At 54.0% G+C, this 57,552-nt stretch carries 54 protein-coding genes, 1 tRNA gene and 2 pseudogenes (2 of these 57 only partly in view); 34 read left to right on the top strand and 23 right to left on the bottom strand.

The annotated features are described in order from the left end of the window. A protein-coding gene (locus tag HF685_RS12660) for a fatty acid desaturase family protein (RefSeq protein ID WP_168820300.1) crosses the window boundary here: on the top strand, positions 1–1,023 show its 3' portion. 45 nt of this gene lie to the left of the window's left edge; only the last 1,023 of its 1,068 coding nucleotides appear in the window; its start codon lies off the left edge, out of view; it ends in the stop codon at positions 1,021–1,023. 7 nt (positions 1,024–1,030) lie between these two features. On the opposite strand, the pseudogene HF685_RS12655 reads toward HF685_RS12660, so the two are convergent. After that, a pseudogene (locus HF685_RS12655) lies at positions 1,031–1,680 on the bottom strand (heme exporter protein CcmB). Next, positions 1,677–2,306 (bottom strand): heme ABC exporter ATP-binding protein CcmA, encoded by a 630-nt coding sequence (gene ccmA, locus HF685_RS12650; protein ID WP_168820299.1) that lies wholly within the window; start codon positions 2,304–2,306, stop codon positions 1,677–1,679. Before ccmA ends, HF685_RS12655 begins: the two are co-directional and overlap by 4 nt. A 54-nt stretch (positions 2,307–2,360) precedes the next feature. Between ccmA and HF685_RS12645 the strand changes: the two genes are divergently transcribed. Next, positions 2,361–2,657 carry a 4a-hydroxytetrahydrobiopterin dehydratase gene (locus tag HF685_RS12645; RefSeq protein WP_168820298.1) on the top strand — a complete coding sequence of 99 codons (297 nt, stop codon included), beginning with the start codon at positions 2,361–2,363 and terminating at the stop codon, positions 2,655–2,657. A 3-nt stretch (positions 2,658–2,660) separates the two neighbouring features. Here the strand turns inward: HF685_RS12645 and HF685_RS12640 are convergent, their stop codons facing one another. Then, positions 2,661–3,491, bottom strand: a complete 831-nt coding sequence (locus tag HF685_RS12640) for an SDR family oxidoreductase (protein ID WP_168820297.1) — start codon at positions 3,489–3,491, stop codon at positions 2,661–2,663. A 138-nt stretch (positions 3,492–3,629) separates the two neighbouring features. Between HF685_RS12640 and HF685_RS12635 the strand changes: the two genes are divergently transcribed. The 3 genes from HF685_RS12635 to HF685_RS12625 are packed head-to-tail and all read left to right on the top strand — an operon-like array spanning position 3,630 to position 6,505. Continuing rightward, complete coding sequence (locus HF685_RS12635) at positions 3,630–4,436, top strand: ATP-binding cassette domain-containing protein (RefSeq protein ID WP_168820296.1); 807 nt, start codon at positions 3,630–3,632, stop codon at positions 4,434–4,436. After that, positions 4,433–5,992, top strand: coding sequence for an ABC transporter permease/substrate-binding protein (locus tag HF685_RS12630; RefSeq protein ID WP_168820295.1), 1,560 nt, complete (start codon positions 4,433–4,435; stop codon positions 5,990–5,992). Before HF685_RS12635 ends, HF685_RS12630 begins: the two co-directional genes overlap by 4 nt. 30 nt (positions 5,993–6,022) lie before the next feature. Further along, on the top strand, positions 6,023–6,505 hold the full coding sequence (locus tag HF685_RS12625; protein WP_168821512.1) for a hypothetical protein: 483 nt from the start codon (positions 6,023–6,025) through the stop codon (positions 6,503–6,505). Position 6,506: 1 nt separating this feature from the next. Here the strand turns inward: HF685_RS12625 and HF685_RS12620 are convergent, their stop codons facing one another. Further along, positions 6,507–7,124 (bottom strand): DNA-3-methyladenine glycosylase family protein, encoded by a 618-nt coding sequence (locus HF685_RS12620; protein WP_168820294.1) that lies wholly within the window; start codon positions 7,122–7,124, stop codon positions 6,507–6,509. A 94-nt stretch (positions 7,125–7,218) separates the two neighbouring features. Here HF685_RS12620 and HF685_RS12615 point away from each other — a divergent pair, with 94 nt between their 5' ends. Continuing rightward, positions 7,219–7,536 carry a 2Fe-2S iron-sulfur cluster-binding protein gene (locus HF685_RS12615; RefSeq protein ID WP_168820293.1) on the top strand — a complete coding sequence of 106 codons (318 nt, stop codon included), beginning with the start codon at positions 7,219–7,221 and terminating at the stop codon, positions 7,534–7,536. A 69-nt stretch (positions 7,537–7,605) separates the two neighbouring features. Here HF685_RS12615 and HF685_RS12610 read toward each other — a convergent pair whose 3' ends face one another. Both HF685_RS12610 and rlmB read right to left on the bottom strand, forming a co-directional pair. Further along, complete coding sequence (locus HF685_RS12610; protein ID WP_168820292.1) at positions 7,606–8,541, bottom strand: hypothetical protein; 936 nt, start codon at positions 8,539–8,541, stop codon at positions 7,606–7,608. Positions 8,542–8,544: 3 nt separating this feature from the next. After that, complete coding sequence (gene rlmB / locus HF685_RS12605) at positions 8,545–9,297, bottom strand: 23S rRNA (guanosine(2251)-2'-O)-methyltransferase RlmB (protein ID WP_168820291.1); 753 nt, start codon at positions 9,295–9,297, stop codon at positions 8,545–8,547. A 156-nt stretch (positions 9,298–9,453) separates the two neighbouring features. On the opposite strand from rlmB, the gene HF685_RS12600 reads away from it, so the two are divergent. After that, positions 9,454–9,539, top strand: a tRNA-Tyr gene (locus HF685_RS12600). 60 nt (positions 9,540–9,599) lie between these two features. Here HF685_RS12600 and HF685_RS12595 read toward each other — a convergent pair. After that, positions 9,600–10,397 (bottom strand): thioesterase family protein, encoded by a 798-nt coding sequence (locus HF685_RS12595; protein WP_168820290.1) that lies wholly within the window; start codon positions 10,395–10,397, stop codon positions 9,600–9,602. Positions 10,398–10,520: 123 nt separating this feature from the next. Between HF685_RS12595 and HF685_RS12590 the strand changes: the two genes are divergently transcribed. After that, entirely contained in the window at positions 10,521–10,820 is a 300-nt protein-coding gene (locus HF685_RS12590; RefSeq protein ID WP_168820289.1) for an integration host factor subunit alpha, read from the top strand. Positions 10,821–10,840: 20 nt separating this feature from the next. After that, positions 10,841–11,236 (top strand): MerR family transcriptional regulator, encoded by a 396-nt coding sequence (locus HF685_RS12585; RefSeq protein ID WP_168820288.1) that lies wholly within the window; start codon positions 10,841–10,843, stop codon positions 11,234–11,236. Here the strand turns inward: HF685_RS12585 and HF685_RS12580 are convergent. The 4 genes from HF685_RS12580 to HF685_RS12565 form a co-directional block, all read right to left on the bottom strand. Next, positions 11,233–11,829 (bottom strand): hypothetical protein, encoded by a 597-nt coding sequence (locus tag HF685_RS12580; protein ID WP_168820287.1) that lies wholly within the window; start codon positions 11,827–11,829, stop codon positions 11,233–11,235. The two genes, HF685_RS12585 and HF685_RS12580, sit on opposite strands and share 4 nt — an antisense overlap. 15 nt (positions 11,830–11,844) lie before the next feature. Then, complete coding sequence (locus HF685_RS12575) at positions 11,845–12,387, bottom strand: SixA phosphatase family protein (RefSeq protein ID WP_168820286.1); 543 nt, start codon at positions 12,385–12,387, stop codon at positions 11,845–11,847. A gap of 228 nt (positions 12,388–12,615) precedes the next feature. Further along, positions 12,616–15,378 (bottom strand): ATP-dependent DNA helicase, encoded by a 2,763-nt coding sequence (locus HF685_RS12570; RefSeq protein ID WP_211051185.1) that lies wholly within the window; start codon positions 15,376–15,378, stop codon positions 12,616–12,618. After that, positions 15,379–15,948: an NnrU family protein gene (locus HF685_RS12565; RefSeq protein ID WP_168820285.1), complete on the bottom strand. Its 570-nt coding sequence runs from the start codon at positions 15,946–15,948 to the stop codon at positions 15,379–15,381. Positions 15,949–16,038: 90 nt separating this feature from the next. On the opposite strand from HF685_RS12565, the gene HF685_RS12560 reads away from it, so the two are divergent. From HF685_RS12560 to HF685_RS12545, 4 genes are read left to right on the top strand one after another with little or no spacing between them, the layout of a single operon-like run. Further along, positions 16,039–17,634: a lysine--tRNA ligase gene (locus HF685_RS12560; protein ID WP_168820284.1), complete on the top strand. Its 1,596-nt coding sequence runs from the start codon at positions 16,039–16,041 to the stop codon at positions 17,632–17,634. Further along, positions 17,631–18,131 carry a DUF3291 domain-containing protein gene (locus tag HF685_RS12555; RefSeq protein ID WP_211051183.1) on the top strand — a complete coding sequence of 167 codons (501 nt, stop codon included), beginning with the start codon at positions 17,631–17,633 and terminating at the stop codon, positions 18,129–18,131. Before HF685_RS12560 ends, HF685_RS12555 begins: the two co-directional genes overlap by 4 nt. Beyond that, positions 18,131–18,610 carry an asparaginase domain-containing protein gene (locus HF685_RS12550; RefSeq protein ID WP_168820283.1) on the top strand — a complete coding sequence of 160 codons (480 nt, stop codon included), beginning with the start codon at positions 18,131–18,133 and terminating at the stop codon, positions 18,608–18,610. The genes HF685_RS12555 and HF685_RS12550 overlap by 1 nt, the downstream gene beginning before the upstream one ends. Before the next feature lie 31 nt (positions 18,611–18,641). Next, positions 18,642–19,187, top strand: a complete 546-nt coding sequence (locus HF685_RS12545; protein ID WP_168820282.1) for a DUF1003 domain-containing protein — start codon at positions 18,642–18,644, stop codon at positions 19,185–19,187. Here the strand turns inward: HF685_RS12545 and HF685_RS12540 are convergent. Then, a complete protein-coding gene (locus HF685_RS12540) occupies positions 19,159–20,091 on the bottom strand; it encodes a YeeE/YedE thiosulfate transporter family protein (protein ID WP_168820281.1) in 933 nt (310 codons plus the stop codon). The two genes, HF685_RS12545 and HF685_RS12540, sit on opposite strands and share 29 nt — an antisense overlap. A gap of 65 nt (positions 20,092–20,156) precedes the next feature. Between HF685_RS12540 and HF685_RS12535 the strand changes: the two genes are divergently transcribed. After that, positions 20,157–20,867 carry a cupin domain-containing protein gene (locus HF685_RS12535; protein ID WP_246218612.1) on the top strand — a complete coding sequence of 237 codons (711 nt, stop codon included), beginning with the start codon at positions 20,157–20,159 and terminating at the stop codon, positions 20,865–20,867. On the opposite strand, the gene HF685_RS12530 is transcribed toward HF685_RS12535, so the two are convergent. Together HF685_RS12530 and HF685_RS12525 are read right to left on the bottom strand one after the other, a co-directional pair. After that, positions 20,864–21,634, bottom strand: a complete 771-nt coding sequence (locus HF685_RS12530; RefSeq protein ID WP_168820280.1) for a competence/damage-inducible protein A — start codon at positions 21,632–21,634, stop codon at positions 20,864–20,866. The two genes, HF685_RS12535 and HF685_RS12530, sit on opposite strands and share 4 nt — an antisense overlap. Positions 21,635–21,693: 59 nt before the next feature. After that, a complete protein-coding gene (locus HF685_RS12525) occupies positions 21,694–23,403 on the bottom strand; it encodes a sulfatase-like hydrolase/transferase (protein WP_168820279.1) in 1,710 nt (569 codons plus the stop codon). 125 nt (positions 23,404–23,528) lie between these two features. Between HF685_RS12525 and map the strand changes: the two genes are divergently transcribed. From map to HF685_RS12495, 6 genes are all read left to right on the top strand, one after another. Beyond that, positions 23,529–24,356 (top strand): type I methionyl aminopeptidase, encoded by an 828-nt coding sequence (gene map / locus HF685_RS12520; RefSeq protein ID WP_168820278.1) that lies wholly within the window; start codon positions 23,529–23,531, stop codon positions 24,354–24,356. A gap of 94 nt (positions 24,357–24,450) precedes the next feature. Next, positions 24,451–26,577: a PQQ-dependent dehydrogenase, methanol/ethanol family gene (locus tag HF685_RS12515; protein ID WP_168820277.1), complete on the top strand. Its 2,127-nt coding sequence runs from the start codon at positions 24,451–24,453 to the stop codon at positions 26,575–26,577. 229 nt (positions 26,578–26,806) lie between these two features. Further along, positions 26,807–27,145, top strand: coding sequence for a P-II family nitrogen regulator (locus tag HF685_RS12510; RefSeq protein WP_168820276.1), 339 nt, complete (start codon positions 26,807–26,809; stop codon positions 27,143–27,145). Positions 27,146–27,186: 41 nt separating this feature from the next. Beyond that, entirely contained in the window at positions 27,187–28,599 is a 1,413-nt protein-coding gene (gene glnA, locus HF685_RS12505) for a type I glutamate--ammonia ligase (protein ID WP_168820275.1), read from the top strand. 130 nt (positions 28,600–28,729) lie between these two features. Beyond that, on the top strand, positions 28,730–29,239 hold the full coding sequence (locus HF685_RS12500; protein ID WP_168820274.1) for a hypothetical protein: 510 nt from the start codon (positions 28,730–28,732) through the stop codon (positions 29,237–29,239). Between the two features lie 10 nt (positions 29,240–29,249). After that, a complete protein-coding gene (locus tag HF685_RS12495; protein WP_168820273.1) occupies positions 29,250–29,615 on the top strand; it encodes a hypothetical protein in 366 nt (121 codons plus the stop codon). Positions 29,616–29,639: 24 nt separating this feature from the next. Here the strand turns inward: HF685_RS12495 and HF685_RS12490 are convergent, their stop codons facing one another. Beyond that, positions 29,640–33,809: a translocation/assembly module TamB domain-containing protein gene (locus HF685_RS12490; RefSeq protein ID WP_168820272.1), complete on the bottom strand. Its 4,170-nt coding sequence runs from the start codon at positions 33,807–33,809 to the stop codon at positions 29,640–29,642. After that, positions 33,809–35,968, bottom strand: a complete 2,160-nt coding sequence (locus tag HF685_RS12485; RefSeq protein ID WP_246218611.1) for an autotransporter assembly complex protein TamA — start codon at positions 35,966–35,968, stop codon at positions 33,809–33,811. The genes HF685_RS12490 and HF685_RS12485 overlap by 1 nt, the downstream gene beginning before the upstream one ends. Before the next feature lie 228 nt (positions 35,969–36,196). Here HF685_RS12485 and HF685_RS12480 point away from each other — a divergent pair, with 228 nt between their 5' ends. Next, positions 36,197–36,787, top strand: coding sequence for a hypothetical protein (locus tag HF685_RS12480; RefSeq protein WP_168820270.1), 591 nt, complete (start codon positions 36,197–36,199; stop codon positions 36,785–36,787). A 12-nt stretch (positions 36,788–36,799) separates the two neighbouring features. Here the strand turns inward: HF685_RS12480 and HF685_RS12475 are convergent, their stop codons facing one another. The 4 genes from HF685_RS12475 to HF685_RS12460 all read right to left on the bottom strand — a co-directional run bounded on the left by HF685_RS12475 (position 36,800) and on the right by HF685_RS12460 (position 42,103). Then, on the bottom strand, positions 36,800–37,699 hold the full coding sequence (locus tag HF685_RS12475) for a DMT family transporter (protein WP_246218610.1): 900 nt from the start codon (positions 37,697–37,699) through the stop codon (positions 36,800–36,802). Positions 37,700–37,812: 113 nt separating this feature from the next. Beyond that, the gene (locus HF685_RS12470) at positions 37,813–38,268 is read right to left on the bottom strand and encodes an acyl-CoA thioesterase (RefSeq protein WP_246218609.1); all 456 of its coding nucleotides are present in this window, start codon (positions 38,266–38,268) and stop codon (positions 37,813–37,815) included. After that, positions 38,252–39,412, bottom strand: a complete 1,161-nt coding sequence (locus tag HF685_RS12465; protein ID WP_168820268.1) for an iron-containing alcohol dehydrogenase — start codon at positions 39,410–39,412, stop codon at positions 38,252–38,254. The genes HF685_RS12470 and HF685_RS12465 overlap by 17 nt, the downstream gene beginning before the upstream one ends. A gap of 105 nt (positions 39,413–39,517) precedes the next feature. Then, a complete protein-coding gene (locus tag HF685_RS12460; protein WP_246218608.1) occupies positions 39,518–42,103 on the bottom strand; it encodes a TonB-dependent receptor in 2,586 nt (861 codons plus the stop codon). A 231-nt stretch (positions 42,104–42,334) separates the two neighbouring features. On the opposite strand from HF685_RS12460, the gene HF685_RS12455 reads away from it, so the two are divergent. The 3 genes from HF685_RS12455 (at position 42,335) to gpmA (ending at position 45,851) form a co-directional block, all read left to right on the top strand. Then, the gene (locus HF685_RS12455; protein WP_168820267.1) at positions 42,335–44,245 is read left to right on the top strand and encodes a DUF3604 domain-containing protein; all 1,911 of its coding nucleotides are present in this window, start codon (positions 42,335–42,337) and stop codon (positions 44,243–44,245) included. Positions 44,246–44,257: 12 nt separating this feature from the next. Beyond that, positions 44,258–45,097 (top strand): peptidyl-prolyl cis-trans isomerase, encoded by an 840-nt coding sequence (locus HF685_RS12450; RefSeq protein ID WP_168820266.1) that lies wholly within the window; start codon positions 44,258–44,260, stop codon positions 45,095–45,097. Between the two features lie 67 nt (positions 45,098–45,164). Beyond that, the gene (gene gpmA, locus HF685_RS12445; RefSeq protein WP_168820265.1) at positions 45,165–45,851 is read left to right on the top strand and encodes a 2,3-diphosphoglycerate-dependent phosphoglycerate mutase; all 687 of its coding nucleotides are present in this window, start codon (positions 45,165–45,167) and stop codon (positions 45,849–45,851) included. Positions 45,852–45,872: 21 nt separating this feature from the next. Here the strand turns inward: gpmA and HF685_RS12440 are convergent, their stop codons facing one another. After that, positions 45,873–46,373: a GGDEF domain-containing protein gene (locus tag HF685_RS12440; RefSeq protein ID WP_168820264.1), complete on the bottom strand. Its 501-nt coding sequence runs from the start codon at positions 46,371–46,373 to the stop codon at positions 45,873–45,875. A 315-nt stretch (positions 46,374–46,688) separates the two neighbouring features. On the opposite strand from HF685_RS12440, the gene purE reads away from it, so the two are divergent. The 10 genes and pseudogenes from purE to HF685_RS12395 all read left to right on the top strand — a co-directional run bounded on the left by purE (position 46,689) and on the right by HF685_RS12395 (position 55,521). Beyond that, positions 46,689–47,189, top strand: coding sequence for a 5-(carboxyamino)imidazole ribonucleotide mutase (purE, locus tag HF685_RS12435; protein ID WP_168820263.1), 501 nt, complete (start codon positions 46,689–46,691; stop codon positions 47,187–47,189). A 7-nt stretch (positions 47,190–47,196) separates the two neighbouring features. Beyond that, the gene (locus tag HF685_RS12430; RefSeq protein WP_168820262.1) at positions 47,197–48,267 is read left to right on the top strand and encodes a 5-(carboxyamino)imidazole ribonucleotide synthase; all 1,071 of its coding nucleotides are present in this window, start codon (positions 47,197–47,199) and stop codon (positions 48,265–48,267) included. Positions 48,268–48,322: 55 nt separating this feature from the next. Then, complete coding sequence (locus HF685_RS12425; RefSeq protein WP_168820261.1) at positions 48,323–48,817, top strand: dihydrofolate reductase; 495 nt, start codon at positions 48,323–48,325, stop codon at positions 48,815–48,817. Between the two features lie 23 nt (positions 48,818–48,840). Then, positions 48,841–50,043 (top strand): dipeptidase, encoded by a 1,203-nt coding sequence (locus tag HF685_RS12420; RefSeq protein ID WP_168820260.1) that lies wholly within the window; start codon positions 48,841–48,843, stop codon positions 50,041–50,043. Between the two features lie 6 nt (positions 50,044–50,049). Next, positions 50,050–50,973 carry a bifunctional riboflavin kinase/FAD synthetase gene (locus HF685_RS12415; RefSeq protein WP_168820259.1) on the top strand — a complete coding sequence of 308 codons (924 nt, stop codon included), beginning with the start codon at positions 50,050–50,052 and terminating at the stop codon, positions 50,971–50,973. A 30-nt stretch (positions 50,974–51,003) separates the two neighbouring features. Next, positions 51,004–52,359, top strand: a pseudogene (locus tag HF685_RS16740) (class I tRNA ligase family protein); the annotation flags it as partial. A 41-nt stretch (positions 52,360–52,400) separates the two neighbouring features. Then, positions 52,401–54,032, top strand: coding sequence for a class I tRNA ligase family protein (locus HF685_RS16735; protein ID WP_425500160.1), 1,632 nt, complete (start codon positions 52,401–52,403; stop codon positions 54,030–54,032). A gap of 123 nt (positions 54,033–54,155) precedes the next feature. Continuing rightward, positions 54,156–54,671, top strand: coding sequence for a signal peptidase II (lspA, locus tag HF685_RS12405; RefSeq protein ID WP_168820258.1), 516 nt, complete (start codon positions 54,156–54,158; stop codon positions 54,669–54,671). Positions 54,672–54,735: 64 nt separating this feature from the next. Beyond that, complete coding sequence (locus HF685_RS12400) at positions 54,736–55,143, top strand: DUF3035 domain-containing protein (RefSeq protein WP_168820257.1); 408 nt, start codon at positions 54,736–54,738, stop codon at positions 55,141–55,143. A 12-nt stretch (positions 55,144–55,155) separates the two neighbouring features. After that, the gene (locus HF685_RS12395; protein WP_168820256.1) at positions 55,156–55,521 is read left to right on the top strand and encodes a YkvA family protein; all 366 of its coding nucleotides are present in this window, start codon (positions 55,156–55,158) and stop codon (positions 55,519–55,521) included. 30 nt (positions 55,522–55,551) lie between these two features. Here HF685_RS12395 and purH read toward each other — a convergent pair whose 3' ends face one another. Both purH and HF685_RS16410 read right to left on the bottom strand, forming a co-directional pair. Next, complete coding sequence (purH, locus tag HF685_RS12390; RefSeq protein ID WP_168820255.1) at positions 55,552–57,144, bottom strand: bifunctional phosphoribosylaminoimidazolecarboxamide formyltransferase/IMP cyclohydrolase; 1,593 nt, start codon at positions 57,142–57,144, stop codon at positions 55,552–55,554. Positions 57,145–57,155: 11 nt separating this feature from the next. Next, positions 57,156–57,552, bottom strand: partial view of a heparinase II/III family protein gene (locus HF685_RS16410; RefSeq protein ID WP_246218607.1) — the 3' portion only. 476 nt of this gene lie beyond the right edge of the window; the window shows 397 of its 873 coding nt (coding positions 477–873); its start codon lies beyond the right edge, outside the window — the gene reads right to left on this strand; its stop codon occupies positions 57,156–57,158.

The following is a 57,552-nucleotide window of genomic DNA, read 5'->3' as shown; positions in this document are numbered from 1 at the left end:
GACGAATGGCGTACATTGACCCGTGTGTCGCCGGTACGCGGCTTGTGGCTGGCGCTGCATGGATGGCTGGTCGTCGCGCTCGCCGCTGGTGGCACCGCGCTGGCGTGGGACTGGCACTGGCTGGCTGGGCTGATTGCGACGCCCTTTGCCATCGCCATTATTGGCGGGCGGCAACTTGGCCTTTCCATTCTGATGCACGAGGCGGCCCACGGCCTGCTCCACCCCAATCGCAAGATCAATAATTTCGCGGGCCAATGGCTGACCGGCGCGGCAACCGGCAGCGATTTGCACAGCTACCGCGCCTATCACTTGACCCACCATAAATTTACCCAGCAACCCGAAGATCCTGATCTGGGTCTGTCCAAACCCTTTCCGACAACACGGGCCAGCATGCGGCGCAAAATCATCCGCGACCTGACCGGGCAAACGTTTTTCAAGCAGCGCAGTAATCAATTTGGCGTGGCGTGGAAGGGATTGCGGGCGATGCTCGCGGGTAGTACTGATACTGAAATTGCAGCGAAGCGCGATACATCCGCAGGAACGCCTTTTAATCGCAATGGTGCAGCGGGCGTCGCTGCACCAGTGACTGATCTGGACGGCGCGAAGAAGACCACCCGAACCGTGGCGCGGTTTCTGGTCATTCAGTTGCTGGTGCTGGCGATCAGCCTGGCGACGCTCGGGATCATTCCGTTTCTGATATGGCTGGCCGCTTTGGCGACCACATTCCAGCTGTTCCTGCGCATTCGCAATATCGCGGAACATGCCTGCACCAGCACCGGTAGCGGCGATCCGTTTTCCCATGCGCGAACGACCTATGCGAACTTCTGGGAACGGACGACAATGGCGCCCTATTGGGTGAATTATCACAGCGAACATCATCTGTTCATGGGCGTGCCCTGCTATAATTTGGCCAAGGCGCATAACGCGCTGATGGTCGGCGGCTTTGAGGAACGGATGACGATTGCGAGCGGGTATCGGGAGATATTAAAAACCGTTACCGCCAAGGCTGCAACCGCCAGCTAATCACGCGCTATTCTCTCAGCGCCCGCAGCGCAGCGCCAGCGGCAAACGGCGTTATCCCCACCAGAAGCAAGGAGACAGCACCGAGAAAAAGCAGCGCGCTGCCGCTTTGATCGGCGAGACTTCCAGCGCCAAAAACCAACATCGGGATTGCCAGCGGCACCAGCAGCAATCCGCCAAGCGCGCCTGCCCCTTGAGCCCGGAAGTGAGCGCGGCGATCATTACAGCCAGCCCTGCCAGAGCGGGTGTCGCGATGGCGAGGCTCAGCAGCAAGGTCCACAGCGGTTGCCCTTCCAGTCCCATCAAGCCGCTGGCGAGAAGCGCCGCCAGTAGCAGTGGTGGTCCAAACGCCAGCCAGTGAGAAACCAGCCGCGCAAAAGCGATCAGTTCGTCGGTAAAGCCGCGCACCACAAGCTGATCATGGAAGCCGCTATCCAGATCAGGTTGGATGAGCCGGTCCAGCGGTAGCAACGTCGCGAGCAAGGCGGATATCCAAAGTATTCCGCCGCCGGTTTGCAGCAACAACGCGCGGTCCGGCCCGACCGCAAACGGAAAGAGCGTCGCCGCCGAGAGATAGAATATTACCGGCAGCCAGGTGCCGCCGCTCGCATAGCTCTGCCTTACATCGCGCCAGATGAGAGTGCCAAGACCGCCGATCATGACGCCGCCGCCAGGGGTTTGAGTTCGAGCGTAAGGTCGAAGTGGATCGGCAGCGGAATATGACTGGCGGCGAGAATGAGCCCGCCGCGCTCGAGATGGTTCTGCAACACCTGCCCCAGTTGCTCAACCGAAGCGGTGTCCAACCCATTGGCCGGTTCGTCGAGCAACCAGAGTGGCGCACCGGTCAAATAGGTCCGCGCCAGCCGCGCCCGCTGCCTCTGCCCGGTCGAAAAATAGCGCACCGGTACTTCGGCAAGACGCCCGAGACCCGCCGATGCCATTGCCGTCTCGACGTCAATGGAGGCATCGCCATCCAAGCTTGCCCAGAAGTGCAAGGCCTTTTCGAGCGGCAGATGTTCATCCAGCGCAAGATTGTCATCGCACAACGCCCTGGTTTCCGGTGCGGTTATGGATCCGGAGAACGGCTTGAGCAATCCAGCGATCAATCGCAGCAAGCTCGACTTTCCTACGCCGTTGGGGCCTGTTATAAGACCTGCCTGCTCCGGTTCGAGAGTGAAATTCAAATCGCGGAACAGAATTCTATCCCCGCGCACGCAGGACAAGGCCTCGACAATTAATCGCTTGTCGGCGTTTATATTGGATGATGTTGACGGCCCCGCGTTCATGGATCAGACTTAAGGCATGAAATGGCGGCAATGCCAAGAGAAGAGGACAAGATAATGGTAGCCCAATTAAATGAGACCGAGCGCGACGCGGCTTTAAAGGAGCTGTCGGACTGGAAATATGATCCCGGGCGCGATGCGATAAGCCGAAAGTTCAAATTTGGTGATTTTGCCCAAGCTTTTGCCTTTATGACCCGCGTCGCCATCCATGCCGAAAAGGCAGACCATCACCCGGAGTGGTTTAACGTGTATAACAAGGTGGATGTCGCGCTCACCACCCATGACGCCGGGGACAATGGCGGACTGTCGCAGCGCGATATTGATTTGGCGAAAAAAATCGACAGTTTTGTTTAAATATTATTTTTGCTCCGGTCCGGCGAGCACATCCCCCAGATCAGCCAATTGGGTCTGCTGTTTGCGCAGCCGTCCCGGCATCCAGCGGGCGGCAAAGGCAAGTTGCTTCGCCATCTTGTTAACCGGTTTATGAACCTTGTCGCCATGCACAGCTTCCCATGCCGCAGGACCGATTATAGAAACCGGGCTGACCATTACGCCGGCAGCCTCCAGCCGTTCCTTACCGGTTTGATTGGTGCCTTCGACAACTTCTCCGATGATGCCCGTATCGACAAAGCCGGGCATCAGCGACCGCGATTTTATTCCGTGCTTCTTGAACTCCAGATCATGAGATTCTGCCAAACCGCGAACCGCGAATTTGGAAGCGCTATACACGCTCAGATCAGCCACACCATATATACCAGCTGCCGATGCGGTATAAAGCACGCAGCTATCGGGCGTGTTTTTCAGCATTTCAAAGCAGGCGCGCGTGCCGCTTATCACACCAGTGAGATTGATAGCCAGCATCAGATCAATGTCTTCGTCCGCCATCTCTTCAATAGGCCCGCCAGTACCGATACCCGCATTGTTAAACAATACATCCATCCGGCCGCCAGTGATTTTGCCGAATTCTTCGACGGCCGTTTTCCATTGCGTGCGGTCGGTAACATCCAGTTTGTGAATGGAACTTTTCCCATCCGGCAGCATCGCTGCGGTCCCGGCCATACCCGCTTCATTGACGTCGGCGATACCGACAAACCAGCCTTTTCCGGCAAAGTAGCGACCGACTTCACGGCCCAGGCCAGATGCCCCGCCTGTGATGAAAATGGTTTTCTGTCCGCTCTGATACGCCATGGCTATCCTCTCGTGTGTGCAAATTTTCAAACAGTTTATTTACATTGATGTTCACTCCAGCGGTTTTTGCGCGTGCGGTCAAGCCCATCCTCAAGTGACGTTGGACATCGGTAAAAAAGATCGGCAAAAGGCTTCCCAATGCAATCAACGCGGACTTCCAGGGGCCCAGACCTCAGCCTATATGAAGTCAGCCGCCGTTTTGGCGGGATTCAAGCCGTTGATAATGTCTCGCTGGAAATAGCAGCAGGCTGTCTCGTTGCGCTGGTTGGTCTTTCGGGGTCAGGCAAGTCCACCCTGCTTAAAATGATCAATCGCCTGATTGAGCCAGACAGCGGCAAAATCCTGATCGCGGGCGATGATGTCACGACTACTGATCCGCATATTGTGCGGCGAAAGATTGGTTATGTGTTCCAGAATATCGGGTTATTTCCCCATATGACAATCGGGTGCAATATCGCGATTGGGTTGGAACTGGCGGGAGAAGACGGACGCGTTGATCGTGTGATGGAACTACTTGACCTGGTAGAGTTACCGCAAGAAATGGCTTCCCGCATGCCCGATCAACTCAGCGGCGGGCAGCAGCAACGGGTCGGCGTTGCCCGCGCCTTGGCGACCCGACCCAAGTTGATGCTGATGGATGAACCATTTGGCGCACTCGACCCGGTAACCCGCGATAGTCTCGGGACCCAGTACAAGGCGCTGCATGAAAAACTGGGCCTGACCACGATCATTGTCACTCATGACATGGCCGAGGCTCTATATCTCGCGGATCGCATATTGGTAATGGAAGACGGTCAGATAAAGGCAGACGCTACGCCTGCCGAATTGCTCTCGGGCCAAGCAGGAGATGAGGCCGAAGCGCTCGTCGCCATTCCGCGCGCGCAGGCGAAATATTTTCACGATCTCGGCCACGATCCGGACCAAAATCAAAGCGAGCAACCATGAGCGACACATGGAAAGCCGCTTTCACTCGCGTCCCGGAACTTCTCGCGGCCCACGTACAATTGAGTTTTTCGGCGCTGCTGCTTGCCATGGTAATCTGTCTGCCTCTAGCCATTTGGGCAGCGCGATCGCCCAGAGTTGCGGGCGTGGCGCTCACTCTCGCTAGCCTGATCCAGACAATACCAGGACTGGCATTGCTCGCCCTGTTCTACCCACTATTGCTCGGTGTTTCAGCAATAGTCGGCGGCGGCATATCGGCGTTCGGCTTTCTGCCCGCGCTGCTGGCTTTAACATTATACGCGCTGCTCCCGATATTGCGTAATGCAGTCACCGGACTCACCGGTGTCGATCCGGCGGTGAAAGAAGCGGCTGACGGACTTGGCATGACGCGAGCACAAAAAATGCGCCTGGTGGAAGCACCGCTTGCCGCGCCCACGATCATGGCGGGAATCCGAACGGCAGCCGTCTGGACAATAGGTGCTGCCACGTTGTCAACCACCGTCGGGCAACCCAGTCTTGGCGACCTTATTTTTGCCGGACTGCAAACCCAAAATTGGACCTATGTATTGGCGGGCTGCCTGTTTTCCGCCGCACTGGCTATATCGGTTGACGTGCTATTGGGGCTGATGGAGCGCGCTATAAGAGAACGCCGTAAAATACTCGCATGGGTCGGCGCTGCTATATTGAGCGCCGGACTGATATTCGCCTGTGCCCCGTTGCTTACCTCGAAGGATGATGTTGTCGTCATTGGCGCAAAGAGTTTTTCCGAGCAATATATATTGGCACGGCTGATTGGTGAGCGACTGGAAAATGCCGGATATAAAGTGCGGTACCGCGATGGGCTGGGTTCAGCTGTGGTGTTTGGAGCTTTGGCTGGCGGTGATGTCGATATCTATGTTGACTATTCCGGGACCATCTGGACCAATCAGATGAAACGCAGCGATCCGGTGCCGGCAGCGCAGATGTTCGAAGATATCGCAAAGTGGACCCGCACGCAGCATGGTGTTTCGATGGCCGGCGCATTGGGGTTTGAAAATACTTACGCATTTGCGGTGCGGGCCGATGACGCTGCAAAACGGGCAATGACGACTTTGGATGATTTGGCCCGAGAATCTCCCGATCTGGTTTTCGGCACCGATGTTGAGTTTCTTGAGCGCCCGGAATGGCAGATGGTCAAAGACGCATACCCAATGCGTTTCCAGGACACCCGGTCGTTTAATCCTACCTTCATGTATCCGGCTTTAATGAGCCGAGAAGTGGATGTAATCTCGGCCTTTTCAACCGATGGACGGATTGCTGCAAATGGCTTTGTGGTGCTGGGCGATCCCAAAAACGCCGTGCCATCGTACGAAGCACTGCTGCTAGTTTCGCCAGAACGGAGGAATGATGATCAATTCATGCGCGCAGTTAAACCGCTGGTGGGTGCAATCACGGTAGAAAAAATGCGCGAAGCCAATTATATGGTCGATCGCGATCAGGACAAGAAGACACCAAAGCAAGCCGCTGACTGGCTTGGTCAAAATTTAGAAAACAGGGCAAGTGACAATGTTTCGGACTAGAAGTTTTCCATATGGATCGCGGTTTTGGCGATGTTCTCGTCCGGATTTGTACTTCCCGACACCGCTCGGGCCGACGTCACCGTGACGTTCTACAGCCACGAATTTGGCGAAAGCTTCCCGCATGCATTTTACACCGTGAAGGGCAAGCTGGATAACGGCCAAATTGTGGATGATGCCCATGGCTTTACCGCCATCAATGTCTCACCGGCCATATTATGGGGTTCGGTGAAAGGAATTGTGAAAGCACCGCCGGCAAATTATATTGCCAAGAGCGATTCGCAGTTCAGTATATCAATAAGCGATGCAGCCTATCGCAAGCTCATGGCCAAAGTGGCAAAATGGAAAGCAATCCCGCAAAAAAGCTATAATCTCAACAAGCGCAACTGCGTCCATTTTGTTGAGGATGCAATGGCATTGCTAGGTTTGAAGACCAATCCGAAAACCAAATATCGCAAAAAGCCGACGTCGTTCATGAAGGAAATCGTGGCGCTCAATCCGGGTCTCAAAAAATAGCCTACATCACCATTACGTGATAATGATGCCATGTAAAAATGGCGACTGCGCCCCGGTGCGGCGACCAAGGCTCGGACAGTTCCCGCAATTCATGCTCTGACGGGCGATCTTTCAGACCCAGTATGTTGCCGATCCCGACTTGCACAGCGAGATCGCCAGCAGGCCAGACATCCTCTCGCCCCAGTGCAAACAGCAAATAGATTTCTGCAGACCAGCGGCCAATGCCCTTAACCCTGGTAAGCAGCGCAATCGCATCCTCATCATCGGCCGGCAAATTGCCAAGATCCAGCCCGCCCGAAATGATCAATTCCGCCAAACTGCGGGCATAGCCTTGCTTCTGACGAGACAAGCCGCAAGCGCGTAACTCGTCAAATTCCGTCTCGAGCAAAACTTCTGCCGGACACCCCTCACCCAGTCGCACTTCCAGCTTTTTCCACACCGCAGCGGCGGAAGCCACGCTGACCTGTTGGCCCACGATAGTGCGAAGCAACGTCTCATAGCCCTCAGGTCTGATACGCGGTTCCGGATGCCCCGAGGAAGCGATGGCAGCCTCCAGTTTTGGCTCTATGGCACTCACCGCATCCAGCCCTGACTTGATCATTTCTATTGATAGGCCCACGCCAACACTCCTGCCCGCATCGGGCCTTGATATTTTCCGCCGCAGCAGACATAGCGTGCGGGATTTTGGAAATATAGTTTTATAAGGGGTGTCTATGCCAACCATTCATGTGACAGGCCGCGATGGCGAAGAAAAAGCAGTAACCGTCGATAGCGGTATGAGCGCGATGGAAGCGATCCGCGACAACGGTTTTGATGAGCTACTTGCATTGTGCGGCGGCTGCTGTTCCTGCGCTACATGCCATGTGCATGTGGCTGAGGACTGGAAAGCCAAACTGCCCGCAATGAGCGAAGACGAAGATGACCTGCTGGAAAGCAGCGATCACCGAAACGAATTTTCACGACTCAGCTGCCAGATTGAATTGAGCGATGATATGGACGGCCTGAAATTGCGGATTGCTGAAGAGGACTGACTTTTTCGGTTCGCTTACGTTTTAAAAAGGGAGCAAATGTCTGCTCCCTTTTTTGTTTTCTACCACCATCTATTTCAACCGGATCAAAGCGCGCGGACTTTCTTTCAAGCCCTTTACATCCCAACGTATCGTCTTGCTGCTGCCATTTGTTTCATAGCCATCGGGGCCATTGTTCGCGAGCACTTCGCCATCAGTTTCCAGCGTGAAGCTACCGGAGATTTCGCTCATCGGCATGTCCTTGTTATTGCCCCCGCGCATCCCGCCAATCATTGCCAGCGACAGAAACGAGTTGGAGCCACCAACCGCAGGAGACATGACTTCCAACTCGCCCGATTTGCGCGGAACAATCTGAAAAAACGGATATTGCATCGCCGCATCATTGAGGATCGGAAAAGCAAAATAGCGGTCAAACGTCCCGGCTGCGCGATATTCAACATCAAATTTATTATCGCCGACATATTCGGCCTTTTCCCAACCATCATATTTCATCAATTGCGCTGCGAATTTCTTGAGCGCTTCATCATTGCCCGGAACCGCGCCGCCAAACATCGAAGCCATCATGCCGGTCCGTTGCTCATAATCCTCTTTGCGGCGTTCGTATGTTTCGATCTGCTGCTGTTCCAGTTCAGCCAGTTCGTCTTTGGTGCAATCGCGCTTCACCCGGCGCGGTGATGCTTCATCACCATCTGTCGCAGCTTCAGCGTCCGAGACGGCGACTTCTGTTGGTTCACTGTAATTGCCGTAATAGACATTGGGTGTTTTGGTGCCGTCACTCTCAATCCAGTCATTGCAACGCGCATTTTCCTTGTCGAATGGTTCCAGCTTGGGTTGGGACATATCCTTGTCGTCGCCAGCAACAATCTGCATCTCGCCAACATAGGTGAATTCATATTTCCCGCCCTGATGGAGCTTCAAGGTTGCATCAAACTTACCCGGCAGGAACAGGCAACCGGTCAGCAGCATTGGCGCGGCCAATACCGCAACGAATTTCGCAAACAGCTTCACAATCTAATCCTCCTTGCTTCGGGTATACTCCGCATAGAGCGCGATGGCAGCCGCATTGGACACATTCAGGCTCTCCATGCGCTGGCTCATAGGCAGTCTCGCCAGCGTATCACAATGAGCCGCGACATTCTGGCGCAGACCCTCGCCTTCCGCGCCCATCACCAGCGCCAGCTTGCTTTGGCCCATCGTTTCGCCAAGCGTTTGCTCTGCATCACCGTCCAGCCCGATACGCCAATAGCCCGCCTCAGCGATTTCATCGAGCGCACGGGACAGATTGACCACCCGCACCCACGGCACGATTTCCAGCGCGCCCGATGCTGATTTCGCCACCGTTCCTGATTCCGGCGGTGCATGTCGGTCCTGCGTCACAATCGCAGCAGAATCAAAGGCCGCTGCCGAGCGCAAAATCGCGCCGACATTATGCGGGTCAGTCACCTGGTCGAGCAGCAATATCGGGCGTCCGGATTCACTCGCAGCGTCCAGCATGTCGCCGAGCCAGATATCCGGCAACGGATCAACATCGGCAACCATGCCCTGATGCGGCGCCTCTCGCGGAACCACCCGTCCAAGATCAGCGACATCGCAATAGACCACCGAAAGGTCAGTCGGCAGATCCAGCCCTGCAAGCGCTTCTCGCGTTCCCGATATTTTTTTTACCACCCGGCGGGGGTTTTCGAGTGCCGCCTCTATCGCGTGACGCCCCCAGAATTTAAGGCCGCTGCCGGTTTTCTTGATTGATCTGTTTTTTCTTGCCATCACCAAGCCCTAGCGCCTCGCCGCCAAATGCGCAGCCCTTTTTTCAGACCATGAACAATGAATCCGCAAATTTGGAAAAGCTGACCATTGACAGCAGCGCGTGCTTTCGTCATTGAGCCGCTCTTGCCTGCAAAGGCATGGATTTGGTGACCAAATGGACAGGTGGCCGAGTGGTTAAAGGCAGCAGACTGTAAATCTGCCCGTGTAAGCGTACATAGGTTCGAATCCTATCCTGTCCACCACTCTTCGCCAAAGCTATGACTTGCAGGCCAACCAATCGACCCATGCGACACGCGCCTCATTCAAGCATAATAAGCGACGCTCTGCATACCGGTTGCGATGAGCTCTTTCTCGCTATTCCACATGCTCATATATTGGCTGCTCGCGCCATGATCAGCATGGTGCGTGTGGGAATCGATTAACCACCAGCCATCTGCGGTATGGATTTCATCGGCAATAATATTGATCTGCCAGTTCATCGAACTCACCATCGCGTTCTGGTCGAGCAAGCCCATCAGGGATGGTGGCAGACTGTCTCCCATGCACAGCAATTCAGCTACGATATTGAGGTCCTCGCGTTGCTTCAATCGCATCCAGCGGGTCAGGTGGTTTGTTTTAATACTGGTATCAATCCGCTTGCCAACATATTCCATATTGGACGTGAAAAACTGCGGTGGTCCACTATGCAGATCCGCGCCGTCGGGGAAGGGTGGAAAATCCGGCTTTATCATATCCGAGGTCGTGACTGCCGTATCGCGCTGCGCGGCGAAGACAAAACTGCAATGCAGACCAAGGCCCTTGTCACCAAAGATGTTTGATCCGACAAAGGCAGTGCTTTTGCCGCGGCGGAGCATCTCGGTTTCTGCCGTCAGCCTTCCAAACAGCGGGCCGACAAATGCGATCTGAGCAGAGCGCAAACCGGGCAGGTCATCCTCAATCTGGCTGGCGGCCTGATAGGCGAGCGCCGCTGACAAGCCGCCAAAGGCCGTGCGCCCCTGCGTCCAGCTTTGCGGCAAGTCTATCGGATTCTCTCCCCCACCTTTACCGCATTGCGAGAGGAGTCTTGCCAGAGCTACGGGCTGTATTTTTTTGTCGGTCATCGGTGCCGCATATCCTGCTAATTTATTGAAATCCACTGTTAAGATTGACGTTAACGTTTACAATCGGCTTGGTTTGCTTTATGTCTCTGCCTTTATTTCAATCTCTTACACGGAGATATTGTGATGAGCTATTCGAGCACCCTGACCAGAGCAGATCTTTCGGACACGATGAACCGGCAAGTGGGCCTTTCCCGCGCCGATAGCGCGGTGATGGTCGAGTCCATTCTCGATCATATGATCGAAGCCCTTATTGACGGGCAGAATGTGAAAATTTCCGGTTTTGGCACGTTTGTTTTGCGCGACAAGGGCGAACGTACCGGACGTAATCCAAAAACGGGCGTTGAAGTCCCGATCGCACCGCGCCGGGTGCTGACATTCCGCGCCAGCCAGACCATGCGCGACCGCATCATTGCTGCGGATTAAATCTATCAATCGAGTATAGTATGATGAAAGATAGCGGTGCCTTCCGAACCATCGGAGAACTCTCCAAAGAGTTAAAGATCAAGCCCCATATCTTGCGCTACTGGGAGGACCAGTTTGCTATGCTCCAGCCCTTGAAGCGGGCCGGGTCGCGGCGGCACTATCGCCCGGAAGATGTTGAGATGGTGAAGACGATCAACCGCCTGCTCCATGAAGAAGGCTATACGATCAAAGGCGCGCGCAAGTTTCTTACATCGCGCAAGAACCAGCCGACAACAATTGCCGAAGCCCCGGCGATGGCAACTTCCACTGCATCTGCCTTACCGATGACTGGTCCGGGGACGGAAGACAACAGCCTGATTGTGAAAGAACTAAAGTCCATCCGCGACCGGCTGTCGAGCGCGCTTAACGAGGCTTAGGATTTCGCGGCTATCATTCGCCTCAACATAATCAGCAGTACAAATATCACGCAGGCCATCCCAACCACCGCTGGAAACAGAGCAGTCGTCCACGAATAATTTTCCAATGCCGCGATGACGAAAATATTTCGGAAAACTGCGATCAGAAAAAGCGTTGCCTTTTCTTCATGCGGGTAATGATATGCCTTTCTAACGGAGGGTCCGAAGCCGAAAAGATCGACAACGGTCAAAACGATCACCGCCGACAGTGGCGTTGAGGTAATGAACCATAATGGCAATGCGCTGAGCGCCAGAATGAGAAACAACCAGTCCAGTTTCACAATGGAAAGATCGGCAGATCGCATTGATGCCAGAATGGCCACGCCAAATGTCAGCAACCCCGAAACGCCAATCGGCCATGCACCAATACCAGCCCCATCGGCCAGTTGTGCGGCACATACTATCACCGTGCCCGCGCCCCAGATACACCATGAAAACACATGCGGCTTGGTGTTGCCTCGCCAGATTGAAAGATAATAGGGAATGAAGGCAACGAAGGTCAGGATGAGCGCGAGCAACCCGTATATTTCTTTTGCTGCAAAGTCGCTCAGCATTTTTGCGGGGAAGGCTTAGGAATAATCCGGCCCCAGCTCCGGATCCAGGTCCCGCGGGCGCGTGAAGCGAACCAGCATGCCACTGTTTTCGGCAATATCTTCCCAACTTTCGATATCCAGATTCATCTCTGCGAGCGCGGCGGTGGGATATTTCTGTTCCACCGCGTCACGCGCTTCTGACGAGCCATCATCGGGTACGAGATCAAAGATCAGGTCTTCCAGCCCCGGGTTATGGCCGACCATCAATATATGTTCCGCATCCGCATTCGCTCCGCGTAATACATCCAATAATGTCGCGGAGGAAGCGAGGTAGATTTTGCGATCCCATGTCGGCTCCATCGAAAGACCGCAGGCTTCCTCGACATGCTCCAGCGTTTCGATGACCCGAACCGCCGGGGATGCCAATATCTGGTCATAGGCCAGATCATTGTCCTTGATAAACGCCCCAATAGCTTTGGAAGCGCGCTTGCCCTTGTCGTTAAGTGGGCGATCAAAATCTCTCGATACAGGATCATCCCATCCGGATTTCGCATGGCGCAAGAGACTGAGTTTTTTCATCTGAATGTATCTTGGCGGAAAAATGTTGCTGGGGAAAGACTGTATTTTTCAAACCTCAAGCGCCGGGCGGTCGCATCCGCTCCCTTGGCTATGCTCGCATAAGCTCGGGCGCGCAGTCGCGCTTGCCTCCGCTTCGCGTCGGTATCACTTCAGCTCATTACCAGTTGGAACACCGAGCGAATGATCGCGAGGCACGCGCGCCAAAGTCAGATAGCGCGCGTGGGCGGGTCAGGCCGCCCCTTCGGAGCGTGAGCGAAGCGAACTAGCGCGAGACAAAGTAAAACCTCTCTCCGCATGGCGTTTAAGGTTAAAAGAAGACGCCTCGCGCACCTCTCTAAGCGCAAATTCGAGCGGCATCCGCTCAACCGGCGTCCCTACCGGAAACGCGCTTAACAACCGTGACGGAAAAGCCGATGACAAGATTACAAAGTGCCCATGATCGTCGCTCCGACGAATAATCCGCCCAAAGGCCTGCGCGAGCCGGGCGCGGATGATGCGATCATCATAAGCAGTACCGCCGCCTGCCAACCGACGGGCCCGGTGCAAAATATTGGGACGCGGCCAGGGTACCGATTCCATCACTACCAGGCGCAGACTATCACCCGGCACATCAACCCCGTCGCGCAGCGCATCCGTGCCCAGCAAACTGGCTTTGGGATCGTCACGAAAAATATCAACCAGCGTACCGGTGTCGATCGGGTCGACATGCTGCGCGTAAATCGGCAATCCGCTTTGCGCCATGCGATCGGCAATCCGGGCATAGACCGTGCGCAGGCGGCGGATGGCCGTGAACAGGCCCAATGTGCCGCCGTCCGATGCTTCGATCAGCTGCGCATAAGCCCCGGCCAATCCGGCCATATCACCCCGTTTTACATCCGTCACAATAATCACTTTGGCTTGCTCAGCGTAGTTGAACGGGCTTTTCACTTCAAATTCTTGCGCCGGATGATCAAGGTGGACGGCTCCGCTGCGTGCGCGCGCAGTTTCCCATTCGCCGCCTCCTTTTAAAGTGGCCGAGGTAATCATGACACCGTGTGCAGGCTTTGTAACCACTTCGGTCACCGGGATTGTCGGGTCCAGCCAGTGGCGGCAAATGCCGATATCATATTCGCGGCCCTCAAACCGATCTATCATCAGCCAGTCGACAAAATCGGGATCTGCAGGACCACCGATCCGCGACAGCAAAGAAAGCCAGCCCGACAGCGTATCGCAACGCCAGCCGAGACTGGAGAGCGCACCTTCCATCCGCGCCCGGGCCTGCGCATCCATCCAGTCCGGGCCTTCTTCGATCAGATGCTCGATCCGCTGTCCCAACCTGACCAGCGGTTTGAGCAGCGCATCCATCGCTTGTGCAGCGGTCGCCACTGCATCGATCATCGGACCTTCGACTTCGGTCAGTTCGGTTTCCAGACCATAGCCGGCATCGGCGCTCTGGCTTTCATCGCGGGCAAAAACCACCGTCCGCACTTCGGCGAGCAAGGCTTCCACCGGGCCAAATTCTTCCCCTTCAGAAAGCCGCTGGAGCCAGCCATCGGTCGGCAACGCTTCGGCGGCATGGCGCGCGCTTTCAATCGCGCGTCCCCCTTCATCATCATAGGATGCGACATCAGCAAGGCGCGCAGCAAGGCCTCTGCGGCGACCGCGCGATTTGGACTCAGGCCCGATCACCCAGCGGCGGATTTCAATCGCTTCCTGGCCGGAAAGCCGTGCGGCAAACATCGAGTCCGCCGCATCAAACAGATGATGGCCTTCATCAAAAATGATCCGCGTCGGGCGGTTTTGTTGTTCGCGACCCCGCGCGGCATTGACCATCACCAGCGCATGATTGGCAATCACCAGATCAGCCTGCTGGCTTGCGCGGGTGGATTTTTCGATGAAGCATTTGCGGTAATGCGGACAACCGGCATAGACGCACTCGCCGCGCCGGTCCGTCAGCGCGGTTGAACCGTTGCGGCGAAACAGGGTGGTCAGCCATCCCGGCAGATCGCCACCGATCATATCACCATCTTTGGTAAAGGCCGCCCAGCGCGCCACCAGATGTGCGAGAATGGCGGCGCGTCCAGCAAAGCCGCCCTGCAACGCATCTTCCAGATTGAGCAGACAGAGATAATTTTCACGCCCCTTGCGCACCACGACCTTTTTGCGAAAGCTCTCTTCATCGGGATAGATTCGCCGGGTTTCGCGGTCGAGCTGGCGCTGCAGTGCTTTGGTGAAGGTCGATATCCAGACCGCTCCACCGGCTTCTGCCGACCATAAGGACGCCGGCGCAAGATAACCCAGGGTTTTGCCAATACCGGTTCCCGCTTCAGCGAGCAGCATATTGGGCGCACCCTTAATTCTGCGCGGATTGAATATCCCGGCGACCGCAGCGGCATAGCTTTTCTGGCCCTGCCGGTCTTCCGCACCCTCGCCCGTCAATGTAGACAAAGTGGCCAGGGTATCCTGCTTGCTCAAGGTGATGGATTTGGGTGCCGGGCGGGGCGGCTGTTCCTCCCATTCTTCGAGCTTGGAGAACAGCCAACGCTCCCCCTGCGCAGGTTTTTCCAACTTTTGCGCAACTTCGCTCGCCCACGGCCAGCGGAGGCGATAAAGAGCCTGCGCGCTGCTCCACGCGCCCTCTCGCTCTTTCCAGTTTCGAGCCTCCATCTGTTCCATCAGCGCCGCCGCAGCGGCCCGGCAAAAGGCTGCGACGTCGGCTTCCTGCTCCGGTACATTGAGCCCCAAAGTCTTCGCCATGCCCGCCGGGGTCGGAACCACGAACCGGGCAGGATAGATAAATGCGAAGAGCTCCAGCAGGTCAAGTCCTGAGAGATCAGGATAGCCGAGGCGTTGCCCCAGTAACGGCGCATTGAGCAGGATGTGCGGTGTTTCGGCAACCGCGCCGATGGCTTCCCCCTTGCCGATAGCGCGGGAAATTCCGTCGGTTCCGCAAATCCAGATGCCGCTATGACTGGCGTGGAGTGCGGGATAAGGGAGCGGCTTTATGCTCACTTATCCGCCGACAAGCGGCACGCCAGCGATCCACCGATGCGCGCCAAATAATACTCCGTAGAGAATCAGCGCAATAACCACGCTGAGAATCTCGCGACCGGCGCTCGGAAACACGGTGGGCTTTTGCCAAGCGCCTTCATTGCGCGAAACGGTGATGATCGACACCAAGGCCCAAACCAGTAATCCGCCAAATAAAACCAGCGAGCGATTATCACCATTGGCCAGCAGATGACCGCCTGCCCAAATAGCCATGCCTGTCAGCATCGGGTGACGGAGCCATTGCTTGATCCGTGATTTTCCTTGCGCAACGCCAAACAAATAGATCGCCAAGATCATCAGCAGCATGTTCAGATGCCGACCCCAGCTTGGCGGATCATAGACAAATTCCGGCACTATCGAGCGCCAGCCAAATATCATCAGCGCGAGCGACGTAACGATCAAAAGGGCGACCAGTCCCTGATGCGGCCCTGCCCCGAGCTTGGTGACAATGCCAGCGCGGACGCCCGGCGTTACCGATTTCATCAGATGCACTATGCTCCACAGCAACACACCAGCGATTAACATTCCCATCTTGCAACTCCTGCTTTTGTCACGTTCTAACTTGCTATACAGGCTAACACCAGTAATGCCGCATTAGATTTTTAACAGGATATTGTGCCCGTGCCAGATACGAAAATTGATTACCGAGAAGCCGCAGAGACAAGCAAAGCATGGCCGTTTGAAGAAGCGCGCAAATTGCTCAAACGCTATCGCGGCGAACGGGGCGCGCCTGCGCCAAAACCGGGCGGAGAGCCGATGCTGTTTGAAACCGGCTATGGTCCCTCCGGCCTGCCGCATATCGGCACGTTCAATGAAGTGCTCCGCACCACGATGGTCCGCAATGCCTATGAAACACTCACCGGCAATCCTACCCGGCTAATTGCCTTCTCTGATGATATGGACGGCTTTCGCAAAGTGCCAACCAATGTCCCCAATCAGGATATGCTGGCCGAGCATCTGCACAAGCCTTTGACCCAGGTGCCCAACCCGTTCGAGACCGATCATGAGAGCTTTGCCGCGCATAATAATGCGATGCTGCGCGATTTTCTCGACCAGTTCGGCTTTGACTATGAGTTCGTGTCCTCAACCGAGCAATATCAGGCTGGCGCGTTTGACGACACGCTGAAACTGGTGCTGGCGCGCAATCAGCAGATACTTGACATTATGCTGCCGACTTTGGGCAAGGAAAGGCAGGCGACTTATTCACCGATCCTGCCAATCAGCCCGAAAACCGGCCATGTGCTGCAGGTGCCGGTCGAGGTGCTCGACCCTGAAGCAGGCACAATACGGTTCGAAGACGAAGGCGAGATGGTGGAGCATAATGCGCTCACCGGAGGTGCCAAGCTGCAATGGAAGGTTGACTGGGCAATGCGCTGGGTTGCGCTTGGCGTTGATTATGAAATGTACGGCAAAGACCTTACCGATAGCGGTATCCAGTCCGGTAAGATCGCCAAGGTGCTGGGTGCGCGCAAGCCTGAAGGTTTGATTTATGAAATGTTCCTCGATGAAAGAGGCGAGAAAATTTCCAAGTCCAAGGGCAATGGTCTGAGCCTGGACGAATGGCTGCGCTATGGCTCGGAAAACAGCCTCGCCTTCTATATTTTTCGCGAACCGAAATCTGCCAAGCAACTGCATATGGGAGTGATTCCCAAAGCGGTGGATGAATATTTCCAATCCCGCGCCAATTGGCATGAGCAGGAGCCCGAGAAACAGCTCGGCAATGCCGTGCATCATGTCCACAATGGTCAGGTTCCCACTAGCACCATTCCGGTTACTTTTGGCTTATTGTTGAACCTGGTTGGCGTGATGGGCGATGCGGATCGGGAGCAAATCTGGAGCTATCTGCGTCAATATGCGCCCGATGCGACACCGGAACGCTATCCCGATCTGGATGAGCTGATTGGCAATGCCATGGCCTATCACAAAGACTTTATCGCGCCGACCTTGCAGCGCCGTAAGCCGGAAGGCGTTGAAATAGCAGCGCTGGAACGGCTTGATAGCGAACTTACTGTATTGCCCGAAACCGCAGTGGCCGAAGACATCCAGACGATCGTCTATACCATCGGCAAGGAAGGCGGGTTTGACAATCTGCGCGACTGGTTCAAAGCGCTTTATGAAACGCTCTTGGGCAGCTCACAAGGGCCCCGTATGGGCAGTTTTATCGCGCTTTATGGCGTGGAGAATACGCGCAGGCTTATCGCGGAAGCTTTATCTTGAGTGGCATCATGAATGGTTTTTCGCTCGCCCAGATAAACGTCCTGCGGTTCAAGAAATCAAAGGATGATCCCGCCAATGCCGATTTCATGGCGGCGCTCGATCCGGTTAACGCTCTTGCTGACAAGGCACCGGGCTTTATCTGGCGGCTGATGGGAGATGGCAATGATGCGGTTGATATTGACCCGATCCCGGATGACCCGCGCTTTGCGGTCAACATGTCGGTTTGGGAAGATGTGCAATCGTTGGGCGACTATGTTTATAAAAACCCGGAACATCTGGCCGTCATGCGTCGCCGACGGGAATGGGCCGAGCATATGGATGTGTATCAAGCGCTTTGGTGGGTTCCGATTGGTCACATTCCGTCGGTCGATGAGGGTTTAGCCAAAATCGAATATTTGAAAGAGCATGGGCCCACGATGGTATCATTTACATTCCGTCAGCCATATGATGCCCCCGATGGCATGCCCGCCATGCCAGTTTTGGATGAATGTGCATAATGATCGATATCTTCACGACAGGCGGCACCATAGATAAGGTCTATTTTGATGCGCTTTCGGAGTATAAAATTGGCGCGACCGCATTGCCGGATATTCTGGCAGAAAATAATGTCTTTGTCGCACACCGCGTAACCCAGTTGATGCGCAAGGACAGCCTTGAACTGACCGACGAAGACCGCGCTGCTATTCACGCGGCGGTTGCAAATAGTGATGCCAATAAAATACTCGTAACGCACGGAACCGATACAATGGTGCAAACTGGATGTATACTGGCCGATATCCCGGGCAAGACCATAGTCATAACCGGGGCCATGCAGCCAGCAACTTTGCGCAATAGCGATGCTGAATTTAATGTCGGATTTGCGTTAGCTGCAACCCAGACTTTGCCCCCCGGCGTTTACATTGCAATGAACGGTGAGGTTTTTGACCCGGCAACTGCCCGGAAAGACAGGGCAGCACATCGTTTCATTCATCAATAGCCAAGTCTGAGGATAATGGAGACCATAGAGGATGAACAGCCTTAGAAATGTTGATCAACTCGCCAACGATTTGCTCGGCAAGGAAACCCACGAACTGGGCCCGGAAGAGCGCAATGTCCTTGAGAGTATTTACCAAAGAACCATCGTCAGCGAAGATGCGGCCGACCGGGCTGACGAACAGGCCAGTTTTGGCGAACGCCTGTCAGACAGGGTGGCAGCAGTCGGTGGCTCCTGGGCTTTTATAATTGCCTTTGCGGTTGTGCTGTTCGGCTGGATGCTGCTGAACTCGGAAATTCTGACCAAGTTCAATGCCGCTTTTGATCCCTACCCGTTTATTTTCCTGAACTTGATGCTGTCGACGCTCGCCGCCATTCAGGCACCAATCATTATGATGAGCCAGAACCGCGCTTCGAACAAAGACCGGATTGCTGCCGCTCATGACTATGAAGTCAATCTGCGGGCAGAGATTGATATCATAAGGTTACACGAGAAAATAGACCTTTTGACTTTGGAAAAGATAGTGAAGCTCGAAACGGACTTGGCCGAGATCAAGTTAGTGCTGAAGCCTGCGGACTGAATTTTTTGAAACCGAACATAATGACCGCAATAGTCCCGATCATCACCAGATAAGCGACAGCGCCATAGAGCGTCAGCCCTGGTATCGTCCACATCAACAGCACATCATTGCCGCCAGGTACAGCACTCGCGCCAATGCCCATCAGAAAGCCACCCGCGAAGTTAGCAATTGCCAGTTTCCAGCTACCAAGTGTCGGCTTGAACCGGTCTTTCAGCCAGCTTGAAAAAATTGCACCGGCAAACAATGCCGCAACGGCGCCTTCGATGGTACCACCAACCGACAGTCCCTGCCCCTGAATAAAACTGTTGAGTTGCGCCGCATAAGCCCACTCAGGACGAGTGCCATAAATAACCGCTGCGCTCACCCCGACAGCGGCAAGAGCCAGATAAGCTGGTTGGCGTTTTGCGATCATCAGCCAAAGACTGAACAGACAAAGCATAGCAAAAAACACGAGCACAATCTGTTTTGCGATACTTTCATCGACGCTGGTGCGCGGCAGAAATTTGACAGGCCCAAAAGGATCCAGAACATCGCCGCGCGCTAACCAAAGCGCAAAGGCTAGCCCGACAAAGCTCAACATATAGCTGAACTTCCCGGTCCCGATATATCCCACAGTGCCAACAAAACATCCGCGATTGATGAGCGCCCCAATGCCCATCAGTGCTGCCCCAAAAAACAACTGCACATTGATCGCGATATCGAGCGGGATATGCGCCCGACCAGTAAATTCGACCAGAGCAAACAATACCATCGCCGCCCAACTCGCGATAATCAACAATCCGAACAGCCAGTCCGTCTGGCCTTCCTCCACCCAACGCCCCGTGGCGGCAACCGTGCAAGTCGCCACCCGTCCAAGAGAAAACCCGAGAATGAACGCAAGAGGGATCACGTAAAATACCGACATGCCTTTTTGCATACCGGATCAATGGGAAATCACAATATATTGTATTGCTGTCATTAGCAGCATAAATGAACGGCATGAAAATCAACGCTCAATTTGATCAACCCGTCGTTCTGCTGCCCAAAGATATGAAATGGGTTGCCTCCCCGTCACCAGGCGTCGAGCGAAAAATGCTCGACCGGGTTGGCGGTGAAGTTGCGCGGGCGACGTCACTGGTACGCTACGCTCCTGGCAGCTATTTTGATCCGCATGTTCATAGCGGCGGGGAAGAATTTCTGGTCATCGAAGGGGTGTTCTCGGACGAGCACTGCGATTATCCTGCGGGCACTTATGTTCGCAATCCAATTGGCACCAAGCATAAGCCGCATAGCCAAAACGGTTGCATCATATTTGTAAAACTGCACCAGTTTGACCCTGCCGACACGGCACATTTTTCGGTACACTTGGATAACCTGCAGTTTGAAGACGGCGGCGCGCCCGGCGTTGAATTTGCTTGGCTCCACCGGTTTGAGGGCGAGGATGTCAAAATCGTGCGCTGGGCGCCAGGTAGCAGTTATCCCACGCATGTGCATGACGGCGGCGCAGAGAATTTCATATTCGAGGGCAGCCTGAGCGATGAACATGGTCATTATCCCAAAGGCAGTTGGGATCGCACACCGCCGGGCTGGAAACACACACCATACACCAATGAAGGCTGCCTCACATGGACCAAGACAGGGCATTTAACGCCAGAAAAACTCGGGATATTCCGGGCTCCGACGCAGAAGTCTCTAAACTAAATTCCGCCGTCCGTCACTTCGTATCCAGCCGCTTCGAGACCTTTCCGAAGATCAGCAGTGCAGATTGCCAAAGCACCCGCATCGGTAGATCTGACAACGAAATTGCCACCGACTTTTCCCTCGCGAAAGAATGGATAGCTACCAATCTGGCAATTTTCATTCGCCTTTTCCGATTGTCGCAAAATATCGGCAATCTCGCTTTCAGGCGCCCATGCGCCAAGCGTTGATGACAATAGAGGCGCGCCGCCCTCCAGTGTTCCAGTCAATGCGTCCAGCATCCCGGCGGTAATTTGCGGAACGCCAGCCATAATAAAGATATTGCCGAGCTTTATACCAGGCGCACCAGATTTTCTGTTCTCAATCAGCTCCGCTCCATCAGGTGCGCGCGCCATTCGTAGACGGCCTTCGTTGATGCCGCCTTTGTCGGTATAATATTTCTCCAGTATCGCCCGCGCGGTCGGATGGATGACCACGTCAATTTCCAAAGCAGCTGCAATCGCATCGACAGTGATATCATCATGCGTCGGACCGATACCGCCCGTGGTAAACAGATAATCATTGCGGGATCGCAGGATGTTCACCGCCTCGGCGATGGCGTCCATTTTGTCAGCCACAACGCGGACTTCTGATAAACGAATACCCTGCACATTCAGCCAGCTCGCAATCTGTGCGATGTTTTTGTCTTGCGTCCGACCTGAGAGAATTTCGTCGCCAATAACAATCAGCGCAGCGGTCCAGATTTTGTCTTTCGGTTGTTCAGTGCTCATACCGCGCCTCATTGCAGAAAAATCAACTCTCGCAAAGCGGGAATGAAATTTCTGTTAAATTATCGGTGCCGCGTTGTAGAATAGTCAGACACCGGCGGACGAGCGACCTTTTCCAGTGGAATTTTCTTCCAGACAGGATCGCTTCCGAGGCGCGCATTAAAGCGCGTATTGAAAGTAAACGGGTCTGGCTGACTTGAAATCAAATCAGGGCCATAGTCTTTTTCTACTTTGCCGTTGTCAAATCCCATCAAACTCAAAATCGTTGGAAATATTCGGTAGTGGCTGCGTTGGTTTTTACCAGCTCGCGCCGCTTGTTTCCAAGCCTCTTGCTCATCGGCGCTGCCGCCAATGACAACGAGTGGTACAAGACCTTCTTCAATCTCCGGATTCGGTGTACAATGAGTAGCCTGTCCTTTTTCTCCGCGCTCATGGAAAGTCTGTCCATGATCAGACGTATAAATGATCGTCGCATCACCGATATTTGCACGCGCAAATAACCGGTCAAAGAACCCACCTACGTTCCAGAGCAGAGTATTGCGGTAGCTGTTTCGGTACAAAACCCAAGTGCTTTGGCGGCCATCCAAGCTGTTGTTCATCGCTGTATCGGTAACATCAGCAAACTGTCCGCGCTTTAACATCGGACGATATTTTGCGTATTTTTCCGGAAACTTATCATTGACCGGAAAATGCGCACCGACCTTATTGACCAGGATAAATTGCACTTCATTATCATTCAGATAGCCAGCCAGCTTGTCAGCAACGGCATGATCGCGATGGAGCACCGGAACGTGATCAAACTGCCGCCAATCATCAATCAATGCGCGCTCGGAATCATCCATCTGGTTTTGGTACCTGCCACCGGTGCGCTGAGCATCAATATAAACAGTCTTCATCCCGACTGCCTTGGCATAGGCCCAAATTGATGGCTTGGTTCGTATGATGTGCCGGTAATTGTCTCGCAAACCGCCGAAACGCAGCGCCAGATTGGAACCGACACTGCAATGGGTAATCGAGGCTGCCAGCCCGAAATTATGAACCGCAATTGATGTCATCGGGCTCACTAGGCCTGAATAAACGCCTGTATCGCTGTTGATATCGAGGTATGCACCGGCAATGCTTTCATCGATCACAAGAACAATATCAGCAGCCCTTCTTTCGGCACTCGGCTGGTAGGAGACTTGCTCACGTTCACCATGTTGAGCGGTGAGATATTCAATAGAATGAAGCAATGCATAACTGAATCCACTGTGCGATGATGGCAGCCCACTAGCTCCTTCTCCACCGCGAAAGAATAGCAAGACCGTAAGAAAAAGGACAATCGGAATTGCTGACCATCGAGCCGCTCTCGCCGCGATATGGCTAGTCGGTTGCGGGTTCAATCCGACTGCAAAAAGAAGCAACAACGCCTTACCTGCCGACAATGCTATCGCCATGCCCTGCTGCGCCATAGCGCTACCGATATCGCCAGCACTTTGCATCATCGTAAGGAAGGATTCATATTCCATGAAATCACCCACCGCCCACTGGTAGCTATCGACCAGCATTGAACCTGCGGCTAACAAGGCTGCGAAAGGCCAGCGAAGCCAGTCGCTCCTGAGCATGGCAAAACCGACCAGACTAATAACACAGAGCAGAAATAGTCCACCAAACGCGATCATGCCAACCGGTTGAATTTCCGGAGTCGACAGCATATCGAGCCGCCGCCAGATCTCTCCACCGCCAAGCAACAACATCAATGCCATCAGCACATATTTTGCCGGATTTTGCATCAAACTCCTGGAATAAAATAACTATTTTTCTCCAGATGATGTACCTAAACAAAGTTAATATATGCCAAAAAACCCAATAATTTTGGGGTATCGCCAAATCAAGGCACGATGCTTATATAACCTCCATGACTGATTATCTCACTGTCGAAGAAGCGACACCGCAAAGCCGGACTGGCGCGATCAAACTCCACGGACCAGAGGGTTTTGCGGGCATGCGCCAGGCAGGCCGCCTTGCTGCGGAAATTCTCGACGCTCTCGTGCCCCATGTTGTGCCTGGTGTGACCACCGGCGCGCTCGATGACATGGTCCGCGAGCATGCGTTTCGTGAAGGCGCGGTTCCGGCCACACTCGGCTATCGCGGTTTCACCCATAGCTGCTGCACTTCGATAAACCATGTGATCTGCCACGGGATACCGGGCGATAAAAAGCTCAATGAAGGGGATATCGTCAACATCGACGTCACCGTAATTGTCGATGGCTGGCATGGCGACACAAGCCGGATGTTTCTTGTTGGCAAGACAGCGATTAAAGCATCCAAGCTGGTGCAGGTCACCTATGAATGTCTGATGCTGGGCATCGAACAGGCCAAGCCAGGGAACCGGATGGGCGATGTGTCCCACGCGATCCAGAGCCATGCCGAAGCAAATCGCTACGGTGTGGTCCGCGATTTTTGCGGTCACGGCTTGGGCCAAATGTTTCATGATGCGCCGGAAGTTGTCCATGTCGGCCGCCCCGGCACTGGACCCGAACTGCGGCCCGGCATGTTCTTCACCATCGAACCGATGATCAATATTGGCAAGCCTACGACCAAGATGCTGGAAGACGGTTGGACGGCGGTATCGCGCGACCGGTCCTTGTCAGCACAGTTTGAACACAGCATCGGCATTACCGAAACCGGCTGCGAGATTTTCACCAAAAGCCCCGCTGGATTGGACAACCCCCCTTACGCCTGAGACCTATAATACTTGACCGTTCGCCTAAAATTTAGCTAGTCAGTTAAAACACGCTCCTGTCCTAGAAGATGGAGCGTAAACAGGAGATGGGTTGATGCGTCGGATCGGGATTTTTGCAGCACTTTGTTTGCTTGCCGCTTGCCAGAAAGCTGAGCCGGGGGCGGAAACCACGTCAGCTTCCAACGAAAATACGGAGTGGAGCAATATTGGCTTTGACGCCAAGGAACAGCGCCACAGCCCGCTCGACAAAATAAACGAAAGCAATGTTGGTGAACTTGGTATCGCCTGGTTCAAGGACTTGCCCGATGCGCGCGGTCAGGAAGCGACCCCCGTAGTTGTTGATGGCAAAATGTATATCTCAACCGCATGGTCAAAAGTTTTCGCCTATGATGCAAAAACCGGCAAGGAACTATGGTCCTATGACCCCGAAGTGCCCGGCGAAAAAGCGGTCGATGCATGCTGCGATGTCGTCAATCGCGGCGTCGCCATTTCGCGCGGCAAATTGTTTTTCGGCACCATCGATGGCCGCCTGATTGCGCTCGATGCCAATACGGGTGCCCGCCTTTGGGAAACACAGACGACCGACAATTCAAAGCCCTATACCATCACCGGCGCTCCGCGCGTTGTGAAAAACATGGTCATCATCGGCAATGGCGGCGCAGAATTTGGCGTGCGCGGCTATCTTACTGCTTATGATGTTGGCGACGGCTCCCAAAAATGGCGCTTCTACACAGTGCCCAATCCGGAAGGAAAACCGGACGGCGCAGCAAGCGACGAGATATTTGAAAAAGCCGCTGCCAAAACCTGGAGCGATGGCGAATGGAAAGAATCCGGAGGCGGCGGTACGGTCTGGGACAGCATAGTATATGACGAAGAACTCGACCAACTCTACTTCGGCGTTGGTAATGGTAATCCCTGGAATCACAGTCTGCGTTCCGGCGGTGAAGGCGACAATCTGTTCCTTTCATCAGTCGTCGCGGTAAATCCCGATACCGGTAAATACCTCTGGCATTATCAGGAGACCCCAGGAGAAAACTGGGACTATACTGCAACCCAGCACATCATACAGGCCGAACTGGAAGTTGGCGGCAAGATGCGCAAGGTGCTTTACCATGCGCCCAAGAATGGTTTTTTCTTTGTTATTGATCGCATTGATGGCACGCTGATTAGTGCCGAGCCTTTTGTCGATGGCATCAACTGGGCCACCGGCTATGATATGGCAACCGGACGCCCGATTGAAACGCCCGAGGCGCGCTATAACAAAACCGGCGAACCGTTTATCGCGATCCCGGGCGCTCTGGGAGCCCACAACTGGCATCCAATGAGCTATAACCCAAAGACGGGCTTGGTCTATATTCCGGCCCAGCAAATTCCGCAGGGTTATATTAATCCAACCTCAGAGATAGACAAAAAACGCGAACGGCTTGGTTTCAATGTTGGCATTGGCTGGGCTATCGGGCAGCTGCCCGACGACAAGGATGTCTATAAAGCCGCCGTCGCATCAACCACCGGCAAGCTGGTGGCGTTTAATCCCAAGACCGGCAAGGTCGAGTGGAGTGCCGACTATCCGGCCGCCTGGAACGGCGGCACGATGACAACCGCGGGAAATCTCGTGTTCCAGGGCACCAGTGTCGGCCTGTTCAAGGCCTATGCGGCAGATAGCGGCAAGGAACTGCTCAGCCTCGATATGCAGTCAGGCATTGTCAGCGCGCCTTCGACCTACATGATTGATGGCGAGCAATATGTTGCCTTTCTTACCAGCAAAGGCGGGGCTTTTCCATTAGTGGCTGGCGTCGCGGGCGGTGCATCTCGCAAGGTTCCCAATATTCCGCGGCTGGTTGTCCTGAAACTCGGCGGCAAAACGCAATTCCCGGCGCTGCCGGCGAAAACCGAAATTGCCTGGAACCCGCCGGAGCAAACCGGAACGCCAGCGCAAATAGCGGACGGCAAGGCAGTTTTTGGCCGCTATTGCATCGTCTGCCATGGTGACAGCGCTATAGGCAACGGCTTTACACCCGACCTCCGGGTCTCCGGCGTACTGCCCGACAAGGAAGCTTGGGCTTCGATCGTCGCAGGCGGAGCGCTGAAGCAGCACGGCATGGTTGGCTTCACCTCTCAGGTCAAAGCGGAACAAGTTGAAAATACTCGACTTTATGTCATCGACCGATCAATCTGGACGAAAGCAAATCTGCCCGAAATGACGGCGCCGATGACTCGATAACGGACGTTAGTTTTCTGCCTAAATATTAGGCGGCGATATGCGATATTGCCTGTTAAACAGGCGGCATTGAAACCGCCGCAATTTGACTATAGCTATCATCGTACAGTTTTCAGGCGATTCTCTAAACTTGCGTCATTTGGCACGTTAATTGAATTGGATAGGGCAATCATGCCCGCCTTTGGGGCCTTTCGTGCGCCAGAGTAACAGGGATACGGGGACGAATACCGATATGAAAAAGATCGAAGCGATCATCAAGCCTTTCAAACTCGATGAAGTGAAAGAAGCGCTACACGAAGTCGGCGTATCGGGAATCACCGTAACCGAGGCCAAAGGCTTCGGCCGCCAAAAAGGCCACACCGAACTTTATCGCGGTGCAGAATATGTTGTCGACTTTCTACCCAAAGTAAAACTCGAGGTAGTGGTTGAAGACAATCTGGCTGACCGCACGGTGGAAGCCATTGCAGCAGCGGCTCAGACTGGCCGGATCGGTGACGGCAAGATTTTCGTCATTCCCGTAGAAGCGGCACTGCGTATCCGCACCGGCGAACGCGATAACGACGCTATTTAATTCCAAACATTAAGATACAACACAAAACAAGGAACCAAAAAATGGGCAATAAACCTTCAGACATTATGAAAATGATCAAGGATGAGGAGATCGAATGGGTCGATGTTCGCTTCACCGATCCACGCGGCAAATGGCAGCATCTTTCCATGTGCGCTAGCGTGATTGATGAAGATGTTCTTGAAGAGGGCTTTATGTTCGACGGCTCTTCGATCGAAGGCTGGAAGGCTATCAACGAATCCGACATGATCCTGCGTCCTGACCTTGACGCGGTATATCTTGATCCGTTTTCAGCAACGCCAATGATGATCCTGGTCTGCAACATTGTCGAGCCAGGCGATGGTTCGCTTTACAACCGCGATCCCCGTTCGACCGCTGTGCGCGCGGAAGCCTACCTCAAGTCCACCGGCATCGGCGACACCGTGTTTGTCGGTCCGGAGCCAGAGTTTTTCATGTTTGACGATGTTAAATTTGAAGATGGCTATGACCGCTCCGGTTTCAAAATCGACGATATCGAGCTGCCAACCAATACCGGCCGCGATTATGATATCGGTAACATGGGCCATCGCCCGCGCGCCAAGGGTGGCTATTTCCCGGTTGCTCCGGTTGACAGCTGCATGGACATTCGCGGTGAAATGGTTGCCACTATGATGGAAATGGGCTTGCCTATGGACAAGCATCATCACGAAGTTGCCGCCGCTCAACACGAACTGGGTATCACTTTTGGAGAGCTAACGGAGACCGCTGATCGCGTGCAGGTTTACAAGTATGTCGTTCAGCAGGTTGCCCATGCTTACGGCAAAACCGCGACGTTCATGCCCAAGCCCATTAAATCGGACAATGGTTCGGGTATGCACACGCACATGTCGATTTGGAAAGATGGCAAGCCGCTTTTCGCGGGCAATGAATATGCCGGATTGTCGGAAATGTGCCTGCATTACATCGGCGGCGTGATCAAACATGCCAAAGCCTGTAACGCTTTCACCAACCCAACAACCAACAGCTACAAGCGTCTGGTTCCCGGCTTTGAGGCACCGGTATTGCTCGCCTATTCGAGCCGCAACCGCTCCGCTTCCTGCCGCATTCCTTACGGTGCGGGCGACAAAGCCAAGCGCGTAGAATTCCGCTTCCCGGATCCTTTGGCAAACCCCTATCTCTCCAACGCAGCATTGCTGATGGCTGGCCTCGATGGCATCGAGAATAAAATCCATCCCGGTGAGGCGATGGATAAAAACCTCTATGATCTTCCGCCAGCAGAACTAGCTGATGTGCCCACCGTTTGTGGCTCGCTGCGTGAAGCATTGGAAGCTTTGGAAGCTGATCACGAATTCCTGCTCAAGGGCGATGTCTTCTCGAAAGACCAGATTGACGCCTATGCAGAACTGAAATGGGAAGAAGTCAGCCGGTTTGAAACAACCCCAAGCCCGGTTGAATTTGATATGTATTATTCCAGCTAATCTTTGCGATTAGAACATTTTAAGAAGCCGGGGCGAGAAATTGTTCCGGTTTTTTTTCGCGTTGCTGACCTTTACCGGAGGTGGAATTGTTGCTGGATTTCGTGTAAAGCTTAACAAGAGGGGAATTGCAATGATAGCCTTGCACACCGCCGTACGGCGATTATTGCTTTGCCTGATTCCACTGATTTTATCGGGTTGTGCAATCCAGCTCGTACCTGATTATGATCAGGCGCTGGTCGCAGGGCTGGATGACGCCAATGTTGCTGCGCTGACATTATTTGCAAACCTGGAAGAAGGATCTCCAACGGAAGAATTTACCGACTACAAAAATGATTATGCGCGGTTAATCGGCAAATTTGAGGCATTGCGACAACGGGCAAACGCGCGCGCGGTGCCTCCACTTGCAAGCAAGTTGGCGAAAAAGAATATCATGCCGACCTTCTGTCGTCCTGAAAATAATCCCGCAGAATGCCTTAATGCCTCTCCCAAGAGTATGGCTGAAATAGTCTCGAACTTGCGGGTTATGCGCGCCTTCCACAAAACCAGAGGTTTGGTTCCCGATGCCGTGGCCGATTTCAGGAATCGATACGATACACAGATTGATCAGGCGTTGACCGTAGAAAACGCTTTGAAAAGATAGGAACTGACAGATGGATTCAGCGGATATTTTTAACGATATGGTTGGCAACCTAAAGGGGGAATTATCGGACGGTTATTCGTTGATTTCCGAATTTGTTGAACGGCAGGGCAGACTGCTGGCCAAACAGGCGGACCATCTGGCAAAAACCAGAGTGGATGGGTATCTGAAAGATGAAGATGAACTCTTCACCTATTTCCTTGACGGGCTGGCACGCGATACCGTCAACATGGTTCGGTCTCTGGCGATGTTGACAGTCCTCACCATTGAAAAGGCGTGGAACGCCGTAGCCAATGCGCTGTGGGGTGGGCTCACCACAATCCTGACTGCGGCCGGTTTTCCTGTCCCCCTAATTCCAAAAGCCCCGCCGTCAGTCTAGATAATTGACGAAGCGATTGCGCGCCTAATAATCCTTTGAGATACGCACGTTCGCGCTCTGTCTGCCGAGCGTCGAAATAGTGGACAATATCGAGAGCCACCTTGTGATCTGGAACTCTAGCTGCGTCGCGCTGTAGCCCTTGCCATCGGTAATAAGTTCAACATAGGCGCGGCGCGTGATATATTTTCCGGCCGCGATTGACGTGCCCGAGCCGGTATCGACATCAGACGGCAATATCCGCAGCCTGTCCAGCCCTACTGCTTTACGGAGCTGGTTAATCGGATCAAGTCCGCCGCTGCTATTCAGGGAGGCAACTGCGGCGGCCAGTTGCACCGCTTCCGGTGCCGAAAGATCGGATATGGATGCCCCGAAGAGCACGCGCGAAAGCAGCTCGTCTTCCGGAAGGGCGGGTACACTATTGAACGCGATTTCAGGCCGGTTGCCGGTACCGGTTACATTTATCGTCGCATTGAGTCCGGTAAGATTGGCTTCCGCTTCGATATCCAAAATCGGATTAACCGGCTGATTACCGACAAATCTAATACGCCCGCGCTCAAGCCGGAAACGCCTGCCAGCAAACGTATAATTCCCGCGAACCAGATCTGCATTACCGACCATGGTAAAATTATCGACCGGACCCGAGACTTTCAGATCAGCCCGCCATTCGCTATCGAGGCCTAGCCCCTCCACTTGCAATCGGTTCGGCGCGGTTGCATTGAGTGCAAATCTCCAAGGTCGCCCCCTTACTTTTATCGGTCTCTCGTCCGCACGACGATTTATCTCGCGAGTCTTGATTTGCGGCAGAGATGCAGCCGCAGTCGCTTGCCCGAATTTGAAAAAACTGCGGTTGAGAGTAACATCACCGGAAATCAGGCCGCCATCAATATTATTCCGGATTTTGATCGGGCCAGAAACGGTTGCTGCAAAGTCATCACGCGCGATAAGCGCTGCATTCCGTGCTGTTACATCCATCACGATGCCGACACCAACACCAGGCTCAACGGCGAAATTAAAACTGCCCGAACCGCTAACGCCCCCGCCGCCGCTCGTTACCCCGGTTATGTTGGGCAGGACGAGACGGGAACCGTCAAATTGCCCAGTAGCTTGAATGCTGGAAATCACCGTACCTGTTAATCCGCTTTCAAGGCGGGCATTGCTCGCTCTAAATTGGCCACGAATTTGCGGGTTTGCCAATGTTCCGCTTACATCCGCGCTTACCGCTACCGGACCAGTAAGATCAAACGTCTCCACACCGGTAAGGCGCCAGAGAACATCGGCCGCACCATTGAAACGGGCTTGCGCAAATAATGGATTGCGCAGCAGTTCATTTTTCCAATTGCCTCCGCTCAAATTGGATACACGGCCTTGAAACCGCCCAATGGTTTTGCCCGATTGATCTTTAACAATCCCGCGCGCAGCCGCGTTTCTATCGGAAATGGCAACATTGAAACCAAGATCAATGGGTCTCGATGTCAGAATAAGGCCCGACCGCGTCAGGCCCTTGACGGTCAGCTTTGCATTGCCAACCGGCACCTGCGATCCACTCTGAGTGAGTTTGACCGTGCCATAGGCCAAGCCGCCAAGGCCCAAGTCATCAAAAACAATATCCATCAAGGATAGCGGCATTTTTGACATATTGAGATCAAGACTGGAATTGCCACTACCCCATCGTCCGGAAAAGCGCGTAGCACCGCTACCGTAAGTTAATGTGGTTGGAGATGCTGCCCAGCCACCGCTCACCCGACTGAGCTCCAGAGCCTTGGTCAACCGAAGACGCCGCCCTTCAAATAATCCATCGCCGGTGACAAGATAGCGATTGGGGGATATATTGGCCTTCGCCTGGAATTCGAAAGTACTACCGCGTGTTCCTGCGACGGAGAAAACAGCGGTGCCTGAGCCATTGGTAAGCTTCGCATTTCCGGCGACGCGTCCGACAATTAGATCACCCCGGCTGATACCCTGCGCCCGCACAGTTGCAGTGATATCGGATTGGCCGTCAACCAGCACCAGATCCGCGTCAAGCACGCCAGTTCTGATCAAGATCGGTGGGGTCCCATCAAAACGGGCATTTTTCGCGACGAGATTTGCTCTGATTAGCTGGCGACCAGCCCCAGGTTCAAACCGGACGCTGCCATTTACACCGCCGCCATTTATATCAAGGTCACCCGCCAAACCATTACTGGTCGGGCGAATAATGCCGGTTGCGAGCGTATTAGAAACCAGCAGCCGGTCGATCCGCACGATTGTTCCCTCGCTGCCGGTCACAATAGCGCCATCACCATCAAACGGCCCAAGTGTTGAACCACCCGCAGCGGTGAATGCAAAGCCATTGTTCAACGGGTTTAGATTTAGCCTGACCGCCGATAATCCTGCGGCTGGCAGCGGATCATCAAGCAAAAGCGCAATTTTCGGGCGATCAAGAGGGCCATTAAGATCGAGATTGAAGCTACCATATTGGTTATGATTACCCCGGCCATTAAACGCAAACGTCGCGGCACCGGTTTGGGAGCCGCCGCCATTGAAGCGCAATTTGGGTGCGGCAATTGATAGGCCCGTAAAACGAAGCAGGTTGTCAGCACCCAAGGCAAGGCCGGTTTTCAACACGGGCAGTCCGCCACCCAACTCCCGCAGAAATGCGTTATCGAAGCGGCGGAACTTGGCTGTCGCATCGCCCGTCAGCATCATCCGGTTTTTATCCGGCCGAACGGCTATCGAAGCCACTATGTCAGAAACGCCCACACCCTTTATGAAGAACGCCGGAGCTTGCGCGTCCAGATTGACCGCATAGTCGCCAGAGGATGGGCGTACCTCGAAGTCTGCCTTGCCGTTCAAAGAAGTGGTCGAGAATTTTACGTTATCAGAGAACAGCAGCCCCTGTTCAAACCGCAAAAGTGCGTCGCCCTTAAACGCCGATGCCAAACGCTTGGCCAATTCACCATTGCCGATCAGACTGTCCACAGAGAGTTCCACTGGAATATTCCAGCCGCCAGCGTCACGCTGCCCTTCTCCCTCGGCACGAACATTGCCAAAAACACTTTTCCCCAACGCCAGCTGCGGTGCCGTCAGCAGATATTGATAGCGCAGCTCTGAAAATTTGCCATTAAGTAGCGCCTTCATCTCAAGGTCCTGTGCTTTGAGACTAGCGGTCAATGCCGAAGGGTTGCTGACCTGACTCTCGATACGCATGGCATCCAGCGAATTTTTACCAAGATCAATACCGCCAACCGCGCTCATGTTTAATGCGGACGAGCGGGCGGCCATATCGACATCAACCACGTTGTCGGCGAATTCCAATGTCCCGTTCAGTGCAATCCGGGGAGTTGCCAGTTTCCGAGCGAATCCCGCGGGCATCAGTTCGGCTGTGATATTGCCATCATAACCAAAAACACCGTCACGCGCTGCAATATCAATAGAGACAAGCTTTTGCTCATTTCCCGTGACGAGCAAATTTCCATCCCATTTTTTCCAATCACCATCGCCGTCGACTGCCGCCGTTATATCACGCTCCAATCCAAGATATTTCGCAATTGCACCTTTTGCTGGTGCCTGGATATCGGCTTTGATGTCGAGCTTTTCTGCATCCGGCTCAGCGTTGAGCATCAGCGCCAGCTTATCTCCACTTCTGGTTGTTTCAGCATTGAGATCGACCATAGCCCGCCCGGAGCGGATATCCACGGCCCCGGCCAGATCGGCAAACTGCTCATCCCCGGTTACCTCGGCTCCAATTGCCAGGTTATCGACGCGAAACGATCCAATATAGATATCGAACTCTGGAAGGATCGGCGCGTCTTCTTTCGTTTCAAGCAGCTTAGGCAGACGGTCCAGGCGCGCCTTCGAAACGACGACGCTCGTTATATTAAGTTCGTTGAATATCCAGGCAAACGGGTTCCAATCGAGAGAAACTTTGCCGGATGTAAAAAATTTTCCTTTGGGGTCGTGAAGTGCAAGATCGATGATCTGGGCTTGTCCAAAAACCGAACCTTCAATATCGCCAACCCCGATACGGAGGCCGTTTTCAGGCTCGAGAGCTTCTATCTGGGAGATTATATACCTATGGCCACTCTTGCTATCCAGCCACAGCCCGCCACCTATTATCCCGATCAGCAACAGGCCTAAAACGGCGAAAATTATATAGAACGGCCAACGCGACCCTCTGCTTCTTGCGGTCCGTGCCTGTGCAGCATCATCGGTCATTAGAAGGCTTGGCCAAGCGAGACATATAACGCCACCGGAGAATCGCCCGGTTGCGGATTGACAGGGGTGCCGAGGTCAATGCGGATTGGGCCAAAATTGCTGTAGTAGCGCAAGCCGATACCGGCTCCATATTGAAATCCTGAAAATCTTGGCAACGGGTTGGTATAGACATTGCCAGCATCTATGAACGGTACCACGCCAAAGTTTCCACCAAATGCATCTATGCGTATTCGCGCTTCCAACGAAAACTCGACGAGCGAACGCCCGCCAATGGGGTCATCATTCGCATCAAGAGGTCCAATGCGCTGATATCCATAGCCACGCACGGATCCGCCGCCACCGGAATATAATCGCCGCGACGGCGCAATCCGGTTGTTGCCCGCACCGACAATGGATCCTAGTCGCATGCGTCCGGCCATGACGATTTTTTCCGAGACCGGGTAATAGGCGCTCCCATCAATCTGTCCGCGTGTGTAAAAAAAACTGCCATTCTGAAACGATGCTTCCGGCGAAATGCGCGCGCCGATGCGAAAGCCGGACTGCGGATCAAGCAAATCATCGCTGGCATCATAAGTCACCGAGACGGGTAAAGCGCCGATGAAAAACGTTTGCCGGCTTGTTTGCCCTGTTGTGCCAACAACATCCCGCTCTTGCGAGGCGATGAGTTCAAGGCCGGCGGACCAGCTCCATTTCTTTTGATAGATCAGATTGCTTTGACGCTCAATGTTAGCGCCGACCGAAAATGTGCGCGCCTCAAATGCCGGGCGATCAATATTGTTCAGTGCTACCCGGCCATTGAGAACATTGTCCCGGCGGCGATGATTGTTACGCCGAAAAGTTACACTGCCAGATTGCTCCTGCGTAGCGAGCACACCAGTCAAGCGGATCAGGCCTTCAGGCGGGAAGAGGTTGCGATGTTCCCAGCTGACCTCGGCGCGGGCACCTTCGCCCGTTCCGTAGCCCAGTTCACCCGCAATTGTCCGCAGCGGTGCCGGCGTCAAATTAATCGCCAGATCCACTTTATCCGGATCATCCGAAATCACCGGCTCCATCGTGATGGTCGATATCAGACCCGTTGATATCAATGCGCGGCGCAAATCTTCAACATCAGAGGCCTTATATATGTCGCCTGGTTCAAAGCGCGCGATAAGCTGGGCATGTTCAGGGCCGAACAATTCCGTGCTCGCCATCTTGATTGCGCCAAAATTATATTTTCCGCCGGGCATGACAGGTTGGGTCAAATCGCCATTGCGGTCGGCATGGTCTATGACAAGATCAGGTTCACCGGTTTTGGAGAAAGCATAGCCGTTTTCAGCCATCGCCTCGTCGAGCCGCAACTGCGCCGCGATGATCCCGTCACTATTCAATATGGCGCCGGGCTCGAGACCAAATACGGAGCGAAAATTGGCCGGATCGCTGCCCGCAGCAGTTTCAAGGCCCGGCAACAAAATGTCAGCGAACTTATATTGCGGGCCCGCAACAATGTTTATGACAACCAAAATATCATTGGAACCGGCGGCTTTTCCTGCTTCCTCGAAGCGATTGCGAACGATTGCATCGTAGTAACCTTCTATCCGCAGGAGGCGCTCTACCAGTTCCGTATCGGTTTCTGCCCGGCGTTTGATCTGGGCAAAATTTGCCTGGTCATTCTGATATTGCTTGAGTACCGACAGGCTATCAAACCGAATCCCGAATTTCTCGTCAATGGCATCGGGAAGACCGGAGAACCGGATATCATAGTTGCTCAAAGTCATACTGCCGTCGGGTGCAAATGTTTCAGCAAATGCCGTGTTGTTGGGACCGTCAGCAATAATGCTTCCATCCGTTTCGGCGAAATTCGAAGGGAGTTGGGCAGTTGGGTCGACATTTTCTGTTTCAGCAAAACCATCCTGCGCGCTGGCGCTAACATTGGAGGAATCATCGGTTGAGTCCAGATCGCTGACTACAGGATCCGGCAGATTTTCAAGATCCGGCCAATCTACGCCAAAGTCAGGAAATTCGGTCAAAGGCTGATCGGGATCAAGCGGTTGATCATTATCCAGGATGTCCGGAGCTGCCGCCGCCTCTCTGTTGCCGGCAGAAGTCTGCGCCCATAAAGGCGCGCATATTGTCGCCGCACTTATCGACGCTACACACGCAAAAAGGTGAGAACGATACACTGTCAGACCCATTCCCTTGCACTAGCCGCTTTGGAAAAGCGACGCCAATAAATTAGATGGTCCCTCGTCAAACCAGCCAAAATTCGCGATATTCCGATTTTTGGACATAGAATGATGATTTACGTGCTTCGTTTAACCTCTCGTTAACCATCATGCCCCATATTTCAGGTTAGTAACCGCCGGCCCCTGTTAAATCCGGCACCGTGAGTTTTTTGGGAAATGCATAAAATGTCTATCAAGCGTACTATTTTGATCGAAACCGCATTGGTTGTTGGCGTGTTGACCGCTGGCATCAGTACCGCAAGTTCGGCGCATGCCGCTCCTCTGCCCTTTTTGGTGCAGGCTGCGGATAAGACTACTGCCGATGTGAAAATTGAGAGCAAGGTAAAAGTCGAGCGCTCTGTGACCAGTGACACTGGCGAAATCAAAACAACCCTGCATGATCCCAACGACGTAAAAGTCGTGCCCGGCGACAAGCTTGTCTTTATCAATGCCTTTAAAAATATTGGCAGCAGCCCAGCAACAGGGTTTGTCGTCAACAATCCCGTGCACCCCGCCGTTTCCTTTACTGAAGTGGACGAAGTTTGGGCGGAAGTGTCGGTGGATGGGGGCAAAACTTTCGGCAAACTCGCAGATTTACTCGTCACCGAACCGGGCGAAGCAGCAGCGGAAGTTGAAGTTGAAGCAGCGGCCGCTCCTGTCGCTGATATAGAGCGTGAAGCACAACCAGCTGACGTAACGCACGTGAAATGGGTGTTTGCCGAGCCTATCGCTGCGGGAGAATCCGGAGAGCTTCGCTTTCGCGGTGTCGTTAAGTGACCGGAATCACGATCAGACAACCGTCGGTTCCACATGGATCACTCGTCGCTGGCGTCGTGATGTCAAAACACATCCTGCAACGATCAGGATTGTTCCCACAATGGTGAAAATCGTGACCGGCTCGCTAAAAAAAAGCCAGCCAAATAGGGCCGCCCAGATGAAGGCGGTATATTCGAGATTGATGAGCAACTGCGCTTCCGCCCTGCGATAGCCCCAGGCGATGAAAACGGCAGAAATGACAGAAAGCGCGCCCGCTCCGATGATTTGCGGCGCATATTCGACGTCCGGTATCTCGGCAAAAAAAGGGGCAAACAGCAGAAACGCACAACTGAAGACAAGGTTTTGCGAGAAGCTGATCTCGACCGGGTTTGCAAGCAACGCTTGGGTTCGCTGGATCACCAAATTGCCCGCATAAAGGACAGCGGATAATAATATCGCGCCAATACCAAGAAAAGCTTCCTCGTCAAATCCGCCGCGCGCACGGCCCCATGCGATGATTAATACGCCTCCAAAGCCCAATATCGACGCGACTATCGCGTTGCGGTGGATGGTTTCCCTCAAAAATACTGTCGCCAGATAAAGCGCGATAATGGGCGCGATGAACGATAGGGCAATGGCTTCTGCCAGCGGCACGCGCGCAAGTCCCCAGAAAAACAAATAGGCCATGAATATCATGAGTACGCCGCGCTGCAGATGAATTTTGCGGGCAGCTTTGCCTGGCATTTTCGGGCTGCGCGCGAAGAACACGACCGATACGATCACCAGTGCCACCAATACCCGCCACAAAATCGCGTTGTACGCGCCCAATTCCATGCTGAGACTCTTCATAAACACGTCCATCATCGAGAAGGTCAGCAAGCCCAACATGACTGATCCCATGGGAACCAGAGGCGGGTTTTCATTATCAATCATTGGAGATGTCATGACGCATGCTATCAGGCCAGGCAAATAAATTGTCCAGTTACATCAAGCCCCAATTTCAGAACGGCGAGAACTTTCATTGGTTCTTCCATGCAGCTAAATGACTAGACGCATATTGCCTCTAAAACTGATCGCAGCGGGGCAGGAAGAGCAACCGGACGCCGGGTTTCGCGATCGACATAAACATGGGTAAAACTGCCAGCCGCCGAAGCGGTTTTTTCTTCTCCACGGAACAGGCCGACGCCATAAGTGACACTGCTATTGCCCAGTTTACCCACGCGGATACGAACCTCCACATCATCTGGAAATGTGATAGGTGCGAAATAATCGCAGGACGTGTTGACGACCAGACCGATGACTTTGCTGGCCTTGATATCCAGCGCACCTTGTTCGATCAGATAACGGTTTACCGCACTGTCAAACCAGAGATAATAGACCGCGTTATTGACATGTCCATAAGGATCATTGTCGTTCCAACGTGTCGTAATCGCCGAGCCTGACCGATAATCATCCCACACCGGCGGCGATGCTCGTTCTACCAATTTACCACGCTCCATCATAAATGCGCTGTGCGTCGACCAGTGCCAGATCCTTGGGATTATTCACGAGCAGCCGGGTTTGCAGCATCGCCGCTTCAGCAAGCTCGGTCGTTGCTTCCTTGGCAATGCCCAGTTCGCGCAACTTGCGCGGTGCTCTGACCTTGACCGCCAAGTCTTCGAGATGGTCAATTAGCTGTTGCGCCCGCGCTTCGATGCTGTTCTCGCTGCTCCAGGGTAAATCCAGAGCATCAGCGAGCTGGGCGTATAGGGGTGCCGCGACATCAAGATTATACTGCATGACATAAGGCATCACCAGCGCGTTGGAGAGACCGTGCGGGATATGATAAATACCGCCGAGTGGATAGGCGAGCGCATGGATAGCGCCAACAGGGCTATTGGCAAAGGCCTGCCCGGCAAGCATGGAGCCTCGCAGCATCGCTTCGCGCGCAAGCATGTTGGAACCATCGAAACAGGCGGTTTCGATATTGGCCGTCAGCAACTTTAATGCCTCGATCGCGAGCATATCCGAAATCGGGTTTTTCGCATTGCGCCCGGTAAACGCCTCAATCGCATGGACCATCGCATCAATGCCGGTTGCTGCGGTGACATTTGCTGGCAGGCCAAGCGTTAAAGCGGGATCAAGAAAAGCAGCATCGGCAAAAAGATGCGGCGATACTATACCAGCCTTGGTGGTTTCTCCGGTGGTCAGAATGGAGATAGCGGTCACTTCCGATCCCGTTCCCGATGTTGTCGGGATCAGGATAGTTGGCAGACCTTTGCGATCCAGCGCGCCAACACCATAGATTGCTGACAATGGCTGCGCATTGTCGACCGCCAGCGCCGCAACAACTTTGGCGGTATCAAGAGAGCTTCCTCCACCCAGACCGATCACGATATCAACATTCTTGCTCTTTGCCATGGCAATAGCCTGTTCAACAATGGCCTCTGGCGGATCGGCAATGACATCTTCAAAAATCTCGACGTTCAGCCCGGTTTCCTCCAATGCAGTGACTACCTGGGAGATCAGGCCAGCGCTGATAATGCCCTTATCCGTGACGATGAGCGGCTTGGACGCACGCAAGACCTTGATTTGGGCAGCGAGCAACGACAAACAACCTTGGCCGAAGTGAAGGGCCGGGACGGTTTGGAAGGTGAAAGCGTTCATGCACTTATTCCTTGCACCGATTCCGGGGCGGCGCAATAAAAAGGGGCCGGAAAAACCGGCCCCTCGTTGCTGGGTGACGAAATTCCCCCAAACTGGATCTGTAGCCTAGAACTTGCCGCGAAGCGTCACGCCGTACATGCGAGGCTCTTGCACGAAGGTCGACCGCGAACCAGAGCGAAGAACGGTGTTAAAGGTAACACCGCGTGTGACTTCGTTGGTCAAGTTGGTAACCCAGGCTTCAATACCCCATGCATCGTTGATATCACCGATACCGGCGCGCATGTTGATCTTGATATTGCCGTCCTGAAGATCAAACGGGTTGAGCGGTGCAGCTGCGACGGCCGCTTGCACGCTACCTGCTGCTGCAATCGCAGTTGCGCTTGGCACCTCAATTGCCTGTGTCGATGTCCGCCGGTCACTCTCCATGCGTGCCTGAGCGTTTACGAAGAACTTCAGGCTGTTACCGATATCGCGATCATAGGTTGCACCCATGATACCCACCCATTTTGGCGCATTGGTGTGGGAGTTACCACATAGTGCGACCACATTTACTACGGTTTGTGTACCTGCACAATCATTGGGATAAATCGCATTCGTATAGGTCAGGCCGCCGTTAATGGTGAAGTTGTCGCTTGGACGAATCAAAGTTTCAATTTCAAAACCGGAGGTTCTGGCCTTTGGAACGTTGAAAGTCGTAAACTGGGCACCGGTAAATTCAAGAACCTGAAAGTTCTGGAAATTTTCGATGAACCCAGCAACGTTCAACGTCACTGCGTTATCCAGGAACTTGCCCTTGAAGCCGACTTCATAAGCATCAACAGTCTCGGACAGGAAGCGCGGATCAGCGCCACCGGCAGCAGCGGTCGAGTCGAGGTTAAACCCGCCTGATTTATAACCATGAGTGAAACTGGCATATAAAGTGATCGGATCAGCAAATTCATAGGATATTTTACCGGTATAAATCAGCTCATTATCTTTGAACTTGGACGTGAATAGCCGTGGCAATGGAAACGGGTTAGCGTTTGAACCGATTGCCGGCGCGGTGAACGCGAAGCAACCCAATCCAAATACATTGCTGACCAATGCACCCGGAACGTTTCCTGCCCCGATAGTACCCAGAATAGCCGGGCAGAGTGGATTGTTGATCGCAGGCTGGCTGAAGCTGCCATCCTTGCTTTCGTCCGAATAACGCAAGCCGCCATTCAGCTTCAAACCATCAACAATTTCCATTGTCACATTACCAAAGAGTGACCAGCTTTTGCTGTTCTGGGTATAGGCATTGGTTGCACGGACAACCGATGGATCAATTCCGCCAGGAACGTTGAGCGGTGAATTTGGAAAAATATTGCTGTTGGTCAATAATGTCAGCGGGTTTGCACCAAAAGCGCCGCGAGTTGGCGCGAAGAACAATGCACCAACCAGTTCACCATAATCCTGACCAAGGCCGAAATTCACCGTCTGGGCAATATCTTCTTCCGAATAATAACCGCCAAAAACATACTCAAGGCGTCCGTCGAGAGCATCGCCCTGCAAGCGCAGTTCGTGGGTCATCGTTTCAATATCGGTACCACCGCCGGGAAGAACGTTGAATACGTCCAGCCCTGAAAAATCCGAATCGTAAGATTCCTGCGCGCTATATTCACGATAGGAGCCGATATAGATAAGGTCCGCATTATCGCCGATCGGAAATTCGACTTCACCGGTAATACCCCATTGATCGTTGCTGTTTACAGATTGCTGATCGGAGGTAGCAATCAGATTGTCAGCAGCGCGCTCTGCTACTGTTGTATCAAACCGGTTAACGGCGACAACTGGTGCGGCCATACCGCCGCGAGCGCCAAGACCAACGGCAGCAAACAGTCCGCCGCTTTCAACCGGTGACCGCAAAACCTCGATAGCAGCACAACAACTTGCAGTGCTCTTCGAATAATCGGCAATCAGCCGACCCTTGATACCGCCTTCGGTTTCGAAGCCCAGCTGACCGCGAATGAGATATTGGTCTGTATTGTTGGATTCCCCAATAGCTGTACCGGTGCGGTTAATGACAGTCACATAGCCATCGCGTTTACGATAGGCACCCGTCAGGCGAAATGCCAGGGTATCCTGAATGATTGGAGCATTTATGGCACCTTGCACACTCATATGGTCATAATTGCCATAGGTCGCGTTGACGAAGCCGCCGAATTCATTAAGGTCGGGGCGTTTGTTGGTAATGGTCAGGGCTCCGGCAGATGTGTTCCGCCCAAATAATGTGCCTTGAGGACCGCGAAGAACTTCAACCCGTTCGACATCGACAAACTCACCCAATGCGACACCGGGGCGGGACTGATAGGCACCGTCAACGAAAATGCCGACTGCCGATTCAAAACCGATATTATTCGAAGTCGTACCAATACCGCGGATACGAAGTACGACTGTGCCGGAAGCAGTTTGTGCATTTGAAGACGAAAAGCTTGGCGCGATGCTGCCAATATCCTGAACATTGACAACGCCCTGTTGCTCAAGCTGGACCGGGCTTATCGCCGTCACAGCGATAGGAATATCCTGAACGTCCTGCGCGCGACGGGTTGCCGTCACGATGATGACGTTTTCGTCAAACGCTTCTTCTGCGCCGGAATCCTGGGCAAAGGCGGGGGTGGCCATTGCGGTGCTGCACATGGCAGCCATAAGCACTTTATTCAAAACTCTCATTAGTATTCTCCCGTTGAACTCACCGCTTTGGTCGCCAATTTTCCTGGGGTTTGGTCTGCTCGTTAGCGGTTACGCTTGCGTCAGTCGTTTAATTGCGTCATTAAATCAAGGTGAGAACGCCAGATATCAGGCGATTCCACAGCGAACGTTGCAAAAATGTGACAATATTTTTGACGGATCGCGCGAAAAAAACTAGGATTCCGGTCAACGAACCGACGGAGGGACGCAACAATGATACGCAATTTTTTGAGCTTTGTGGCTTTGGGCGTCCTGATGGCAGGCTGCTCTGGCACCGGCGATAACGCAAGTACCAGCGAAACGGCACTCGCGCCGGGCGAAAAATCTGGCGAAGAAGCCAATCCGGATCGTAATGTCTATTTCGGTGATTTGCACATCCACACCAAAAATAGTTTTGACGCCTATATTTTCAACGTCCGGGCGACGCCAGATGATGCCTATAAATTCGGCATGGGGGAGACCATCAAGCATCCCCTCGGCTATGATCTGAAACTCGAGGGGCCGCCTCTAGACTTTATGGCGGTTACCGATCACGCATCCTACCTTGGCCATCTTGAGACCATGAACACACCGGGGACCGTGCTCTCCAAACTGGACATGGCAAAGGACATGTTCAGCACCGATCAGGAAAAAATTCTGACGGCGTTCCAGCTAATTGGCGGCGCGGTTCGTGACGGTGTAAAAATGCCAGGCGTCTATGATCCCAAAATTGTCGGCAACGTCTGGAAACAAATCAAGGATTCGGCAGACAAATATAATAAACCCGGCAAATTCACGACATTTTCGGGATATGAATATACCGCCGTGCGAACCACAAGGGGACCGGAAGGCGGATTTGCCGGCGGCAATCTCCATCGCAATGTGGTGTTCAAGGGGTCCGCTCCCGATATGCCGTTTGCGACGGTGGATTCAGTCAATCCCGAAGACTTGTGGAACTGGATGGATAGCCAGCGCGATGCAGGGAATGACGTTATGGCCATCCCGCACAATAGTAACGTGTCCGATGGCGAAATGTTCAAGATGGAAACCTACAACGGCCAACCGCTGACCAAGGCTTATGCCGAAAAACGTTTGCGCAACGAGCCTATTGTCGAGATTACTCAGGTAAAGGGGACGTCCGAAACCCATCCTTCGTTATCACCCAATGACGAATGGGCTGATTTTGAAATTTACGAATATCTACTGTCGTCACAGACCAAATCCAAGACCGCAACCGGCGATTATGTGAGGCAAGCGCTGGTCAATGGGCTGGCATTGACAGAGAAAATCGGTGCCAACCCTTTCCAGTTCGGTTTTATCGGTTCTTCAGACACGCATGTCGCTGGCGGGTCGTTTGACGAGAAAAATTTCTGGTCCAAAATTGGCGCAGTCGATGGCACACCGGAACTTCGCGGTTCGGTCCCACCGGGCGACAAGAAAAGCTGGGAGGGCGTGACGGTCGATCCGCGCGCCGCCAACTGGTTCTCGCGCTGGAGCGCGTCGGGCTACGCGGCGGTCTGGGCGGAGCAAAATACGCGTGAGGCGATATTTGATGCTATGCGCCGCAAGGAAACCTATGCGACCACAGGCACCCGGATCAAATTACGGTTCTTTGGCGGCTTTGGTTTCGACGAAAAAATGCTCGACGATCCGGCTATGGTCAGCAAGGCCTATAAAAACGGCGTCCCGATGGGCGGCGATCTTGTCGGAGCAGGCAAAGCACCGGGCTTTATTGTCTGGGCCATGCGCGACGCCGCAAGCGCACCGCTACAACGCGTGCAAATCGTCAAAGTTTGGACCGATGGCGGCAAGGCCAACGAAAAAATCTTTGATGTGGCTTGCAGCGACGGCGGCACTGTAGACGCCAATTTCCGGTGTCCCGACAATGGCGCAAAAGTGGATTTGAGCGATTGCTCGATCTCTCAGGACAAAGGTGCGCCAGAGCTCAAGACCTTCTGGCGTGATCCTGAACATAAGAATGGACAGCGCGCATCCTATTATGTCCGCGTGCTCGAAAATCCGGTATGCCGCTGGTCCACTTGGGATGCTTTGCGCGCCGGTGTTCCGCCTAATCCCGCGCTCCAAAAAACCATTCAGGAACGTGCATGGTCGTCACCGATCTGGTATGTGCCAACCACCGCCTGAAAGGCCTGAAGCTTGAAAAAACTGCTGCGCGAACCGCTGGTCCATTTTCTGGCGCTGGGATTGCTTGTCTTTCTCACGGACTATTTGTGGGCTGGCGGTCTGGACAGCAATGACCAGACAATTGTCGTCAGCCAGTCCGTGCTAGCGCGGCTCGATGATACGTGGATAAGGACAACCGGCGCGGCGCCGTCGGACGAAGACCGGAAGGGCCTGGTCGCACAATATGTCGAGGACGAAGCGCTTGCTCGTGAAGCCGGGAGGCTCGGCATGGCGGAAGGCGATGAAATCATAAAACGCCGCCTTGCCCAGAAAATGCGGTTTGTTGCTGCGGGCAGTGAAAGCGATATCGAACCGTCAGAAAGTGAACTGGAGCGCTGGTTTGAAAAAAATCGTGACAAGTTCAACATTTCCGAGACGCGCAGCTTTAACCATATATATTTCAGCCCGGAAAGACACGGCGATGCTTTGGAAGCCGTCGCAGATGGCGCGCGCGAAAAACTGCAAAATGGCGCCGACTGGAAATCACTCGGCGACCCTTTCATGCAGAAGCGCAGCTATGCGGCGCTACCGCAAAATGAAGTTGCGCGTGCCTTTGGCCCGGATTTCGCAAAAGCGGTATTTGCTTTGCCGAAGGGCCAGTGGAGCAAACCCGTCGGATCGGCATTCGGCCTGCATCTGGTACGGATTGAGGTGATTGACCAAGCCGCAAAGGCCGATTTTGCTGCCAATCGCGATCGCATCCGCGCCGCCTATATTGAAGCAAAGGCGGGAGAAGAAAATCAGGCCGAAATCGACCGAATTGTAGGCCGCTACAAGGTTGTAGTTGCGCAAACCAAAGAACCGGCACGATAAACCGGCTTGGCCTGTCGTTTGCACCGCGCTAGGGAGCGTCAAACAGCAGTACAGGATCAGCCAACTCATGCCCCAACTCATTCTCCTTCGCCACGGTCAATCACAATGGAATCTCGAAAACCGCTTTACCGGCTGGTGGGATGTTGACGTGACCGAGAAGGGTATTGAGGAAGCGCGCGCCGCAGGGCGATTGATGAAAGAAAAGGGCATTGATGCCGATCTTTGCTTCACCAGTTTGCAAAGCCGGGCCATCAAAACGCTCAATCTGGCGCTGGAGGAAATGGACCGGCTATGGCTACCGGTTGAGAAAAACTATCGGTTGAACGAGCGCCACTATGGCGGCCTTACTGGCCTCAACAAACAGGAAACCCGAGATAAACATGGCGACGAGCAGGTGCATATCTGGCGGCGCTCTTTTGATACACCGCCGCCGCCCATGGCCGCCGATAGCGAATATCAAATGTCCAGTGACCCGCGTTACAAGGGCATAGAAGTGCCTGCCACCGAAAGTCTGAAAGACACCATTACCCGCGTGTTGCCTTACTGGAAAACCCGCATCGCACCGGAATTGCAGGGTGGAAAACGCGTTTTAATATCAGCCCACGGCAATAGCCTGAGGGCACTCGTCAAACATCTTTCCAATATTGCCGATGATGAAATTACCGGCCTGGAAATCCCGACCGGACAACCGATTATCTACAATCTCGATGGGGATCTCAATGAAATTGAACGCTATTATTTGTCCGAACGCTGAGAACCCAAACGCTGGATCGGCTTAGCTCTGACCCGGCTTCAAGGCATACATCGCCTGATCTGCCTGTACCATGAGATCTTCAACAGAATCCTTGGGGCCGACAAAACAATAGCCAATGGCCGCACTCATTTTGATCTGCGAACCATCATAATGCAAAGTGGAACTTGCAATTCTTTCCATCAGGAATTTGATTTTCGCTTCCACCTGATCGGCATCAAGCTTGTCGAGCAAGAGTGCAAATTCATCGCCGCCAATGCGGGCAACCATGTCCGAAGCACGAATATTGTCATCCAGTAGGCGCCCCAAATGAACAAGCAATTGATCTCCAGCTGTGTGTCCTTGGGCATCATTGACGGATTTGAGGCCATTGACGTCGAGATACAATAGTGCCGTTATATCGCCATAGCGCTGACACCGCATGATCCGGGTTTCCAGTGCTTCAATGAACGACCGGCGATTGGGCAATCCAGTCAGAACATCATGCCGGGCCATTTTTTCCAGCTCTGATATCTGCAGCTTCATCCGAGCATTTTCTTGTTCCAGAACAATGCATTTTTTACATAGTGAGGTCGTACTATTGTTGCCGCTGACCAATTTCATATCCCTGTGGTACCATGCAAGTTTACAGCAAATAGAAGCTGAAACACTATTTGTTCGAAATTTGTTCACTAGTCAATTTTATTGAAAAAACAAGATTTCATTCCGCGTATCAATTGGAAACTCTTGCCCGTCGTGAATATTCGCACCCCGTTTCTGCTAATGGAACATTGCCTGATTGCCACACTCTATAATCAGCGCTAAGAGGCTGTGCTTCCACGGCATGTTTCAGGTGCATATATGAGCGAAGCAAAAGCAGAAATTGATCCGAAAATCGGAATGATCATGGGCAGCCAATCAGACTGGTCCACGATGAAGCTTGGTGCGGATATACTGGAACAGCTGGGCGTTGCTCACGACGTTCAAATTGTCTCCGCCCACCGCACACCGGACCGGCTCTATGATTATGCGAAATCAGCGGTTTCCAGAGGGCTGAATGTCATAATCGCCGGAGCGGGTGGCGCCGCCCACTTGCCTGGTATGATTGCGTCCATGACGAGGATCCCAGTGCTCGGCGTGCCGATTCAGTCCAAGGCGCTGAACGGCATGGATAGCTTGCTCTCGATAGCGCAAATGCCTGCGGGCATTCCGGTTGGTACTTTGGCAATCGGCGAGGCCGGGGCCAAGAATGCGGCGCTTTTGGCCGCTGCTATTTTGGCCAATAATGACGCATCACTGGCGAATCGCCTGGATGCATGGCGGGCGGCACAAAGCGCTGCCGTTGCAGACAAGCCTGAATGAGCGCAGCATGACCGCGCTTCCTCCCGGATCAACTATCGGCATATTAGGTGGCGGGCAGCTGGGCCGGATGATGGCGATTGCGGCGGCGCAGCTCGGCTATCACTGTCATATTTATGCGCCAGAAGAACGGAGCGTGGCGGCTGAGGTTTCCGCCGAATTCACCTGCGCCGGATATCATGATCTCGAGAGCCTCGATAGCTTCGCAAAAAAATGTGCCGTGATTACAATTGAATGGGAGAATGTTCCTGTTGATCCCCTGTTTCACATCAAGGATCGTGCGCCGTTATATCCGCCGGTCGGGGCGCTGGAAATTGCGCAGAACCGAATCTCCGAAAAGAACTTCGCCCGCGATCAGAGCGGGGTCACGGCTCCTTTTACGGAGGTTACGGATATTACGTCACTGGAGCAGGCCATCGCAGAAATTGGCGCACCGGCCATCCTGAAAACTATCAGCATGGGCTATGATGGCAAAGGGCAGGCGCGAATCAAAGCCGGTGATGATTTGAACGTCCATTGGAAAGCGGTTGGTGAGCAACCTTGTGTGGCCGAAGGCTTTGTGACCTTTTCCCATGAGTTCTCGGTGATTTTGGTGCGCGCCCAAGATGGTGAAATCCGGTTTTGGGATACGCCACATAATGTGCACGAGGATGGCATATTGTCGGTTTCAAACGTCCCGGCACCCTCTGAAATTCTGGATCAGCAGGAAGAAGCGCGCGCGCTGGCCGCACATATGGCGCAAGCCATAAACTATGTTGGTGTGCTGACCTGCGAGTTTTTCGCGACTTTCAAGGGTCCCGTGTTCAACGAGATGGCACCCCGCGTGCACAATAGCGGTCACTGGTCCATCGAGGGCGCAATCACCAGCCAGTTTGAAAATCATATCCGCGCGATTTGCGGATTGCCGCTGGGCGACACCGGATTGGCAGCCAAGCGGGTCGAGATGCATAACCTGATCGGCACACAAGCAGACGATTGGCAAAATATCCTCGGCGATGACCGCAATCATCTGCATCTATATGGCAAACGCGAAGCCCGAGAGGGCCGCAAAATGGGCCATGTGACAAAGTTGTTTTTCTAAGCTATTGTTTGTTATCTTTCTGCGCTAGGTGCCTAAGTTCAAAACAAGGCAAGCAATGAACCACCCTGAAATAATCTTGATCCTGGCCCGCGCTGAAAATGGCGTCATTGGCAAGGATGGCGCTTTGCCCTGGCACATACCAGCCGACCTGCGCCGCTTCAAAACCTTAACCCAGGGCAAGCCGATGATCATGGGGCGCAAGACGTTTGACAGCCTGCCCGGATTGCTGCCAGGCCGCCGTCATATCGTGCTGACCCGTGACGAGGATTGGGAAAGCGATGGCGCTGACGTTGCGCATGATGTGGATGCAGCGGTGAGGGCCGCAAATGCGCCCCATATCGTGATAATAGGCGGCGCGGATATCTATCGACAGTTTATTCCGCGCGCCGACCGCATCGAACTCACCGAAGTGCATATGGATGCGGATGGCGATACCGTGCTCGACGATTTTGACCTATCGGACTGGACCGAGGCTGTGCGCGAGGCACATGACGCAGCAGACGGCAAGCCGGCCTATAGTTTTGTCACGTTGAAGCGCCCCACCACATAACCCCGACACGTAAAGAGTAATCTATGAAGAAGTTTCTGCTCTCATTCTTTGGTTTGTTCGCCATAGCGACGGCTGCTTTCTTCATTTTTGCACCAAGTGTGTTTGAAAAACAGACCAATATGGTTGACGGCAAGTCGCTTCCTCCCATTACACCCGAGGCGCAGGAACTGCATGACAGCCTGATGATCGTTGATTTGCATGGCGATACATTGCTGTGGAAACGCAAGATTACCGATAGCGTTGATCGCGGTCATATAGACTTGCAGCGCCTGCAGCAGGGCAATGTCGGCCTGCAGATTTTTTCCAGCGTGACCAAAACCCCGCGTGGGCAGAATTACGATAGCAATAGCGCCGATACCGATCAGATTACGTTGCTCGCAATTGCGCAGCTGCAACCCTACCGGACATGGTTCTCGATCCTGGAACGCCAGTTGTGGCATGCAACAAAGCTCGGCCGCGCGGTGGCCGATTCAGATGGTGCCATAACCCTGATCAGCAAGCCCGCTGACATCGATGGCTTGTCGGGCAATGACAGACCGATCGGTGTGCTATTCTCCGCTGAGGGCCTCCAGTCGCTGGAAGGCAAGCGCGCGAATCTCCAGAAACTATACGATGCCGGTATGCGCATGGCCGGACTAGTGCACTTCTTCGACAATGAACTCGCTGGCTCAATGCATGGCGAGAAAAAAGGGGGCCTGACCGACTTTGGACGTCAGATTGTGACCGATATGGAAGACATGGGCATGATCGTTGATATCGCCCATTCGAGCCACGCTACCGTCGCAGAAGTCCTGAAAATCGCTCGGCGTCCCGTGGTCTCCAGTCATGGCGGATTGCAGGCGGTTTGCGGCGTAAACCGTAATCTTACCGATGAAGAGATCAAAGGCGTCGCGGCAACCGGCGGGGTAATCGGCCTGGGTTACTGGGACGGCGCGATGTGTGATACGGACCCGAAATCCGTAGCCAAGGCAGTCAAGCACGTTCGCGATCTGGTGGGGATTGAATTTGTTGCACTCGGCAGTGACTTTGACGGCGCGGTGACCACGCGCTTTGACACCAGCGGTATTGTCCATATCACCCAAGCGTTCATGGACGCGGGCTTTAACGAGGATGAAATCCGTGCGGTCATGGGCCTCAATGCTCTGCGCGTTCTAAGGCAGGGGATGAGCCCGCTGAAAGACTTGCCTAAACAAGCTGTTGAACCGACACAAGAATCCAGCCAATAGCCGGTTATGACTCGGCTGAGCGGACATGACCGGATAGAGGGCGACTTGCGCGGTGCAATAATTGCGCTCGGCAATTTTGACGGCTTTCACAAAGGTCATCAGGCCGTGGCAAAGGTCGCTACCGATTGGGCACAGGCCCAAGGCCGCCCCGCGATTATCGCCACGTTCGATCCGCACCCCGTTCGCCATTTTACGCCCGATGCTCCGCCTTTTCGTCTGACCACGCTGGGCCAACGCGAACGACTTTTTAAGGCAGCCGGGGCCGACGCAATGCTAGTTTTTGAATTTGGCGCGGAACTCGCCGGGACCACGGCAGAGGATTTTGTCGCCAAATTGCTGGTGGACCGCTTTGGCGCGGCAGGTGTGGTCACCGGCGAAGATTTCACCTTTGGCAAAGGCCGCGCGGGCAATGTGGTAGTGATGGCCGAGCTAGGAAAGCCGCTTGGCTTATCGACAAAAACCGTTGGCCCGGTAAGCGATGACAATGAAGTCATTTCTTCCAGCCGTATCCGTGATGCCTTGAAAAATGGCGACTGTGAAACTGCCAACGCACTGCTGACACGCCCCTTTGCGATTGAAGGTGAAGTTATTCACGGCGATAAAAATGGCCGCTTATTGGGCTATCCCACGGCCAATATTGACATCGACCATTATCTGCGCCCGAAATACGGGATTTATGCGGTTAAGGGCAAATTGCCAGACGGGCGAATTTTGAACGGAGCCGCCAATCTCGGCATCCGGCCAACCTTCGATCCGCCCAAAGAACTACTTGAGCCATATTTCTTTGATTTCAACGAAGATCTATATGGCAAGACAATCGAAGTCGAACTGCACCACTTCCTGCGCGGCGAACAGAAGTTTGATGATCTCGACGAATTAAAGACCCGTATGGAGCGCGATTGTCACAAGGCGCGAGAATATCTTGCGTGAAGGCGCAACTGTCCGTAATCCCCGGCGATCATGACTGACACCACCAAACCAGATTATAAAGACACGGTTTTCCTGCCGAAGACCGATTTCCCGATGAAGGCCGGACTTGCCGCCAAGGAACCGGCGATCCTGGAGCGCTGGCAGACAATCGGGCTTTATGAAAAGTTGCGAAAGTGCCGCGCAGGGCGGGATAAGTTCATTTTCCATGACGGGCCACCTTATGCCAATGGAAACATTCACATAGGGCATAGTCTTAACAAGACACTTAAAGATATCGTCGTAAGATCGCAAACTTTGCTGGGCAAGGACGCGCCGTTTGTGCCGGGCTGGGATTGCCACGGACTGCCGATCGAATGGAAGATCGAGGAGCAATATCGCAAGAAAAAGCGCAACAAGGACGAGGTCCCGGCCAGCGAATTTCGCGCAGAATGCCGCGACTATGCGGACAAATGGGTCAATGTCCAGCGCGAGGAATTCAAGCGGCTCGGCGTACTTGCCGAGTGGGACAAGCCCTATCTCACGATGGACTATGACGCCGAAGCCGCGATTGTCGCAGAGCTCTTGAAGTTTGCAGAAGCGGGACAGTTGTATCGCGGGGCGAAACCGGTGATGTGGTCGCCGGTGGAGAAAACCGCGCTGGCCGAGGCCGAGGTGGAATATGAGGATATCACCTCGACGCAGATTGATGTGGCGTTCGAGATTGTCGAGGCGCCAAATGCGCCGGAACTGGTCGGTGCGCATGCGGTGATCTGGACGACGACTCCTTGGACAATTCCGGTCAATCAGGCACTCGCTTATGGGGCGGATGTTGATTATGTTTTGGTCGATCACTTCACTCCAAAATTAATCCCAACCACTGAACGTGGTTCGCCTCCAACGCAGATGGACCCCAGCCAAAGTAAAAGAATTTTGATCGCTGCTGATCTATTTGAAGAATTGAAATCTACTCGGATGCTTTACGGGCTTGCTCAATCTGAGCAAATTCATTGGTCAGGCAAAGGCTCCCAACTTGCCGGAGCCACAGCCAAACATCCCATGGCCGACAATTTCCCGGACAGTGAATTCTACACCAAACCGCGCCCGTTTCTCGACGGCTCGCACTTTGTCACCACCGATGCGGGTACGGGTCTGGTCCATATGTCGCCTGACCATGGCGAGGATGATTTCGATCTGTGCAAGGCCAATGGCATCAATCCGGTGTTCGCGGTCGATGCCGACGGCGTCTATCGCGAGGACTGGGAATGGCTGCCGCGTAGCGATGAACGCGCCGGCGGGGTGATCAACAAGAATTTCAACGGCCCGGATGGCCCGATCTGTTCGGATTTGCGCGAAGCCGGCGCCCTGTTGTCGGCCAGCGCCGATTTCACCCATAGCTATCCGCATAGCTGGCGCTCGAAAGCGAAGATTATTTACCGCTGCACACCGCAATGGTTTGTGCCGATGGACTCCCCCCTCCCCTACAGGGGAGGGGCCGGGGTGGGGACGACCCGAACAGCGCACTCGCGAAGGAACTCCCCCACCCCAACCCCTCCCCTGAAGGGGAGGGGCTTGAAATCGGCCATGCTGAAGGCATCAACGGAACCCTCCGCGAAGTTGCGCTGGACGAAATCCGCAACAAAGTGCGCTTTGTGCCCGAACGCGGACGGCGGCGGCTGGAATCGATGGTTGAAGGCCGCCCGGACTGGGTGCTCTCCCGCCAGCGCGCTTGGGGCGTGCCGATTGCGCTTTTTGTCGACCGCAAGACCGGCGAATATCTCAACGATCCGGCGGTAAACGAGCGGATTATTGCAGCGTTTAAGGCGGGTGGGGCTGATGCCTGGTTCAATGCCGATCATCAGGATTTCCTCGGCGATAAATATGCGCTCGATGACTTTGAGGTCATAACCGATATTCTCGACGTCTGGTTTGACAGTGGCTGCACCCACGCCTTTGTGCTGGAAAGCGGCAAATGGCCCGATCAGCAAACACCCGCCGATCTCTATCTCGAAGGCAGTGACCAACATCGCGGCTGGTTCCAGTCGAGTCTTTTGGAGAGTTGCGGCACAAGGGGCCACGCGCCTTACAAGGCGGTGCTGACCCACGGGATGACGCTCGATAAAACCGGCAAGAAAATGTCCAAGTCGCTGGGCAATACACTCGATCCCAAAACGGTGATCGACGTGCAGGGCGCGGATATCCTGCGGCTTTGGGCAGCGAGCGTTGATTACACCGAGGATCACCGGATAGGCGACGAAATCCTCAAGGGCGTTTCGGATAGCTATCGCAAGCTGCGCAACACCTTCCGCTATATGCTTGGCGGTCTGGGCGACTTCACCGAGGCAGAGCGCGTTGCGGTTGCCGATATGCCCGAGCTGGAACGCTATATCCTCCACCGCCTCGCCGAGGTGGATGCGGAGCTGAAACAGCATGTCAATGATTTTGCTTTCGGCCCCTATATGCGGGTGCTGAACGCTTTTGCGCAGGAAGATTTAAGCGCCTTCTTCTTCGATATCCGCAAAGACTGTTTGTATTGCGATGCGCCCGATGATCCCAAGCGGATGGCGTACCGGACGGTGATGGACATATTGTTCCACGCACTGACCCGCTATATCGCCCCGGTGCTGGTGTTTACTGCCGAAGAAATCTGGCAGAGCCGTTTTCCGGATGAGGATGATAGCATTCATTTGAAGGAGTGGCCGGAGGTTGATGCTGGTTGGAAAGATGACATTCTTGCGGACAGGTGGAGAGCGGTCCGGTTGGGGCGTGCAATGGTCTATTCTTATATAGAGCCCCTTCGACGTGAGAAGGAAATCAAGTCTAGTTTGGAAGCAGATGTAATTTTGGATTTGGATGCTGGTAACTTTGATCGGACTGACGGTATTGATTGGTCAGAGGTTCTGATCGTATCTGATGTCAATTTAAGCCAACTAGGCAAATTGGATGATGATCAAAAAGCTTTATCAGGCAACGTCACCGTCACCAAAACCAACAACCACAAATGCGGCCGCTGTTGGCGTCTCCTCCCCGAAGTGGAAGAAGATGGCGCGTTGTGCGGACGTTGCCAGAAGGTGGTGGCATGAGAGATAATCGCCGCACACTCGTCATTGCGAGCGCAGCGAAGCAATCCAGAGCGTCGCTAACCGCTCTGGATTGCCGCGTCGCTTCGCTCCTCGCAATGACGACAGTAAAATGGTGAATTGCTTATGACCGACCCAATCAAAAAATACCGCCGCACGGGCCTGATTATCGCCTTCCTGATTTTCTTCGCTGACCAGTTCACCAAATATCTGGTGATGCATCCGCTCGATCTCAAAGGCAAAGGCCAGATTGAGCTGCTGCCCTTTTTCAATCTCACCTGGGCGGAAAATTACGGCGTTTCCATGGGTTTTCTGACCGCATCCAGCGATTTCCAGCGCTGGGCACTGGTTGCATTGACCGGCCTTATCGGCATCGCGGTGTTTGTCTGGATGAACCGCGAAAAAGCGAAGTGGGATATTATCGCGCTGGCGATGGTGCTTGGCGGGGCGATGGGCAATATATTGGACCGCGCGCGTATGGGCTACGTCGCTGACTTTGCCGACCTGCATTTTGGCGATTTCCGGCCATTTCTCATTTTTAACGTTGCCGATGCGGCTATTTCCATCGGGGTCGTCATCCTGCTGGCCAGGGCCTTGCTGATCCGGGAAGAGAAAACGGAAAATGCGGACGGTTCAGCTTGATGAAAGTTGACCTGTGGCAAGAGCGCGCTATCAGGCTGTTTAGAGATTTTTTAGGAATATGATTATGCGTAAATCCATCATCGGCATCAGCCTTGTTTCACTGATCGCGCTCTCTGCGTGCGGTTCCGGCGGGTTTTTGAATCGTGACCGGCCCGATGAATTTGCTGTTTCGCGGCAGGCGCCGCTGGTTATTCCTCCTGATTTTGCGCTGACCCCGCCACGTCCCGGTGAGCCTCGTCCGCAAGTTGCCAGTTCGCAGCAGCAGACGCTGGAAGCCATGTTTGGCGGACCACAGGCGCGCAGCGTCACCGAATCAGCAATCGTTGGTCAAGCTGGTAACTCGGACGCGGGTATCCGCTCCTCCGTGGGCGATGCCGGAACGTTCACCGTCAATAAAGGCGGTGTAACCCGCGATATTATCGCTGCTCCCGAAGGCGACGGACAAAACGCCCAGGCCGCCACGCCTGAGTAAGGCTGGGCCGGAGTGAATATCAAGCTTTGGACGAAAAACCTGAAGCGAGACATAATCGCAATATGGATTGCGGCCCGCGATGGACGGACCCCGTTCATCGCAAAAATCGTTGCAGGGGCAACGGCAGCATACGCACTTAGCCCAATCGACCTCATTCCCGATTTTATTCCCCTATTCGGATATCTTGATGACATCATAATCGTACCGCTAGGTATCTGGCTGGCCCTGCGTTTCATTCCGGACCAGCTGATGGCGGAGTTTCGTGAAACTGCATCCTCGCAATCAGAGCGACCGACCAGTGTTTATGCGACCGTCGCAATTGTTGCGATTTGGTTGGCTTGCGGGATTTTGATCTCCGTGAATCTATATAGCGGGTAATCGCGACGGGATATACATGCCCACCGCTTTCTAGTGCCGGAAATGCCGCATACCGGTGAACAGCATCGCTAAGCCAGCCTCATCCGCCGCCGCAATCACCTCGTCATCGCGGATAGATCCGCCGGGCTGAATAACCGCCGTTGCCCCTGCTTCAACTGCCGCCAGCAAACCATCGGCAAACGGGAAGAACGCATCAGACGCCACCGCAGACCCAATGGTGCGCGTTTCGCTCCAACCGGCTTTCTCTGCCGCATCCTTGGCTTTCCAGGCGGCGATGCGCGCGGATTCCAGCCGGTTCATCTGGCCCGCGCCTACGCCTGCTGTCGCGCCGTCTTTGGCGTAAACAATCGCGTTTGATTTCACGTGCTTGGCGACCGTCCAGGCAAACAGGCAATCGGCCATTTCCTGCTCTGTCGGCTGGCGTTTGGTTACGCATTTCAGATCATCGTCAGAAACATGCCCGTTGTCACGGGACTGGAGCAGGAAGCCACCAGCGATGGATTTAAATGCCATGCCGCCACGCTTCGGATCAGGCAGTTCACCTGTTAGCAGCAGCCGCAAATTCTTTTTCTTCGCAAAAATCGCCTTGGCATCGTCATCAGCGTCGGGGGCGCAAACGACTTCTGTGAAAATGCCGGTCATCGCTTCGGCTGCCGCGCCATCGAGAGGCCGGTTGACGGCAATAATCCCGCCGAAAGCCGACACGCTGTCGCAGGCCAGAGCCGCTTTATAGGCGTCGAGAATATTATCCGCGCTTGCCACGCCGCACGGATTGGCGTGCTTGACGATTACCACGGTTGGCGGGCTATCACGAAATTCGCTGACCAGTTCGAGCGCAGCATCCGCATCGTTGTAATTATTGTAACTCAGCGCCTTGCCCTGCAGTTGCTTTGCTTGCGCAATGCCTGAAGCGGAAGGGCCATTTGGCAGGTACAGTGCCGCCATCTGGTGCGGGTTTTCACCATAGCGTAATTCAACCGGGCGGCTCATCGTCAGCGGCAATGTGTCCGGAAACATCTTGCCCTGATCGGCAAAACCAAACCATTGCGCGATCATGCTGTCGTAGGTCGCGGTCGCAGCGAAAGCCTTGGCCGCCATGTTTTTGCGAAAAGCCAGCGAGGTCGCGCCGCCATGTTCCTTGAGCTCAGTAAGTAATGTATCGTAATCGGCAGCATCAGTTACAATCGTTACGAAATCGTGATTTTTCGCCGCGCTCCGCACCATGCTTGGCCCGCCAATATCGATGTTTTCGATAATCTCGTCGCGTTCCGCACCCTTGGCCACGGTCTGGGCAAAGGGATAGAGATTGACGATCACCAGATCGATTCCGGCAATATCATGCTCCTTCATCGAAGCGACATGACCCGCATCATCGCGCCGTGCCAGCAGGCCGCCGTGGACCTTGGGATGCAGGGTTTTTACCCGGCCATCCATCATTTCGGGAAAGTTCGTGACATCGCTGATGTCCGCGACCTCAAGCCCCGCATCGCGCAACGCCTTCGCCGTGCCGCCGGTCGAGATCAGCGCAACGCCCATGGCCGCCAGTTGCTTGCCCAGTTCGGCCAGACCAGTCTTGTCCGATACCGACAAAAGCGCGCGTTTTACCTGAATATTTTCCGTCATAAATTCCCCGTTTAACCCATATGTTTGAGCAGCCAGCCGGTCGCCCCGCCGCCGCTGCCCACTGATCCCGATATTACCATTTGCCGGACTTCGTGGGGGATACCCATGCCGTCAACCCAGACACTTTCTTCCAATATAATCGCGCTGCTGGTCGAGCGGAATTGCCATAAATTGCCGTCTTCCAGCCGCAGCAATACGCCTTTGCCATCGGATATGAGATCGCTCTCGATATTCGGTCCGAGATGGAAACGCAGTGCATATTGCACATCATCCTTCTTGCGGCGGCGCTTGCGGCCATCGGGGATCAGCATGTCCTCTCCGCGCAACTCCAGACCATCGGAGCGAAGCAGCAACAGGCGCTTGTGATTGAGGCCAAAGCGCCGCGCGTAGCCGTCGTGATTGGCCTCC

Source organism: Parasphingorhabdus halotolerans, from assembly GCF_012516475.1.
Taxonomy (GTDB): Bacteria; Pseudomonadota; Alphaproteobacteria; order Sphingomonadales; family Sphingomonadaceae; genus Parasphingorhabdus; species Parasphingorhabdus halotolerans.
This window is presented reverse-complemented; position numbering and strand designations above follow the sequence as displayed.

What these genes read in the sequence shown, in the direction of transcription:
- ccmA (WP_168820299.1), bottom strand. Translation starts at nt 2,306, where the DNA reads ATGAACGCGGGGCCGTCAACATCATCCAATATAAACGCCGACAAGCGA.
- HF685_RS12645 (WP_168820298.1), top strand. Translation starts at nt 2,361, where the DNA reads ATGGTAGCCCAATTAAATGAGACCGAGCGCGACGCGGCTTTAAAGGAG.
- HF685_RS12640 (WP_168820297.1), bottom strand. Translation starts at nt 3,491, where the DNA reads ATGGCGTATCAGAGCGGACAGAAAACCATTTTCATCACAGGCGGGGCA.
- HF685_RS12635 (WP_168820296.1), top strand. Translation starts at nt 3,630, where the DNA reads ATGCAATCAACGCGGACTTCCAGGGGCCCAGACCTCAGCCTATATGAA.
- HF685_RS12630 (WP_168820295.1), top strand. Translation starts at nt 4,433, where the DNA reads ATGAGCGACACATGGAAAGCCGCTTTCACTCGCGTCCCGGAACTTCTC.
- HF685_RS12625 (WP_168821512.1), top strand. Translation starts at nt 6,023, where the DNA reads ATGTTCTCGTCCGGATTTGTACTTCCCGACACCGCTCGGGCCGACGTC.
- HF685_RS12615 (WP_168820293.1), top strand. Translation starts at nt 7,219, where the DNA reads ATGCCAACCATTCATGTGACAGGCCGCGATGGCGAAGAAAAAGCAGTA.
- rlmB (WP_168820291.1), bottom strand. Translation starts at nt 9,297, where the DNA reads ATGGCAAGAAAAAACAGATCAATCAAGAAAACCGGCAGCGGCCTTAAA.
- HF685_RS12595 (WP_168820290.1), bottom strand. Translation starts at nt 10,397, where the DNA reads ATGACCGACAAAAAAATACAGCCCGTAGCTCTGGCAAGACTCCTCTCG.
- HF685_RS12590 (WP_168820289.1), top strand. Translation starts at nt 10,521, where the DNA reads ATGAGCTATTCGAGCACCCTGACCAGAGCAGATCTTTCGGACACGATG.
- HF685_RS12585 (WP_168820288.1), top strand. Translation starts at nt 10,841, where the DNA reads ATGATGAAAGATAGCGGTGCCTTCCGAACCATCGGAGAACTCTCCAAA.
- HF685_RS12580 (WP_168820287.1), bottom strand. Translation starts at nt 11,829, where the DNA reads ATGCTGAGCGACTTTGCAGCAAAAGAAATATACGGGTTGCTCGCGCTC.
- HF685_RS12575 (WP_168820286.1), bottom strand. Translation starts at nt 12,387, where the DNA reads ATGAAAAAACTCAGTCTCTTGCGCCATGCGAAATCCGGATGGGATGAT.
- HF685_RS12565 (WP_168820285.1), bottom strand. Translation starts at nt 15,948, where the DNA reads ATGGGAATGTTAATCGCTGGTGTGTTGCTGTGGAGCATAGTGCATCTG.
- HF685_RS12550 (WP_168820283.1), top strand. Translation starts at nt 18,131, where the DNA reads ATGATCGATATCTTCACGACAGGCGGCACCATAGATAAGGTCTATTTT.
- HF685_RS12545 (WP_168820282.1), top strand. Translation starts at nt 18,642, where the DNA reads ATGAACAGCCTTAGAAATGTTGATCAACTCGCCAACGATTTGCTCGGC.
- HF685_RS12540 (WP_168820281.1), bottom strand. Translation starts at nt 20,091, where the DNA reads ATGTCGGTATTTTACGTGATCCCTCTTGCGTTCATTCTCGGGTTTTCT.
- HF685_RS12535 (WP_246218612.1), top strand. Translation starts at nt 20,157, where the DNA reads ATGAACGGCATGAAAATCAACGCTCAATTTGATCAACCCGTCGTTCTG.
- HF685_RS12530 (WP_168820280.1), bottom strand. Translation starts at nt 21,634, where the DNA reads ATGAGCACTGAACAACCGAAAGACAAAATCTGGACCGCTGCGCTGATT.
- HF685_RS12525 (WP_168820279.1), bottom strand. Translation starts at nt 23,403, where the DNA reads ATGCAAAATCCGGCAAAATATGTGCTGATGGCATTGATGTTGTTGCTT.
- map (WP_168820278.1), top strand. Translation starts at nt 23,529, where the DNA reads ATGACTGATTATCTCACTGTCGAAGAAGCGACACCGCAAAGCCGGACT.
- HF685_RS12515 (WP_168820277.1), top strand. Translation starts at nt 24,451, where the DNA reads ATGCGTCGGATCGGGATTTTTGCAGCACTTTGTTTGCTTGCCGCTTGC.
- HF685_RS12510 (WP_168820276.1), top strand. Translation starts at nt 26,807, where the DNA reads ATGAAAAAGATCGAAGCGATCATCAAGCCTTTCAAACTCGATGAAGTG.
- glnA (WP_168820275.1), top strand. Translation starts at nt 27,187, where the DNA reads ATGGGCAATAAACCTTCAGACATTATGAAAATGATCAAGGATGAGGAG.
- HF685_RS12500 (WP_168820274.1), top strand. Translation starts at nt 28,730, where the DNA reads ATGATAGCCTTGCACACCGCCGTACGGCGATTATTGCTTTGCCTGATT.
- HF685_RS12495 (WP_168820273.1), top strand. Translation starts at nt 29,250, where the DNA reads ATGGATTCAGCGGATATTTTTAACGATATGGTTGGCAACCTAAAGGGG.
- HF685_RS12490 (WP_168820272.1), bottom strand. Translation starts at nt 33,809, where the DNA reads ATGACCGATGATGCTGCACAGGCACGGACCGCAAGAAGCAGAGGGTCG.
- HF685_RS12480 (WP_168820270.1), top strand. Translation starts at nt 36,197, where the DNA reads ATGTCTATCAAGCGTACTATTTTGATCGAAACCGCATTGGTTGTTGGC.
- HF685_RS12475 (WP_246218610.1), bottom strand. Translation starts at nt 37,699, where the DNA reads ATGATTGATAATGAAAACCCGCCTCTGGTTCCCATGGGATCAGTCATG.
- HF685_RS12470 (WP_246218609.1), bottom strand. Translation starts at nt 38,268, where the DNA reads ATGATGGAGCGTGGTAAATTGGTAGAACGAGCATCGCCGCCGGTGTGG.
- HF685_RS12465 (WP_168820268.1), bottom strand. Translation starts at nt 39,412, where the DNA reads ATGAACGCTTTCACCTTCCAAACCGTCCCGGCCCTTCACTTCGGCCAA.
- HF685_RS12460 (WP_246218608.1), bottom strand. Translation starts at nt 42,103, where the DNA reads ATGAGAGTTTTGAATAAAGTGCTTATGGCTGCCATGTGCAGCACCGCA.
- HF685_RS12455 (WP_168820267.1), top strand. Translation starts at nt 42,335, where the DNA reads ATGATACGCAATTTTTTGAGCTTTGTGGCTTTGGGCGTCCTGATGGCA.
- gpmA (WP_168820265.1), top strand. Translation starts at nt 45,165, where the DNA reads ATGCCCCAACTCATTCTCCTTCGCCACGGTCAATCACAATGGAATCTC.
- HF685_RS12440 (WP_168820264.1), bottom strand. Translation starts at nt 46,373, where the DNA reads ATGAAGCTGCAGATATCAGAGCTGGAAAAAATGGCCCGGCATGATGTT.
- purE (WP_168820263.1), top strand. Translation starts at nt 46,689, where the DNA reads ATGAGCGAAGCAAAAGCAGAAATTGATCCGAAAATCGGAATGATCATG.
- HF685_RS12430 (WP_168820262.1), top strand. Translation starts at nt 47,197, where the DNA reads ATGACCGCGCTTCCTCCCGGATCAACTATCGGCATATTAGGTGGCGGG.
- HF685_RS12425 (WP_168820261.1), top strand. Translation starts at nt 48,323, where the DNA reads ATGAACCACCCTGAAATAATCTTGATCCTGGCCCGCGCTGAAAATGGC.
- HF685_RS12420 (WP_168820260.1), top strand. Translation starts at nt 48,841, where the DNA reads ATGAAGAAGTTTCTGCTCTCATTCTTTGGTTTGTTCGCCATAGCGACG.
- HF685_RS12415 (WP_168820259.1), top strand. Translation starts at nt 50,050, where the DNA reads ATGACTCGGCTGAGCGGACATGACCGGATAGAGGGCGACTTGCGCGGT.
- HF685_RS16735 (WP_425500160.1), top strand. Translation starts at nt 52,401, where the DNA reads ATGGTTTGTGCCGATGGACTCCCCCCTCCCCTACAGGGGAGGGGCCGG.
- lspA (WP_168820258.1), top strand. Translation starts at nt 54,156, where the DNA reads ATGACCGACCCAATCAAAAAATACCGCCGCACGGGCCTGATTATCGCC.
- HF685_RS12400 (WP_168820257.1), top strand. Translation starts at nt 54,736, where the DNA reads ATGCGTAAATCCATCATCGGCATCAGCCTTGTTTCACTGATCGCGCTC.
- purH (WP_168820255.1), bottom strand. Translation starts at nt 57,144, where the DNA reads ATGACGGAAAATATTCAGGTAAAACGCGCGCTTTTGTCGGTATCGGAC.